Origin of the sequence: Streptomyces sp. NBC_00885, from assembly GCF_045207475.1 — a bacterium.
Classification (GTDB): domain Bacteria; phylum Actinomycetota; class Actinomycetes; order Streptomycetales; family Streptomycetaceae; genus Streptomyces.
Map to the genome: position 1 here is coordinate 802,116 of NZ_CP108796.1, position 56,195 is coordinate 858,310.

At 70.2% G+C, this 56,195-nt stretch carries 52 protein-coding genes (2 of these 52 cut by a window edge); 24 read left to right on the forward strand and 28 right to left on the reverse strand.

Annotated elements, in window-relative coordinates:
* From OHA61_RS03690 to OHA61_RS03710, 5 genes are all read right to left on the reverse strand, one after another.
* Positions 1–207, reverse strand: the start of a protein-coding gene (locus OHA61_RS03690) for a geranyl diphosphate 2-C-methyltransferase (RefSeq protein WP_406301669.1). 675 nt of this gene lie to the left of the window's left edge; only the first 207 of its 882 coding nucleotides appear in the window; it begins with the start codon at positions 205–207; its stop codon lies off the left edge, out of view.
* 15 nt (positions 208–222) lie between these two features.
* Positions 223–1,512, reverse strand: a complete 1,290-nt coding sequence (locus OHA61_RS03695; RefSeq protein WP_406301670.1) for a family 2 encapsulin nanocompartment cargo protein terpene cyclase — start codon at positions 1,510–1,512, stop codon at positions 223–225.
* 221 nt (positions 1,513–1,733) lie between these two features.
* A complete protein-coding gene (locus OHA61_RS03700) occupies positions 1,734–3,143 on the reverse strand; it encodes a family 2B encapsulin nanocompartment shell protein (RefSeq protein WP_406301671.1) in 1,410 nt (469 codons plus the stop codon).
* Between the two features lie 541 nt (positions 3,144–3,684).
* Positions 3,685–4,830 carry an RNA polymerase sigma factor gene (locus tag OHA61_RS03705; RefSeq protein ID WP_406301672.1) on the reverse strand — a complete coding sequence of 382 codons (1,146 nt, stop codon included), beginning with the start codon at positions 4,828–4,830 and terminating at the stop codon, positions 3,685–3,687.
* 1 nt (position 4,831) lies between these two features.
* A complete protein-coding gene (locus OHA61_RS03710) occupies positions 4,832–5,245 on the reverse strand; it encodes a YciI family protein (protein WP_406301673.1) in 414 nt (137 codons plus the stop codon).
* A gap of 194 nt (positions 5,246–5,439) precedes the next feature.
* On the opposite strand from OHA61_RS03710, the gene OHA61_RS03715 reads away from it, so the two are divergent.
* The 3 genes from OHA61_RS03715 (at position 5,440) to OHA61_RS03725 (ending at position 8,405) form a co-directional block, all read left to right on the forward strand.
* Positions 5,440–6,018 (forward strand): TetR/AcrR family transcriptional regulator, encoded by a 579-nt coding sequence (locus OHA61_RS03715; RefSeq protein ID WP_406301674.1) that lies wholly within the window; start codon positions 5,440–5,442, stop codon positions 6,016–6,018.
* A gap of 153 nt (positions 6,019–6,171) precedes the next feature.
* Positions 6,172–7,026 carry an SDR family NAD(P)-dependent oxidoreductase gene (locus OHA61_RS03720; RefSeq protein WP_406307268.1) on the forward strand — a complete coding sequence of 285 codons (855 nt, stop codon included), beginning with the start codon at positions 6,172–6,174 and terminating at the stop codon, positions 7,024–7,026.
* Positions 7,027–7,427: 401 nt separating this feature from the next.
* A complete protein-coding gene (locus OHA61_RS03725; RefSeq protein ID WP_406301675.1) occupies positions 7,428–8,405 on the forward strand; it encodes a PI-PLC domain-containing protein in 978 nt (325 codons plus the stop codon).
* Here the strand turns inward: OHA61_RS03725 and OHA61_RS03730 are convergent.
* Positions 8,389–9,753, reverse strand: coding sequence for an MFS transporter (locus tag OHA61_RS03730; RefSeq protein WP_406301676.1), 1,365 nt, complete (start codon positions 9,751–9,753; stop codon positions 8,389–8,391). The two genes, OHA61_RS03725 and OHA61_RS03730, sit on opposite strands and share 17 nt — an antisense overlap.
* Before the next feature lie 383 nt (positions 9,754–10,136).
* On the opposite strand from OHA61_RS03730, the gene OHA61_RS03735 reads away from it, so the two are divergent.
* Entirely contained in the window at positions 10,137–10,664 is a 528-nt protein-coding gene (locus tag OHA61_RS03735) for an isochorismatase family protein (RefSeq protein WP_406301677.1), read from the forward strand.
* A 36-nt stretch (positions 10,665–10,700) separates the two neighbouring features.
* On the opposite strand, the gene OHA61_RS03740 is transcribed toward OHA61_RS03735, so the two are convergent.
* Positions 10,701–11,261 carry a GNAT family N-acetyltransferase gene (locus OHA61_RS03740; RefSeq protein ID WP_406301678.1) on the reverse strand — a complete coding sequence of 187 codons (561 nt, stop codon included), beginning with the start codon at positions 11,259–11,261 and terminating at the stop codon, positions 10,701–10,703.
* A 278-nt stretch (positions 11,262–11,539) separates the two neighbouring features.
* On the opposite strand from OHA61_RS03740, the gene OHA61_RS03745 reads away from it, so the two are divergent.
* Both OHA61_RS03745 and OHA61_RS03750 read left to right on the forward strand, forming a co-directional pair.
* On the forward strand, positions 11,540–13,603 hold the full coding sequence (locus OHA61_RS03745; RefSeq protein ID WP_406301679.1) for a discoidin domain-containing protein: 2,064 nt from the start codon (positions 11,540–11,542) through the stop codon (positions 13,601–13,603).
* Between the two features lie 106 nt (positions 13,604–13,709).
* Positions 13,710–14,327, forward strand: coding sequence for a TetR family transcriptional regulator (locus OHA61_RS03750; protein WP_324976105.1), 618 nt, complete (start codon positions 13,710–13,712; stop codon positions 14,325–14,327).
* Between the two features lie 43 nt (positions 14,328–14,370).
* On the opposite strand, the gene OHA61_RS03755 is transcribed toward OHA61_RS03750, so the two are convergent.
* The 3 genes from OHA61_RS03755 to OHA61_RS03765 form a co-directional block, all read right to left on the reverse strand.
* Entirely contained in the window at positions 14,371–15,885 is a 1,515-nt protein-coding gene (locus tag OHA61_RS03755; RefSeq protein ID WP_406301680.1) for a nucleobase:cation symporter-2 family protein, read from the reverse strand.
* Positions 15,886–16,214: 329 nt separating this feature from the next.
* Positions 16,215–17,600, reverse strand: coding sequence for a sensor histidine kinase (locus OHA61_RS03760; protein ID WP_406301681.1), 1,386 nt, complete (start codon positions 17,598–17,600; stop codon positions 16,215–16,217).
* Entirely contained in the window at positions 17,597–18,277 is a 681-nt protein-coding gene (locus OHA61_RS03765) for a response regulator transcription factor (protein WP_406301682.1), read from the reverse strand. Before OHA61_RS03765 ends, OHA61_RS03760 begins: the two co-directional genes overlap by 4 nt.
* A 167-nt stretch (positions 18,278–18,444) precedes the next feature.
* Here OHA61_RS03765 and OHA61_RS03770 point away from each other — a divergent pair, with 167 nt between their 5' ends.
* Positions 18,445–20,388 (forward strand): glycoside hydrolase, encoded by a 1,944-nt coding sequence (locus tag OHA61_RS03770; protein ID WP_406301683.1) that lies wholly within the window; start codon positions 18,445–18,447, stop codon positions 20,386–20,388.
* Between the two features lie 16 nt (positions 20,389–20,404).
* Here the strand turns inward: OHA61_RS03770 and OHA61_RS03775 are convergent, their stop codons facing one another.
* Entirely contained in the window at positions 20,405–21,325 is a 921-nt protein-coding gene (locus OHA61_RS03775) for a helix-turn-helix domain-containing protein (protein ID WP_406301684.1), read from the reverse strand.
* Between the two features lie 219 nt (positions 21,326–21,544).
* Here OHA61_RS03775 and OHA61_RS03780 point away from each other — a divergent pair, with 219 nt between their 5' ends.
* Both OHA61_RS03780 and OHA61_RS03785 read left to right on the forward strand, forming a co-directional pair.
* Complete coding sequence (locus OHA61_RS03780; protein ID WP_406301685.1) at positions 21,545–22,060, forward strand: hypothetical protein; 516 nt, start codon at positions 21,545–21,547, stop codon at positions 22,058–22,060.
* Between the two features lie 45 nt (positions 22,061–22,105).
* Complete coding sequence (locus tag OHA61_RS03785) at positions 22,106–22,492, forward strand: nuclear transport factor 2 family protein (RefSeq protein ID WP_406301686.1); 387 nt, start codon at positions 22,106–22,108, stop codon at positions 22,490–22,492.
* A 51-nt stretch (positions 22,493–22,543) separates the two neighbouring features.
* On the opposite strand, the gene OHA61_RS03790 is transcribed toward OHA61_RS03785, so the two are convergent.
* Entirely contained in the window at positions 22,544–22,972 is a 429-nt protein-coding gene (locus OHA61_RS03790) for a PPOX class F420-dependent oxidoreductase (protein ID WP_406301687.1), read from the reverse strand.
* Positions 22,973–23,041: 69 nt separating this feature from the next.
* Positions 23,042–23,797, reverse strand: coding sequence for a nuclear transport factor 2 family protein (locus OHA61_RS03795; protein WP_406301688.1), 756 nt, complete (start codon positions 23,795–23,797; stop codon positions 23,042–23,044).
* A 399-nt stretch (positions 23,798–24,196) separates the two neighbouring features.
* Here OHA61_RS03795 and OHA61_RS03800 point away from each other — a divergent pair, with 399 nt between their 5' ends.
* The 3 genes from OHA61_RS03800 to OHA61_RS03810 all read left to right on the forward strand — a co-directional run bounded on the left by OHA61_RS03800 (position 24,197) and on the right by OHA61_RS03810 (position 27,657).
* Positions 24,197–24,874, forward strand: coding sequence for a response regulator transcription factor (locus tag OHA61_RS03800; protein WP_324976122.1), 678 nt, complete (start codon positions 24,197–24,199; stop codon positions 24,872–24,874).
* On the forward strand, positions 24,864–26,228 hold the full coding sequence (locus tag OHA61_RS03805; protein WP_406301689.1) for a sensor histidine kinase: 1,365 nt from the start codon (positions 24,864–24,866) through the stop codon (positions 26,226–26,228). The genes OHA61_RS03800 and OHA61_RS03805 overlap by 11 nt, the downstream gene beginning before the upstream one ends.
* 76 nt (positions 26,229–26,304) lie before the next feature.
* The gene (locus tag OHA61_RS03810) at positions 26,305–27,657 is read left to right on the forward strand and encodes a hypothetical protein (RefSeq protein ID WP_406301690.1); all 1,353 of its coding nucleotides are present in this window, start codon (positions 26,305–26,307) and stop codon (positions 27,655–27,657) included.
* A gap of 27 nt (positions 27,658–27,684) precedes the next feature.
* Here OHA61_RS03810 and OHA61_RS03815 read toward each other — a convergent pair whose 3' ends face one another.
* Complete coding sequence (locus OHA61_RS03815; protein WP_406301691.1) at positions 27,685–28,131, reverse strand: nitroreductase family deazaflavin-dependent oxidoreductase; 447 nt, start codon at positions 28,129–28,131, stop codon at positions 27,685–27,687.
* Between the two features lie 67 nt (positions 28,132–28,198).
* Positions 28,199–28,765: a dihydrofolate reductase family protein gene (locus OHA61_RS03820; protein ID WP_406301692.1), complete on the reverse strand. Its 567-nt coding sequence runs from the start codon at positions 28,763–28,765 to the stop codon at positions 28,199–28,201.
* Positions 28,766–28,912: 147 nt separating this feature from the next.
* On the opposite strand from OHA61_RS03820, the gene OHA61_RS03825 reads away from it, so the two are divergent.
* Positions 28,913–29,272, forward strand: coding sequence for a DUF779 domain-containing protein (locus OHA61_RS03825; RefSeq protein WP_406301693.1), 360 nt, complete (start codon positions 28,913–28,915; stop codon positions 29,270–29,272).
* 19 nt (positions 29,273–29,291) lie between these two features.
* Here OHA61_RS03825 and OHA61_RS03830 read toward each other — a convergent pair whose 3' ends face one another.
* From OHA61_RS03830 to OHA61_RS03870, 9 genes are all read right to left on the reverse strand, one after another.
* Entirely contained in the window at positions 29,292–29,486 is a 195-nt protein-coding gene (locus OHA61_RS03830; RefSeq protein WP_324976139.1) for a hypothetical protein, read from the reverse strand.
* A 119-nt stretch (positions 29,487–29,605) separates the two neighbouring features.
* The gene (locus tag OHA61_RS03835; protein WP_406307269.1) at positions 29,606–30,472 is read right to left on the reverse strand and encodes a phosphatidylinositol-specific phospholipase C/glycerophosphodiester phosphodiesterase family protein; all 867 of its coding nucleotides are present in this window, start codon (positions 30,470–30,472) and stop codon (positions 29,606–29,608) included.
* A 191-nt stretch (positions 30,473–30,663) separates the two neighbouring features.
* Positions 30,664–31,743, reverse strand: a complete 1,080-nt coding sequence (locus OHA61_RS03840) for an acyl-CoA dehydrogenase family protein (protein ID WP_406301694.1) — start codon at positions 31,741–31,743, stop codon at positions 30,664–30,666.
* Positions 31,740–32,921: an acyl-CoA dehydrogenase family protein gene (locus OHA61_RS03845; protein ID WP_406301695.1), complete on the reverse strand. Its 1,182-nt coding sequence runs from the start codon at positions 32,919–32,921 to the stop codon at positions 31,740–31,742. Before OHA61_RS03845 ends, OHA61_RS03840 begins: the two co-directional genes overlap by 4 nt.
* The gene (locus OHA61_RS03850; RefSeq protein WP_406301696.1) at positions 32,918–33,886 is read right to left on the reverse strand and encodes an NADPH:quinone oxidoreductase family protein; all 969 of its coding nucleotides are present in this window, start codon (positions 33,884–33,886) and stop codon (positions 32,918–32,920) included. Before OHA61_RS03850 ends, OHA61_RS03845 begins: the two co-directional genes overlap by 4 nt.
* Before the next feature lie 77 nt (positions 33,887–33,963).
* On the reverse strand, positions 33,964–34,548 hold the full coding sequence (locus OHA61_RS03855) for a helix-turn-helix domain-containing protein (protein ID WP_406301697.1): 585 nt from the start codon (positions 34,546–34,548) through the stop codon (positions 33,964–33,966).
* Positions 34,549–34,599: 51 nt separating this feature from the next.
* Entirely contained in the window at positions 34,600–35,346 is a 747-nt protein-coding gene (locus OHA61_RS03860; RefSeq protein ID WP_324976155.1) for a PIG-L deacetylase family protein, read from the reverse strand.
* 28 nt (positions 35,347–35,374) lie between these two features.
* Complete coding sequence (locus OHA61_RS03865) at positions 35,375–36,673, reverse strand: alpha/beta fold hydrolase (RefSeq protein WP_406301698.1); 1,299 nt, start codon at positions 36,671–36,673, stop codon at positions 35,375–35,377.
* Positions 36,674–36,746: 73 nt separating this feature from the next.
* Complete coding sequence (locus tag OHA61_RS03870; protein ID WP_406301699.1) at positions 36,747–38,219, reverse strand: cellulase family glycosylhydrolase; 1,473 nt, start codon at positions 38,217–38,219, stop codon at positions 36,747–36,749.
* A 150-nt stretch (positions 38,220–38,369) separates the two neighbouring features.
* Between OHA61_RS03870 and OHA61_RS03875 the strand changes: the two genes are divergently transcribed.
* Complete coding sequence (locus tag OHA61_RS03875) at positions 38,370–39,497, forward strand: hypothetical protein (RefSeq protein ID WP_406301700.1); 1,128 nt, start codon at positions 38,370–38,372, stop codon at positions 39,495–39,497.
* 19 nt (positions 39,498–39,516) lie between these two features.
* Here the strand turns inward: OHA61_RS03875 and OHA61_RS03880 are convergent, their stop codons facing one another.
* Positions 39,517–40,494: an ABC transporter substrate-binding protein gene (locus tag OHA61_RS03880; protein ID WP_406301701.1), complete on the reverse strand. Its 978-nt coding sequence runs from the start codon at positions 40,492–40,494 to the stop codon at positions 39,517–39,519.
* Between the two features lie 179 nt (positions 40,495–40,673).
* Between OHA61_RS03880 and OHA61_RS03885 the strand changes: the two genes are divergently transcribed.
* The 5 genes from OHA61_RS03885 (at position 40,674) to OHA61_RS03905 (ending at position 44,541) form a co-directional block, all read left to right on the forward strand.
* Positions 40,674–40,973 (forward strand): hypothetical protein, encoded by a 300-nt coding sequence (locus tag OHA61_RS03885; RefSeq protein ID WP_361907475.1) that lies wholly within the window; start codon positions 40,674–40,676, stop codon positions 40,971–40,973.
* 89 nt (positions 40,974–41,062) lie between these two features.
* A complete protein-coding gene (locus tag OHA61_RS03890; protein ID WP_361907477.1) occupies positions 41,063–41,521 on the forward strand; it encodes a CBS domain-containing protein in 459 nt (152 codons plus the stop codon).
* A gap of 246 nt (positions 41,522–41,767) precedes the next feature.
* The gene (locus OHA61_RS03895; protein ID WP_406301702.1) at positions 41,768–42,619 is read left to right on the forward strand and encodes an SAM-dependent methyltransferase; all 852 of its coding nucleotides are present in this window, start codon (positions 41,768–41,770) and stop codon (positions 42,617–42,619) included.
* A gap of 159 nt (positions 42,620–42,778) precedes the next feature.
* Positions 42,779–43,693 carry a RimK family alpha-L-glutamate ligase gene (locus tag OHA61_RS03900; protein WP_406301703.1) on the forward strand — a complete coding sequence of 305 codons (915 nt, stop codon included), beginning with the start codon at positions 42,779–42,781 and terminating at the stop codon, positions 43,691–43,693.
* Positions 43,690–44,541, forward strand: coding sequence for a RimK family alpha-L-glutamate ligase (locus OHA61_RS03905; RefSeq protein ID WP_406301704.1), 852 nt, complete (start codon positions 43,690–43,692; stop codon positions 44,539–44,541). Before OHA61_RS03900 ends, OHA61_RS03905 begins: the two co-directional genes overlap by 4 nt.
* Here OHA61_RS03905 and OHA61_RS03910 read toward each other — a convergent pair.
* A complete protein-coding gene (locus OHA61_RS03910; RefSeq protein WP_406301705.1) occupies positions 44,476–45,828 on the reverse strand; it encodes a M64 family metallopeptidase in 1,353 nt (450 codons plus the stop codon). The two genes, OHA61_RS03905 and OHA61_RS03910, sit on opposite strands and share 66 nt — an antisense overlap.
* Before the next feature lie 138 nt (positions 45,829–45,966).
* Here OHA61_RS03910 and OHA61_RS03915 point away from each other — a divergent pair, with 138 nt between their 5' ends.
* Positions 45,967–47,298, forward strand: a complete 1,332-nt coding sequence (locus OHA61_RS03915; protein ID WP_406301706.1) for a helix-turn-helix domain-containing protein — start codon at positions 45,967–45,969, stop codon at positions 47,296–47,298.
* Between the two features lie 9 nt (positions 47,299–47,307).
* Here OHA61_RS03915 and OHA61_RS03920 read toward each other — a convergent pair whose 3' ends face one another.
* Both OHA61_RS03920 and OHA61_RS03925 read right to left on the reverse strand, forming a co-directional pair.
* Positions 47,308–48,546, reverse strand: a complete 1,239-nt coding sequence (locus OHA61_RS03920; RefSeq protein ID WP_406301707.1) for a PucR family transcriptional regulator — start codon at positions 48,544–48,546, stop codon at positions 47,308–47,310.
* A gap of 30 nt (positions 48,547–48,576) precedes the next feature.
* Entirely contained in the window at positions 48,577–48,741 is a 165-nt protein-coding gene (locus OHA61_RS03925) for a hypothetical protein (protein WP_324976191.1), read from the reverse strand.
* Positions 48,742–48,907: 166 nt separating this feature from the next.
* Here OHA61_RS03925 and OHA61_RS03930 point away from each other — a divergent pair, with 166 nt between their 5' ends.
* The 4 genes from OHA61_RS03930 to OHA61_RS03945 form a co-directional block, all read left to right on the forward strand.
* A complete protein-coding gene (locus OHA61_RS03930) occupies positions 48,908–49,858 on the forward strand; it encodes a DUF3068 domain-containing protein (protein WP_406301708.1) in 951 nt (316 codons plus the stop codon).
* Between the two features lie 171 nt (positions 49,859–50,029).
* Positions 50,030–51,187: a glycosyltransferase family 4 protein gene (locus OHA61_RS03935; protein WP_406301709.1), complete on the forward strand. Its 1,158-nt coding sequence runs from the start codon at positions 50,030–50,032 to the stop codon at positions 51,185–51,187.
* 7 nt (positions 51,188–51,194) lie between these two features.
* A complete protein-coding gene (locus OHA61_RS03940) occupies positions 51,195–51,965 on the forward strand; it encodes a class I SAM-dependent methyltransferase (RefSeq protein WP_406301710.1) in 771 nt (256 codons plus the stop codon).
* Positions 51,958–56,195 carry the 5' portion of an alpha-(1->3)-arabinofuranosyltransferase family protein gene (locus tag OHA61_RS03945; RefSeq protein WP_406301711.1) on the forward strand. Its footprint extends 52 nt past the window's final position, so the window shows 4,238 of its 4,290 coding nt (coding positions 1–4,238); its start codon is at positions 51,958–51,960; its stop codon lies off the right edge, out of view. The genes OHA61_RS03940 and OHA61_RS03945 overlap by 8 nt, the downstream gene beginning before the upstream one ends.

The following is a 56,195-nucleotide window of genomic DNA, read 5'->3' on the forward strand; positions in this document are numbered from 1 at the left end:
CTCGCTGTCACATGCGTCCCCGAGGGCGGCGTGGTCGACGTCGCCGATGCCGTAGTGGTGGTGGTAAAGCCCGTCGACGTCGCCGAGACGCAGGTTCACGGGCCTTGCCTCGTGATCCCAGTAACGGGCGATGTCACCCTGGTAGGGCGACGCCGGGGCGGGAATGAACGCGGAGGTGCCGTTGACGGTGAGCTCGGTGCTGGTCACAGATGAGTCCATTTCTTACCAGAAATCGGGCAGGCTGTATCGATAGGTGTTGGTCTGGTGCCAGTAGTGGTTGCCGTCGACCCACACGGCCACTCCCCGCAGGAAGCGCAGCACGCTCGGGACGGGACAGGCGGCGGCCAGAGCGGCGGCTTCGGCTTCGAAGTCGCGCATGAGGTCGTTGTGGACCTCGACCGCCTTGAGATATGCCTCCCGGTCGGCGATGCCCTCACGCTCGGCGATCACCACGGGCAGGTTCAGGTGCCGACCGGGGGCGGCAAGCTCCTTGGTGTACGAGTACAGGTCGTTGACGATGGTGCTGGCGTTCCCGGCGAGCGCGAGTACACGCTGCATGGCGGGCTGGGCATGCAGGTCCGTCGGCAGTTCGTAGCCGCCGACGGTGTCGGTGATGGTGGGGCAGGGACGGAAGTTGTTGAACTGCCGCATCACCAGGTACTCCCACACCTCGGGCGTGTGGTCCGTCTCGGCCCAGGCGGCCTCCGCGAGGTACCCCAGGTGCAGACGGGCCATGTCGTGCCGGAACCGGTCGGCCTGGGAGGGGGTGGCGTGTTGGACGAAGTACTCCATGGCGGAGCGGTAGGCGCGCCGCGGGGCGTCGGCGTGGAGCGACTGCGCCCACTGCGGCTGGTACTCCTTCGTCGCGTGAAGGGGGTCGAGGGCGGTGTGCGCCAGAAGAAGGCGTCCGCCGAGGCCGATGGGCGAACCTCCGTGGTCCTCGCAGTAGTAGTCGTCCACCGCGTTCTCGGCGACCATCAGCCGCGTAGCGATCATCAGGTGGTCGACGGACGCAGCGTCCGGATGGCAGGCAACCATGTAGCGCCCGACGGAGAAGCCGTCGAACTGGCCCTCCCACTCCTCGGGGTACAGCTCGACCTCGTCCACCGCCCAGTCCTTGATCCTGCGACAGACCTCCTCCACCCGCGCCGGATCGGGCTCCGGCACCGGGTGGTAGTAGAGGCCCGGGATCGGTTTGCCCTCCGGTGGTGCCTCGGACGCCGGTGGCGCCGGAGGCTCCTCGCGCAGGCCCAGGTACAGACCCGACGTGCCGAGACCGGTGGGGCCGCGCAGGATCCGGTCCAGGGCCGGGCTCGGTTGCCTCGCCGCGGCAGCGCCCTCCCGCACGTACGGAGCGATCAGGTCGCCGCCCGGGCTGTCGTCGGGTACGGACACGTCTACGGCGCCTGCGGCTGCTTCGATGCCGGTGGCGTCGATGAGGGCATGCGCCCCGAAGCGGGCCGCAGCGGTAGGCAGGCTCGACTGCAGAGGGGAAAGCCCAGGATCGGGCATCCGAAGCTCCTCGGTGAGATGGGTGGGCTGTCCCGCATTCCGGGCGTGCTCGCCCGGCCCGGGAAGGTGCGGGCCGTCGTGGCCGTCGGACGGGTCCTACGCGGGCGTGTTGGGGAAGTGGCGCCGTCCGGCTGCAGGGCGGGGCCCGCAGGGCTGGGGATCGCCTTCGTACTGGACGTGGGCGTCGCGGGGCAGGCGTGACTTCTCAACACGCCCAAGCGTCAACGCCTGCGGGCGATCTGCACGTTCTCCAGCACGCCGAGCGCGTTGGGCACCAAGATGGCGGCGGAGTAGTAGGTGGTGACCAGGTACGAGATGATCGCCTGCTCGCTGACGCCCATGAAGCGCACCGACAGGCCCGGCTCGTACTCCTCCGGCAGGCCGGTCTGACGCAGACCGATGACGCCCTGGTTGTCCTCGCCGGTTCGCATGGCGAGGATCGAGCTGGTGCCCTCCTTACTGATGGGGATCTTGTTGCAGGGCAGGATCGGGACCCCGCGCCACGCCGGGACCTGCTGTCCGCCGAGGTCGACGTGGTCCGGATAGAGCCCGCGGGCGTTGAGCTCACGGCCGATCGCCGCGATCGTCCTGGGGTGAGCGAGGAAGAACTTGGTGCCGCGGCGGCGGCAGAGCAGCCCGTCGAGGTCGTCCGGGGTGGGCGGGCCGGAGTGGGGCTGGATCCGCTGCTTGAAGTCGGCGTTGTGGAGCAGGCCGAACTCCCGGTTGTTGATGAGTTCGTGCTCCTGGCGCTCGCGCAGCGCCTCGATGGTGAGCCTGAGCTGCTCCTCGGTCTGGTTCATCGGCCCGTTGTAGAGGTCGGTGACCCTCGTGTGGACCCGCAGAACGGTCTGCGCGACGGAGAGTTCGTACTCGCGCGGCTTGAGTTCGTAGTCGACGAAGGCGCCCGGCAGGTCGACTTCGCCGGTGTGGCCGGCCGACATCGCGATCTCGGCCTCGCCGTGACGGTTCTGCCGCTGCAGGTGAAGCGAGCTGAACTGCCTGATGTGGGCCTGGAGGCTCGGCGCCGAGGACATCACGGCGGCGAAGTCGGCGCGGGACAGGGTGAGCAGGGTGCCGGAGGTCTCGGCAGTGGCGGTGTAGTCCCATCTGGCGTCGGCGTCCAGAAGGGCGTTCTCACCGAACCGGTCGCCGTCGGCAAGGACGGCGACGACGGCCTCGTCGCCGTACTTGCCGACGGAGGTCTGGTTGATCCGGCCGTGGGCGATCAGATGGATCTGCTCGGTGGGGGTACCGCGCTCGGCCAGCACCTCGCCCGCACGAAAGTCCCGCTGGACGCACCGGCCGGCGATCGCGGTCAGCACCTCCACGTCTTCGAAGCCACGCAACAGGGCCAGTTCGCCGAGCTCTTGGGGGATCACCCGGACGTCGGGACCGTCCTGGACGAACTCGATGCGCCCGTCGCCGACGGTGTAGCTCAGCCGGCGGTTCACCCGGTAGGTACCGCCCTTGGTCTCCACCCAGGGGAGCATCCGCAGCAGCCAGCGAGAGGTGATCTCCTGCATCTGCGGTGCGGACTTGGTCGTGGTGGCAAGGTTGCGGGCAGCCGCGGTGCCCAGGCTGGACTGCCGGGGCGGCTCCAGTTGGGCTTCCGGGCCGGTCTCAACGGTCATCGGGTGAACTCTCCTTCGCAAGGCTGGTGATCGGCGTACGCGCACGCCAACCGGTGAAAGAGGAAAGGGGCAATCTCCGGGAATCCGTCCAGATCCCGGTGAACAGTAACGGCCGATATGCCCAGGTCACCCCATGAGACTGTGGTCATTACCTCGATGAAGTGACCTTGCTCCGCACGGGGTTTATCCGGACGACTGACGACATCCGAGCCATCCGACCGACGGCCGCCCGTTGCGCGGAGCGGCCGCCCGCCCCGTCTCTTCTTCGGCATCCACGGCTTGATCTGACAGACCATCAGGAATGATCTGGGGCACCGGGAGGCGAACGCGCAGGCGGCCGCAAGGGATGACCGCCATCGACTCCGAGGGTGGCGTCGGCCCTTGCATCAGGCGGCCACCCGCCGTCGTCCGCGCCCCCGGGAACGCCGTCCCCGGCTCGCGTGCAGAGCCAAATCCGGCCAAGTTCGCAGCCGATGTCGGCCCTGTGGCCGCCACACCGCTCACCGGCCCACCGACATCTCCGACGAGGCCGGCGCGACCGTCAGCGACCCCGGCGGGCGTTGAGCCGGGCGGCCTGGCGCGTCAAGTGGTCACGCTCGGCGAGGTTGGGTGCCTTTTGGGCCGCCTCGGCATACAGCCTTGCCGCCTTCGCCAGGTCGCCGTCGCGCTCGTGGAGGTACGCCGCCACCGCGGTGTGGCGGGGCAGTGAGTCGTCCAACGCCGCGAGGGCCGCCAGGCCGGCGCGCGGTCCGTCGGCCTCGCCGACGGCCACCGCGCGGTTGAGCCGGACGACCGGGCTGTCGGTCAGGCGCGCGAGCTCGTCGTACCACTCGACGATCTGCACCCAGTCGGTCTCCTTGGCGGTGGGCGCGTCGGCGTGGAGTGCCGCGATGGCGGCCTGGGCCTGGAACTCGCCGAGCCGGTCGCGGGCGAGGGCCGCCTGCAGGATCTCGACACCCTCGGCGATCGACTCCGTGTCCCACCGGCCGCGGTCCTGCTCGGCAAGCGGCACCAGGCTGCCGTCGGGCGCGGTCCGGGCCGGGCGCCGGGCGTGGTGGAGCAGCATGAGGGCGAGCAGCCCCGCCACCTCGGGGTGGTCGATCACGGTCGCGAGCTGCCGGGTGAGTCTGATGGCCTCGGCGGCGAGGTCGACGTCGCCCGAGTAGCCCTCGTTGAAGACCAGGTAGAGGACGCGCAGCACGGTGGCGACGCCTCCGGCCTGGTCGAACCGCACGCCCGAGACGGTGCGCTTGGCCCGGCTGATGCGCTGCGCCATGGTCGCCTCGGGCACCAGGTAGGCCTGGGCGATCTGGCGGGTGGTCAGCCCGCCGACGGCGCGCAGCGTGAGCGCGACCGCGGACGACGGCGTCAGCGACGGGTGGGCGCACAGGAAGTAGAGCTGGAGCGTGTCGTCCACCGCGGGCGCGGGCCCGGGCGCCGGCTCCTCATCGAGGCGGTCCTCACGCCGGCGGCGGGCGGTGTCCGCCCGGGTCGCGTCGAGGAACTTGCGCCATGCCACGGTGACCAGCCAGCCCTTCGGGTCCCGCGGCGGGTCGGCCGGCCAGACGCGGACCGCCTCGACCAGAGCGTCCTGCACGGCGTCCTCGGCCACCGCGAAGTCGGCTCCGCGGCGGACGAGGATCCCGAGCACGCTCGGCGTGAGGCTCCGGAGCAGGACCTCGTTCACCTCAGTGGCACTCCGTGATGGTGGGCGGCGCCGTCAGGAACGGGCGCAGCTCGAGCCACTCGTGGATCGGCTTCCCGCCCGCCCCAGGGGCGGCCGACAGTTCCCCGGCCAGCTCGACGGCGCGCTCGTAGCTGTCGACGTCGATCACCATCCAGCCGGCGATGAGGTCCTTGGTCTCGGCGAACGGGCCGTCGGTGACCGGCGGGCGGCCCTCGCCGTCGTACCGGACGAACGTCCCCTCGGGGGCGAGCGCCTGACCGTCGACGAACTCGCCCGTCTCCTCGAGCCGGGCCGCGAAGTCGTTCATGTACTGAACGTGGGCCGAGATCTCCTGGGGCGTCCACTGGTCCATGGGCACGTCGTTGACCGCAGTCGGGGCGCCCCGGTAGTGCTTGAGCAGCAAGTACTTGGCCATCGTGTTTCTCCTCGGTGCTGTGCGACCCATTGTGGTCGCGTTCACCACAGGGACGGAGCCGGCCACGGGTTCTCGACATCGCCGCCTGAATCTTTTCCCGGCTCATCCCTGAGGCGTCACGCCCTCCCACCGTGGCCCGCCGGGCGCGAGCTGCCGCCATCGGGCTGCGGCCAGCGGCCCTCTATGCTGGGCCCGTGACACTGAAGGGCGAGCAGGGGCCGACGCTACGGACGGATGCCGCACGCAACCGCGCCCGGGTGTTGCAGGTCGCCCGCGAGCAGTTGGCCGCCGGTGACGACTCGCTTCAGCTGAACGCCATCGCCCGGCTCGCCGGCGTGGGCGTGGGAACCGTCTACCGGCACTTCCCCAACCGCCACGCGCTGCGGGAGGCGCTGTCGGCCGAGCGCTTCCGAGAGCTGGTGGACGAGGCCCAGGCCGCGGCCGCCGACGAGGACGCCCTGGGTGGGCTGCACCGCCTGCTGCGGTTCACCCTCGCGCGTGCGCTGGACGACAGCGGATTCGCCGCCGTGCTCGAATCCGCCAGCGATACCGAGGAGCAGACCTCGGCACTGAAGGCCGAACTCGACCTGGCTGTCGCGCACCTGCTTGACCGCGCGCGCGGGACCGGCGCCATCCGGCGCGACATCGAGGCCGACGACGTGCGCCGCCTGCTCTGCGGCATCGAGCACGCCCTGCGCTCCGGCGCCGTTGACTCCACCCGTACCGAGGTGTACCTCGGTGTGCTCCTTGAGGGCCTGCGCCCCCCGCGCTGATCGCGACCGGCAACGGGCTCCAGGCACCGTTCGCCTCACCTTCACCCTAACCGGATGACTATCCGGTTGTGCTAGCTTGCCTTCACGGAAACGGATACCTATCCGATTCTGACGGGCGAAGCGACGGAGGGCAGAGCCGTGGAACAGCGGGCAGTGGTAACGGCAGGGACCGGGGGAATCGGCCTGGAGACCGCGATGGGACTGGCTGCGCACGGGCTCGCCGTCACCGTGGTCGGCCGCAACGCCGAGCGCGGCGCCCGCGCGGTCGAGCGCATCGCGACGGTCGCGACCGGAGGCGATCCGCGGTTCCTGGCGGCCGACCTCGCGTCACTCGGCGACGTACGAGCGCTCGCCGCCCGACTGGCGGCCGAGGGGCCGCTCACGGTGCTGGTCAACAACGTGGGCGCGATGTTCGCGGACCGGCAGCAGACCGTCGACGGCATCGAGGCGACGTTCGCCGTCAACCACCTCTCGCCGTATCTGCTGACCGAGCTGCTGCTCGATCGGCTCCGGGCCGGCGGGCCGAGCCGCATCGTGAACGTCAGCTCCGGCGCGATCAAGGTGGCCAAGCGCACCTTCGACGCCGTCGAACCACCGGGCGGCTACTACGGCTTCCACTGGTACGGCCGCGCCAAGCTCGCCAACCTCGCGTACACCCTGGATCTGGCGCAGCGCCTGCGCGACAGCGGTGTCACGGTCTTCGCGGCCGACCCCGGCGGCGCGGCGACCGACATGACCAACGGCACCATGACCTCACCGAGGATCGTCTCGCCGGGGCTGCGCCTGCTGTGGCCGCTGGTCCGCCGGACGTTCGAACGCTCCACCGCCGGCCCCGCGTCGGTGGCCGCCCGGCCGTCCGTCTTCGCCGCCACCGACGCCTCGCTCGATGGGCAGACCGGCTTGCTCATCGGCCCTGAGGTTCGCCCCGTCCCCGCCTTCCGTGGGAGCACCGACCCTCGGACGGTCCACCACGTGCTCAGCCTCAGTCAGCGCCTGGCGCCGATCTGAGGCGGCCGGTGATCGTCCGGTCACCGCCCGCACTCAACAGGTCCGCTGCCGCCGCCCGTCGGCCTGATCCACGGAGCAGGTCCGGGTGGCGCGGCGGCGCCGCGCTCAGGCGCGACCGGCGATCACCGCGTCAAGCCTGCCCCCTGGGGCGTCCGCTCCCTTCCACGGCACGCGGATCCCGGCCGCGCGCCGACGGATACCGGCCGAACTCGTCCCCGCAGGAGCGGATCGACGGCCCTCGCGCTACCCTCCGCCGCATGATTGGCATGAGCATGTTGCGACCGCGGTCGCACGGTCGCCTTCGCGGCGGCCCGGCGTCGCCCGGCCCGCGGACCGCTCGCGCCGCGCTCCTGCGTAGAGCCGGCCGGCACTCCTTCGTATGCCTCCTTCTCCTGGCCCTCGTGGGCGCGGCGACCGCCTCGACCGCCTCGGCCACGGGCGGCACCACCTCCACCGTCTCCGCGGACACGGGCGGCGCGTCCGGCGCTGCGGCCGCGCGCTGGGGTGATCGCCGACTCGACGAGGCCGCCTTCCTGACCACCCACAACGCCTTCACCAACTACGAGGATTCTCGCTGGAGTTCGGCGAACCAGGCCGAGTCGGTGCGCGCACAACTCGACAACGGCGTTCGGGGCCTGAGCCTGGACACGCACTGGTACGAGCGCAGCACCTGGCTGTGCATCATCAGCTTCGGGAGCGACTGCTATCCCAGCGACGTGTACCTGTGCCACGGCGACTGCAAGACCTTCGCCGGTGCCACGTACGCCCTGCCACGGCAGTCCTTCCACGGCACGATGCAGACCGTCGTGGACTTCCTCGCCACCCATCCCCAGGAGGTCGTGACCGTCTTCCTGGAGGACTACGTCAGCGCAGAGCAGCTGGGTCAGTCCCTCGGCAGGGTCAACGGGCTGTCCGAGATGCTGTTCCGGCCCGAAGCGTGGGGCGTACGAGAGCACGGTTGGCCGAAGGTTGCCGACCTCGTCACCGCCGGAAAGCGTCTGCTGATCTTCTCGGACCGGTCCGACCGCGAGCACCTGGGCGTCATGTACGACAAGTCCTGGACGGTGAGCAACTACTGGAGCCTGGGCGACCTGGGCAATGACCTCGCCTGCGTCAGCCGCTGGTCCGACGTGCCCCTGGACCGTCAGGAGCCCGGATTCCGGCGACTGTTCACCATGAGCCACCACCGCAACGTACCCACCGTCCTCACGGCGGCCCTGGACAACGGCACCAAGCTGAGAAACCGCATCGCCGACCAGTGCCGGCCCGCGGCCGGGGGCCGGAAACCGAACTTCGTCTCCGTCGACTTCCACCGCCTGTCCGACGGCAGCGGCCACACCCCCGCCTCGATCGTCGCGGAGCTCAACGCGAGCCCCTGAGGCGCGCGCCGGACAGGGGGGCGAGAACACGGCTTCCGGCCGCGATGGCGAGCGCGATGACGATCAGCATCGCCGCGACTGCGAACGTGATCCGCATCCCGGTGGCAACGGCCCCCGGGTGCGCCGTGGCGATGTCGGTCGTCGCCGATGCGAGCGCGAACACGGCGCCCATGACGGATGCACCAGTGATGAGCCCGAGGTTGCGCGACAGGTTGAGCAAGCCTGAAATGACGCCCCGCTGGTCCGGGCGGGCATCTGACATGACGGCCGTGTTGTTGGCCGTCTGGAACATCGCGTAGCCGGCGGTGATGACGACGATGGGGGCGATGTAGCCGGCGATGCCGATCGTTCTCGGCATCGCGGAAAGGACGAAGGAGCCGGCCGCCATCGCGATGAGCCCAAGGAGGGTCATGCGTTGTGCGCCGAGACGGTCCACGACGCGGCCGGCCGGCACGCCGGTCAGCGCGGCGACGAGCGGACCGACTGACATGACGAGTCCTACGAGAGCCGCGTCGCGCCCGAGCCCACGCGAAAGATAGAACGGCCCGACCACCAGCGTCGCCATCATCACCGTCGAGACAAGCGCGCTCGTGGCGAGGCTTGCACTCAGCGCTGGATCGCGGAACATCGCCAATCGGATCAAGGGCGATGCCGTCTTCGACTCGGCGAGGACGAAGACGCCGACTCCGAGGGCGGCAGCCGACAGCAGAGCCATGTTGAGCGGACCGAAACTGCCGTGCCCGATCGTCATGGCGAGTGCGTAGGCCGCGAGCGTCAGGGCGAGCAGCAGTGTGCCCACGCCGTCGAAGCCGGTCGGAGCAGTCTTCGGTTCACGGCGGTCGACGGGCAGGCAGCGATGCGTGAGAAGGAAAGTCAGCACACCCAGCGGTACGTTGACGAGGAAGACTGCCCGCCAACCGAGTCCGGAGATCAGAACACCGCCCAGCGACGGACCGAGAGCGGTGCCGATCGCGGACATCGTTCCGAGCAGCCCCATGGCGCTACCGGTCCTCGCCTTCGGAACTGTCTCACCGACGAACACCATGGTGAGGGCCATCATGATGGCCGCTCCGAGCCCCTGCGCCGCGCGGGCGGCAATCAGCATCCAGAGCGTGGGTGCGAGGCCGCACAGGACCGAGGCCAGCGTGAACAGGGCGATTCCCGTCAGTAGGAGCCGTCGGCGGCCGGTGATGTCGCCGAGCCGTCCGACACTGACGATCAGGGTGGTGATGGCGAGGAGATAGGCGAGGACGATCCACTGGACTTCCTGGAAGGAGGCGGTGAACGCCTGTGCCAATGTCGGCAGGGCGACATTGGCGATGCTGGTGCCGAGCGAGGACAGCAACATGGACAGCGCAAGTCCGGCGAGCGCCCACCGGACCGAGGGCGTCCGTACCGCGCGTCCAGCTCTTGGTACATCTCTTGGTTCATCTCGTCCAGCGACAATTGGCTTCAACATGAGCTCCGTTGAGTGGCGGCTTGAGCCGTGCCGGGTGTTGTGGGGGCCGTGATGTCACCGTCGGCCGGCCCTGCGCCCACAGTGCGCCGTCCTGCCCTGTCGGCAAAGTGGGTTTGCCGATCCGGCAAACGACGCACACCACGGTCGTTTCCCGCCCCGAATCCGGCGCACCCCCGCAATCGACCGGACTACGGTGATCCCCGTGGCATGAGCCCGTCCGAGCAGCAGAGGAGATCGTCATGACCACGCTGTAAGATCGACCCCACACCGCCTTGTTGGTGATCGACGTCCAGAAGGGCGTCGTGGCCGATGCGCACCAGCGCGACGCGGTCGTCGCCAACATCCGCACGCTCGTCGAGAAGGCTCGCGAAGAGGGTGTCCCGATCGTCTGGGTCCAGCACTCCGGCGATGGCCTGGAGAAGGGCAGTGCCGCCTGGGAGTACGTCCCGGAACTGGCACGCCAGGGTTCCGAACCGTTGGTGCACAAGACGTTCGGGGACTCCTTCGAGGACACGGACTTGGAGGAGGTGCTCGCCGGGGCCCGCGTCGGACGCCTGGTCGTGACCGGCGCGGAGACCGATGCCTGCGTCCGGTCCACGATCCATGGCGCATTTGTGCGTGGCTACGACGTGACACTCGTCGGTGACGCGCACACCACGCAGGATCAGAGCTCGTGGGGCGCTCCGCCGCCGGACAAGGTCATCGCGCACACGAACCTCTATTGGCAGTACGAGACTGCGCCCGGCCGCACCGCTGGAGTCACGGACACGAAGGACGTGACGTTCAGCCGAAGCACGTGACGGTCAGCGGCTGAGCCGACAGGTCGACACCTCGGCTCAAGACACCCGCTTGCCCGCCCGCCACTGCGGGGCAAGCACCGACCAGACCTCCTCGTCGTGCCGCCGGCCCCGGTACAGGTAGCTCTCCCGCAGCACGCCGTCCTTCGTCATCCCGAGCCGCCGGGCCACGGCGATGCTGGGCTCGTTCGCCGCCGAGACCCACCACTCCACGCGGTGGATGCCCCGCTCCTCGACGGCCCAATCGATGATCACGCGCGCGGCCCGGGTCACCAGCCCCTTGCCGACCGCCGACGGCTCCAGCCAGCAGCCGGCCTCGGCAGTGCCCTGCTCCGCGTCCATCCTCCGGAAGAGAACCGCGCCGACCAGCTTGCCGTCCGTCCAGATTCCGTGGAGCCGCCCGGCGTCGGCTGCGGCCTTGTCCGCGTACGCCTGGAGGAACGTCCGGCTCGACTCCAGGTCCGTTACGACGTCGGGCAGCGCGTTGTACTGCCCGATGAACTCCCGTCCTCGGTCCACGTGGGCCAGGAACTCATCGGCCTGCCAGGGTTCGAGCGGGCGCAGTTCGGCGCCGTCGCCGCCCAGGGATATCACGTACATCGTCACCTTCCGCGGCCGGAAACCAGCGCACACAGCGCGAAGGGATCTTCTCACGAGCGATATCACCGGCGCGGCGTCACCGGCAGCGTCACGGGCGCCGTCACGGGCGTCCGCGACCGAGCCGACGACCCATCAGGTCATCTGTCCCGGACTATTGACTCCGAGTCTCACAGCCGCGATTCTCGTCGCATCGTTCGCGTGGGACATGACAATCACGTCAGGTCCCCGGACGGTCTTGCTCCACGACCCGCGCAATCCTCCGACCGAAGGCGTGAGTGATGACCACGACTCGACGCTCGCACCGCCGACGCAGGCCCATCGCGGTCCTGTCGTTGCTTCTCACCGTCGTGGCCATGGTCCTCGGCACAGCGCCCAACTCCTCGGCCGAGTCCGGCTGGTGGACCCCGACCGCGCGGCCCGCACCCGACTCCCAGATCAATGTCACGGGCGAGCCCTTCAAGGGAACCGACGCCCAGGGGCGGGTACGGGGCTTTGTCGACGCACACGACCACCTGATGTCCAACGAGGCCTTCGGCGGCCGGCTCATCTGTGGCAAGACGTTCTCCGAACTGGGTATCGCCGACGCGCTCAAGGACTGCCCCGAGCACTACCCCGACGGATCGCTCGCGATCTTCGACTTCATCACCAAGGGTGGCGACGGCAAGCACGACCCCAACGGATGGCCGACGTTCAAGGACTGGCCGGCCCATGACTCGCTGACCCACCAGCAGAACTACTACGCCTGGGTCGAACGGGCCTGGCGCGGCGGTCAGCGGGTGCTCGTCAACGACCTCGTCACCAACGGCGTGATCTGCTCGGTCTACTTCTTCAAGGACCGCAGCTGCGACGAGATGACCTCCATCCGCCTGCAGGCGCAGAAGACGTACGACCTGCAGGCCTACATCGACAAGATGTACGGCGGCCCCGGCAAGGGCTGGTTCAGGATCGTCACCGACTCCGCTCAGGCCCGCGAGGTCATCCAGCAGGGCAAGCTGGCCGTCGTTCTGGGGGTCGAGACCTCCGAGCCGTTCGGCTGCAAGCAGATCCTCGACGTCGCGCAGTGCAGCAGGGCCGACATCGACCGCGGTCTCGACGAGCTGTACAAGCTGGGCGTACGCAGCATGTTCCTGTGCCACAAGTTCGACAACGCCCTGTGCGGCGTCCGATTCGACTCGGGCACCCTCGGCACGGCGATCAACGTCGGCCAGTTCCTGTCGACCGGCACCTTCTGGAAGACGGAGAAGTGCGCGGGCCCGCAGCACGACAACCCCATCGGCCTCGCCGCGGCGCCCAACGCGGAGAAGGAGCTGCCGGCGGGCGTGCACGTCCCGTCGTACGCCGCGGACGCGCAGTGCAACACCCGCGGTCTCACCGAGCTCGGCGAGTACGCCGTGCGCGGCATGATGAAACGCAAGATGATGCTGGAGATCGACCATATGGGCGTCAAGGCAGCGGGCCGGGCCTTCGACATCTTCGAGTCCGAGTCGTACCCGGGCGTGATCTCCTCGCACAGCTGGATGGACCTCAACTGGACCGAGCGCGTCTACCGTCTCGGCGGCTTCGTGGCCCAGTACATGAACGGCGCCGAGGCCTTCAGCGCGGAGGCGAAGCGCACGGACGCGCTGCGCGACAAGTACAACGTCGGCTACGGCTACGGCACCGACATGAACGGTGTGGGCGGCTGGCCCGGCCCCCGCGGCGCGGACACCCCGAACCCGGTGAAGTACCCCTTCCGCAGCACTGACGGCAGCGCCGTCATCGACAGGCAGACCACCGGCGAGCGCACCTGGGACATCAACACCGACGGCGCCGCGCACTACGGTCTGGTCCCGGACTGGATCGAGGACATACGACTCGTCGGCGGCCAGGGTGTCGTGGACGACCTCTTCCGGGGCGCCGAGTCCTACCTCGGCACCTGGAAGGCGTCCGAGAACCACAAGGCCGGGGTGAACCTTGCCGCGGGCTCGTCCGCCTCGGCCAGTTCGTCGGAGTGGAGCCTGTTCACGAGTTACGCACCCGACCGGGCAGTGGACGGCAACGCGGACACCCGCTGGGCGAGCGACTGGAGCGACGACCAGTGGCTACGGATCGACCTCGGCAGCCAGAGCCTGATCAAGCGCGTCACCCTCAACTGGGAGCGTGCCTACGGGAAGTCGTACCGCATCGAGGTCTCCAGCGACGGCACGAACTGGCAGTCCGCATGGTCCCAGGCCGCCGGTGACGGCGGCCTGGACACGGCGCAGTTCACCGGTACGACGGCCCGCTACGTCCGCGTCCACGGGCTGGAGCGCGGCACCAAGTGGGGCTATTCCCTCCGCGAAGTCGGCGTCTACAGCAGCTGACGCCACCCATGGAGTCCCCCAACGGCCGGGGCCGGCCGGATCAACTCTCCTGATCCGGCCGGCCCCGGCCGCTTGCTTCCGCGCGGCACAGATACGAAGGAACGACATGGCACGTATGCCGTCGGCCGACCGGCGCCGACAGCTGATCGAGGCAGCAATCCGCGCGATGACCCGCGACGGCGTCTCCAGGACGACGACCCGGTCCATCGCCGCCGAGGCGGGCGTGTCACTGAGCGTCTTCCACTACTGCTTCGACTCCAAGCAGGCACTGATCGAGTCCGTCATGGCGACGATCACCGATCACTCCGTCACGCTGGTGAAGGAGGCGATCCGGCCGAAGGCCACCCTCCGGGAAACCATCCGGGCCGGTTTCCAGGCCTACTGGGACCATGTGACCGCCAACCCCGGCGAGCACATGCTCACCTACGAACTCACGCAGTACGCCCTGCGCCGCCCGGGGTTCGAGCATCTGGCACGGCGGCAGTACGCGCTGTACTGCGACACCTACGGCGAACTCATCGAGCAGCTGCGTCACAGCGTGGGGTTCGAACTCCGCGTGCCCGTCCCCGTGCTGGCCCGCTATCTGGCCGCCATGACCGACGGACTGACCCTGAACTTCCTCGTCCTCGGCAATGACACGGCCTCGGCGGACATCCTCGACATGATCACAGACCACGTCACCGGCCTCGTATGCGACCAAGTCCAGCCGGCGGCCAAGGACTGAAGCGTCCCGCCGGGCCCGCGAGCGAGCCCGGCGGGAGATCGCCCTAGGCGCCGTCCGTCTCGTCCACCGACGGCCCCGCCGCACCCGTGGGGGCGACCTGGGCCGGCACCCCGGCCGGGGCAGGAGCGGGACGATCCGGGGCGTCGTCCGCCGGGTCCACGCCCGTCACCACACCGCCCGCCACCGCCGGCTCGCCCTGCGGCTCCTTCGGGCCCAGGCGGTTGAGGACCAGGTTCAGCAGGATCGCGGTGCTCGCGCCGAGCGTGACGCCGCTGTTCAGCAGCGAGGAGAGGTCCGCGTTCATGTGCTCCTTGAACAGCACGGGGACGGTGGACGGCAGCAGGGCCATCGCCAGCGAGACGCCCACCACCAAGGCGTTCTTCTCCTCCTTGAGATCCACCTTGGCCAGGGTCTGGATACCGGCCAGGGCGACCATCGCGAACATCACGGTCGCGGCGCCACCGAGCACCGGGTGCGGCACCGAGGCGACCGCGGCGGCGGCCTTCGGCAGCATGCCCAGCACGATCATGAAAACACCGGCCGCGACGACCACGAAGCGGCTCTTGACCTTCGTCATCCGCACCAGGCCGACGTTCTCGGCGAAGGCGACGTACGGGAAGGAGTTGAGCACACCTCCGAGGGCGGTCGCGGCGCCATCGGCGCGCAGGGCGCGGGCCACGGTCTCGCCGTCGATCTTCTTGCCCACGATGTCGCCGATGGCGTACGTGTCACCGGTGGTCTCCACCATCGTGATCAGCATGACGATCAGCATCAGCAGGATCGGGAACCACTGGAACTGCGGGGCGCCGAAGTGGAAGGGGGTGGTGACGCCCACCCAGTCCGCCTTGCCCACGTCATTGAAGCTCGCGTCACCCAGCAGGAAGGCGGCCGCGGTGCCGGCCACCAGCCCGAGCAGGATGGCGATGCTGGACAGGAACGGCCGGCCGATCTTCATCAGCACCAGAATGAAGACCATGGTGCCGCCCGCGTAGGCGAAGTTCTCGGGATCGCCGAAGTGCGGGCTGCCCACCCCGCCCGCCGCGTCGTTCAGCCCCACCGGGATGAGGACCAGCCCGAGGACGGTGATCACCGTGCCGGTGACCACCGGCGGGAAGAGCCCCAGGACCGCCTTGAAGGCCCGGGCGGGGAGCCAGGCGAAGGCGAAGGTGGCGACGCCCGCAGTGATCACCGCGCCGTAGATCACCAGCAGGGCGGCCGTGCCACCGCCGGCGCCGAGACCGATCGCGATCATCGGGGACACCGCGGTGAAGGTGACCCCTTGGATCAGCGGCAGTCGCGCGCCGATCCGGCCGATGCCGAGAGCCTGGATTATCGACGCGATACCGCAGGTGAACAGGTCTGCGTTGATCAGGTAGACGAGCTCTTCGCGGCTGAGCCCGAGGGCCCCGCCCACGATGATCGGGACGATCACGGCACCGGCGTAGAACGCCAGGACGTGCTGGAAGCCGTAGAGAGCCAGTTTCGGGAGGGGGAGCACCTCGTCGACGGGGTGCTCACTTTGCTTTCCGGCAACGGAAAGCGGGGCGACTCGTGCCATCTCCGCCTTGCCCTTCAAGAGGTAGGTAGTGAGAGGTCCTCTGGTTATCCCTGGCGCGACGACGATGGCGCACCCTGGTTTCAGCCAGTCGCAGGGGGCTCGAAGGCTCGCGGTGTCTCCGTCGGCTCTTCGTCCTGTGTGACGCATATCCAACGCCAGAGAGGAACTCGGCGAACATCGTAGACTTCTCCAAAGAAAGAGCCGCCCTCGGGGCCTCTACCTGGCCAAACCTCCAAAGCCAGGGCAGCCCGCCCCGGCCCTGGATACGGCAAGTCCCCCTGAGGCGGGGCCATTTCGAGCCACGATTCTCACGATCACGAGGTGGATGATCACGAGGTGGATGACGGGCCTTCCCGGCCCCCGGCCGTCCGGAAGGACAGGCGCATGACCGTCCCGCCGTCCTCCGCGGGCTCTGCTGTGGCCCTGGCACCGTGCAGGGCCGCGGCCTGGGCGACGATGGACAGGCCAAGGCCCGAGCCGGGGCGGGCGCGGGCGGCCGGGGCGCGGTAGAAGCGGTCGAAGATGTGCGGCAGGTCGTCAGGGTCGACGCCCGGACCATAGTCACGCACGGTGAGCTCGCCATCACGCAGTCGGACTTCCACCACGGAGCCGTCGGGGCTGAACTTGGCCGCGTTGTCGAGCAGGTTCGCCGTGGCGCGAGCCAGCCGGGCGCGTACGCCGAGGATCAGCGTCGGCTCGGTCTCGACCGTGAACACCGTGGCGGGCCGATGCGCACGCGCCCGCTCCACGCACTGGGTCACGACCGCGTCGAGCCGGAGGTCGTCGGCCGGTTCGTCCGCCCCTTCGTCGCCCCGCGCCAGCTCCGCCAGATCCTCCACCAGGTCCACCAGCTCGGTGATCTGCCGGCCCAGAGCCGTCGTGGCGCGTTCTCGGCGGCGGACGTCGTCGGGGGCGATCCTGGCCAGGAGTTCGGCGTTGGTGCGCAGGCTGGTCAGCGGAGTGCGCAGCTCGTGGGAGGCGTCCGCGACCAGGCGGCGCTGGGCGGTGAGCGAGTCGTGCAGAGCCATCAGCATCGTGTTGAAGCTGCCCGTCAGCCGGGCCGCTTCGTCGTGGCCGGTGACAGCGATGCGGTGCCTGGTGTCACGGGTCGCGGCGATCCGCTCGGCGACGGCCGTCAGCCGGGCCAGCGGGGCGAGGCTGGTGCGGGCGACGAGGTACCCGAGAAGGCAGGCGAGGAGCACGCCTGCCGCTCCGGCTTCGATCAGTACCGTACGGACGCGTGCCACACCGCGCTCCACCCCGTCGGAGCGCACCCAGACCTGCACCGCCCGGCCCTGCGCGACCGGCGCGGTGTAGACGCGGACGGGGTGGTCCTGCAGCCGGGCGGTGCTGAAGAACGCGGTCTTCGTGCCGCCTGCGACCGCCCGCGCGTCACGGGTGTCGAGCGCCCCCCGCTCGGTCGCGCCCTCGGCGCTCACCTCTCCGTCGGAGCCCACGAGTTGCACGCAGGCCGGCGCGGACAGCCAGGCACAGGGGCCGGCCGCCGACCAAGTCCCGCTCTGGATCTGCCGTTTGATCCGGTTGGCCTCGCGGACCAGCCCGAGATCCAGCTCGCGATGTGCCTGGCGGTCGGCGGCGACATAGCCGACCGCGGCCATCGCTGCGACCGCGAGGGCGACGGCGAGCGCCGCTGTGCCGGCCATCCGGCTGCGGATCGACAGCCGCCGCCAGAAGACCAGGAGTTCCGGTTTCATTCCAGAGCCAGCCGGTAGCCGAGCCCGCGCACCGTGTGCACCAGGCGCCGCTCGCCGTCCGCTTCGAGCTTGCGGCGCACGTAACGGATGTAGACCTCCACGGAGTTGGAGCCGGGCCCGAAGTCGTAACCCCAGACGCGGTCCATGATGACTTCACGGGTCAGCACACGGCCCGCGTTGCGGACCAGCAACTCCAGGAGAGCGAACTCGGTTTGGCTGAACTGGATCAACCGGCCGCCGCGTCGCCCCCTCCGCGTCTGCGGGTCCAGGGTGAGGTCCCCGAAAGCCGGCGCGTCGCCGTCCTCGGGGTAGGCGCGCCGAAGCAGGGCCCGCAGCCGCGCGAGCAGTTCCTGCAGCGCGAACGGCTTGGCGAGATAGTCGTCGGCCCCGGCGTCGAGCCCGCCCACCCGGTCCTCCACGGTGCCGCGCGCGGTGAGCACCAGGATCGGCGTGCGGTCGCCGAGTGACCGCAGCCGGCGGCAGAACGTGAGCCCGTCCATGCGGGGCATGAGGACGTCGAGCACGATGGCGTCCGGCGGGCGCGCCGCCACGCTGTGCAGTGCCTCGGCGCCGTCGGCTGCCAGCGCCACGGCATAGCCTTCGATCTCCAGGGCCTCGGCGACGGCCTCGCGCGTAGCAGGCTCGTCATCCACGACCAGCACCGACAGCGTTCCCAAACGTACCTCCCGCGGATTGGTCCGACGCGTCCTCTGCCGACTCTCACGTCACGACGCGCCCGGTGGTTCTCATCTGCCTCTCACCTTTGAGAAAGACGGTGACTGCCATGTTGCCGTTCACCAAGAAGACAAAGCATCGTTGGCCGGGCTCGCGACGAGTCCGGGCCGTGACCGCGGCCGCCGTGACCGCGACGCTCCTCGCCGGCGCCGCCTCCCTCATGCCGGGCGGCGCGGCAGCGCCACCTGACAATCGTGCCCGGCTTGACCGCGGCACGGTCGTGGTGCCGGTCAAGGGCGGCCAGGCGCGGGTGGATCCGGCCTCGCTCGGTGTCACCGCCCGTGCCGCCGACGGGACTTCGCTGGTGATCTCCGCCAAAGCCGCGCAGGACCTCGGTCCGGCCGGGGACGTTTCTCTGCGGGACTCGGCGGCCACCTGGAACTACCCGAAGCGGGGCCTGACTGTTACGGCCCGTGAGCGCGACGGCCGGCTGGTGGTCGAGATGCGCAGTTCACGCGACTCGGAACTGACCTGGCCGGTCAGCGGGGTGGACCCCCAGGCATCGGCCGTGCAGATACCGCGCGGCGAGGGGCTGTCGATCCCGGCGGCGGACCCGTGGTGGAACTCGCACCGGGCGAAGCTGGCGGGCGGCGGAGCAATCGCGCTCACCGACGGGCTGACCATGCCGTTCTGGGGCTGGACGATGGGGCGCCACGGCGTCAGCTACGTGGTACCGACCGATATCGGCACCACGCTCGAGTTCGCCTCGCGGACCGGCCGCCTGCGCACCGCCACCACCCACGCCTTCAGCGAGAAGGAGGAGACCCGCCGCTACACGGTCGCCTTCGCCCTGACCGACTCGTCGCCGGTCGCGGCGGCGAAGGACTACCGGCGGTGGCTGGTCGAGCATGGGCAGCTCGGCAGCCTGGAGCGCAAGATCGAGGAGAACCCGCAGGCGGGCAGGCTCATCGGCGCCTTCCACGCGTACCTGTGGGGCGACGGGCGGAGCAAGGAGTCCGTCGAGCGGATGCGAGCACTGGGCCTGGACCGGATGTGGCTGGGTTACGACGCCGACGCCCGGCCGATGACGCGGGAGGCCGTCAATGCGGCCAGGAAGGCCGGGTACCTGGTCGGTCCCTACGACTCGTGGTCCAACGCCCAGGATCCTGCGACGGCTGACGCCCCGTCCTCCACGTGGCCCGCGCCGGTCTGGCCGGACGCGTGTGTGCGCGAAGCGGACGGCAAGGTGAAGACCGGCTTCGGCGGCCGGGGCTGCTACGTCAGCTCACAGGCCCTGGCCCAGGCCGAGCCCACGCACCACTATCTGGCCGACCGGACGAGGTCGATGACCGCCAACGGCGCGAACAGCTACTTCCTCGATGTCGACGCGGCGGGCGAGCTCTTCCGCGACCACTCCCCCGCGCACCAGGCCACACAGGCGCGCGACCGAGCCAATCGGCTCGCCCGGATGGAGATGCTGTCGCGCGAGCGGAAACTGGTGCTGGGCTCCGAGTCGGCGGGCGGCTGGGCGGGCGGCGTCCTGGCCTACAGCCACGGTTCGAGTACGCCCGTGTCGGACCACCTGTGGGCACTGGAGCGCGACCGCAAGACCTGGGGCGGCTACGCACCCCAGAACGCACCGGATCTCTTCTTCAGGCCCGCGAAGCTCACCTCGGACGCCGCCCGGGCGATGTACGACCCGCACTACAGGGTGCCGTTGTACGAGACCGTGCTCCATGACTCCGTGGTGAGCGTCGAGCGGTGGGAGCTGGGGTACTACAAGCTGCCCGAACAGCAAAGGGTCCGCGCGCTGCTGGCGATGCTCTACAACACGCCGCTCAACTTCACGCTGGACGGCGCGAGCTTGAAGAAGCACGGCCCTGAGATCGCAAAGCTCCAGCGCTTCTTCTCCCATCTGCAGCAGGCGGCGGGTACCAAGGCGATGACCGGCTTCACCCGGCTCACCGCCGACCACCGGGTGCAGCGCACCACCTTCGGCGACACGGCGCTGACCGTCACGGCCAACTTCGGCTCCTCGCCGTACCGGGGGCTGCCGGGCGGCTGCGTACGAGCCGAGGTGCCGGGAAGCCCGGACCGCACCCTCTGTCCGTAACGGCCGGGCGACCGTCTCACCGACGGTCGGCCCGTGCCGGGTCATGGCGGCCGCGCGCGGACTCGCGGAAGGCGATCGGGGTCTGCCCGGTGCGCTGGTGGAAGTACTTGCTGAAGTTGGTGGCACTGGAGAAGCCGAGCTGCGCGGCGATCCGTACCGCGGGCAAGTCGCTGTGCGCGAGCAGGCGTTTGGCCTCCAGGACGACCCTGCGGTCGATGAACTCCTTCGCCCCGACACCGGCGGCGGCGAGGGTGGCACGCGAGAGCGTACGCGCGGAGTAGCCGAGGGCATGCGCGTAGTCGTCCAGGCGGCGGGTGGAGGCGAACTCGCGCTCGACCTCGTCACGGAAACGCAGATACGTCGATCCGGGCTCGGGCGAGGGACTGCCTTCAGGCGAGGCCAGGTGTGTGAGGCGCAGGACGAGGACGGCCAGCAGGTGGCGCAGCACCGTGACGTGGATGTCGACCGGCAGCTCCATTGCCGCGTGGAACTCTCGGTCCAGGTGGTGGGCTGCCGTGTGCAGCGCTTCGATGTCGTCGCCTCGCGGCACTCGTACGACCGGAGCGTGCGGGTCGTCCAGGCGAGCGGCCGCTGTGGTGGCCGGGTCGGGGAAGTCCCGCTCGAAAATGATCACTGTGCCCTCGGCCTGGGTGATGTCGCCCCATTGGTACACCTGGCCAGGCCGCGCCCACAGCCAGGACCCGGGCCTGAGGGCGTACCCGGTGAAGTCCACCGTCTGCCACAGGGAGCCGCTGGTGAGGGTGAGCAGATGGTGGAAGTCCGGCCGTCCCGGCGCCACCATCCGACCCTGCTCGGGTCCGATGCGTGAGCGCAGTTGGGCCAGCGAAAGGACCTCGACCCCGGCGGGGGTGCCGACGGGGGCGGCGAAGGCGACCTCGGGGATCACGCGCGAAGCCGGTTGTCGGTTTTTGACCATAGTGAGTCAGCAGCCTATCCGGACGGGTCCCAGTTCTGCCCCTAGCGTTGTGCAGGGTCACCACGGCAGAGCCAGGAGCCGGTGACGGAATTGTACAAGGACCTCGGCCCGGCACCCCGGCCTCTGCGGCACCCGACCCGCCTGCACTCCCCCCACGCCACGAGTACCAGGAGATGTCCAGTGCCCCCTGAGCCCGACGCTGAGCAAGCAGCCCGCGCCGTGGAAAAGGTCCAACAGTCTCACAACCAGCCGATTGACGCGCAGCGCCTGCCCCGATGGTTCGCAGTGGCCTGGGGTCTCTATCTCTTTCTGATCCTCGTCGAGCCGGACCTCCTGCCAATGCTCCACCTGGAACGTTGGAGTTTGTGGTGGCTCGGGATCTGCACGGTCCTGACCCCGGCGTTTCTCGCCGCCCAGTACACCCGCCGGGGGCGGAGGCTGCTGGGCATATCGCCCGGGTTGCAGCCACAGGGGCTCGACCCGGCGATGGAGCGAACTTCTTGGGCAATATTCCTTGCGGTCGTGGGCGTGGCGGGTGTCATTTATGTGGGATCTACCCTGATGCTGCCCCAAGCCCCGCCATGGCGCCTGCTGCTGGGACTCGCCCTGGGGCTGGGTGCGATGATCCCGCCGGACCGTCAGCTTGAGCGCCTGAAGCGGTTCGGCAAGCGGCGGACGCCCGGGACCGATCCTGAACTCGACCAGCGCCGGCCAAATAGCGGTTCGAATCCGTAGATTGACACTACAACTACCAGAGAGAGGCTACCTGTAATGACTGACATGACTGCTACCTATCTCGAGCGCAACAAGGCCGCGGCCAAGGCGTTCTACGACCTGCTGTTCAACGAATGCCGCCCAGCGGAAGCTTACGAAAGGTACGTGGGCGACACCTATATCCAGCACAACCCGCTTGCCAGTGACGGCAGGCAGGACTTCGTCGACTACTTTGAACGAATGGCTGCCGAATACCCGGGCAAGCGAGTGGAGGTCAAGCGCGCCATCGCCGAGGGCAGCCACGTCGTCCTTCACTGCCACCAGGTATGGCCGAACGAGGAATACGCCGGCATCGACATCTTCCGTTTCGACGACAACGGAAAGATCGTCGAGCACTGGGACGTACTCCAACTCATCCCCGCTACGTCCAGGAACCCCAACACCATGTTCTGACGGCACGCCGGGTCAGACCGCCCAGAGGAATCGTTCACGAACACCCTCACGTCAGTCGGCTACGCCGCTGAACGCCAGGACCTTCTCGATCGACACTCGCACCAGGAGAATCCCCGGCACGCTGTTACGGGCGGCGTACTGTGCCGCAAGGTCCTCTCCCACGTAGCGGCCGGCGATCCGGGCCGCCCAGTCCCGCACCTCTGGCACAACCTCGCTCACCTGCGCCCGGCCGTCGATGACAACGAAGGAAAACGGCGGCCGATCGTCGTCCACGCAGAGGGAGACTCGCCCGTCGCGGATCAGGGTGCGGCCCTTGACGGAGTTCTTGCCGGTGTTGAATACGAGATTGTCGCCGTCCAACAGGAACCAGACGGGTGCCACGTGTGGGCGTCCATCGGCACGGGTGGTGGCGATTTTCGCGGTGCGGGTGCCTTCACTGACGAAGGCGCGCCATTCGGCGTCTGTCATGGGTGCGGCCATGAGCCCTGGGTTTCCTTACGAAAGGGTCGGCTGCGGTGTGTTCTGTGGTTGCCCTGTTGCCGCTGTCAGTTAGAACAGGCCGTTGCTGTGCGGCAGTTCGGCGGGGATCGCCTGGATGGCGTCCCAGTGCTCGACGATCTTCCCATCCTCGAGGCGGAACAGGTCGTAGTAGGCGACCGGCTCGCCGAACTCGCCCTCGGCCTGCACCAGGACGAAGTCACCCTCCGCGATGACCTTGTGGATCGCCTTGTAGACCACGTTCTTGCCCTGCTCAGCCCACTTGGCTGCGGCCACCCCGAAACCGTCCAGACCGTCACCGGCCTCCGGGTTGTGCTGGTGGTAGGTCTCGGCGGAGGTGTAGTCGGTCGACGCCGAGTAGTCGGCCCCCTTGAGCACCTTCTCGGCGTACCCGGCGACCAGCTCGCGGTTCGCCTCGGTGATCTCCAGATCGCTGACCTGGGTAGGGCCGTCGGTCTGGGAGCGGCCGCTGACGGTGTCCTCGACCACCGGCACCAGGGCGTCCCAGTGCTCGGCGAGCTTGCCGTTCTCCACACGGAAGATGTCGAAGGCAACCAGCGCCGTGGGGCCGAGGCCGTGATAGACCCCGTGCAAAGCGACAAGATCTCCGTCGGAGATGACCCGGACGCCCTCGTAGCGAAAGTCCGCAGAGAGCGAGTCGACCAGCTCACGCAGAGCCTCGGGGCCGTCGGCGGCCAGCGCGCTGTGCTGCTTGTACGTCGGCGAGACCCAGCGGTCCACGGCGGAGGGGTCCATGTGACCGAACAGCTCACCTGTGGCCTTGAGGACCAGATCCTTGTTGTTCATGACGCGTATCCGTTCAACGGGGGCGGCGGACCCGGTGTCCGCCGACTGCTCCTCCAGCGTTGTCGGAATTGATCCGGCACGCGAGGTAAGATCCTGAACAACTATGGTCAAAAATGGACAGCCGCCTCATAGGTCATCCTCCCTGAAGCCGGTTACAGCAATTCGGGCAGACCGCACCTGTGCGTGGAAGCACTCGACCACACACGTCTGAAGAGCCGGCTGTCTGCGCAAACGCTCGCGATGCCGTACCGGCTGGTCTCCCGCCAGATCACCCTGGTGGCCGGCGGCGTCGGAGCCGCGATGGTTGATTTCGTCGACCGCCCCAAGGCGGCGACGCGCCCGGGCCGACACCCGTGCAGGTTCAGCCCCGCTTCAGGTGCCGGGGGCCACAATCGGGGCATGCGGGTACTGGTCGTCGAGGACGAGGAGCGCTTCGCCGAAGGGCTGCGCATCGGTCTGGAGGCGGAGGGCTTCGCCGTCGATGTCGCCTTCGACGGTACGGACGGCCTGTGGCGGGCCCGCGAGAACCCGTATGACGCCATCGTCCTCGACATCATGCTCCCGGGCCTCAACGGCTACCGCGTGTGCGCGGCCCTGCGCGCCGAGGGCAACTGGACGCCGATCCTGATGCTCACTGCCAAGGAGGGCGAGTGGGACGAGGTCGAGGGGCTGGACACCGGTGCCGACGACTATCTGACCAAGCCCTTCTCGTACGCCGTGCTCCTGGCCCGGCTGCGGGCACTGCTGCGCCGTGACCCGCGCGAGCGGCCCGCCGCGCTCACCGCTGGTGATCTGCGGCTCGATCCCGCGGCCAAAGAGGTCTCACGCGGCGGGGAGCGGGTCCAACTGACCGCCCGGGAGCTGGCGTTGCTGGAGTTCCTGCTGCGCAGGCGCGGGGAGACCGTGTCCAAGCGGGAGATCCTCGCGCATGTCTGGGACGACGACTTCGACGGCGATCCCAACATTGTCGAGGTCTACGTCCGTCATCTGCGCAACAAGCTCGACCGGCCTTTCGGACGGGCCGCGATCGAGACCGTGCGTGGCTGCGGCTACCGGCTGGCCTCCGATGGCGGTTAGGCACGGAGTCAGGTTCCGGTCGACAGTTGCGGCCGTCCTCGTCGTCGCGGTGGGACTGGTCGCGGGGGCGGTGGCTCTGGTCGCGCTGCTGCGGGCCGAGCTGACCGACGACGTACGGCAGGCGGCACGTGCTCGTGCCGAGCAGGTGGCCGCCGTCATCGAGTCGGGGCGCGGGGTGCCGTCCCTGGCGGTGGCCGATCGCGACGAGCAGTTCATCCAGGTCCTGGATGCCGACGGCGATGTGGTGGCCGCCAGCGCGAATGTCGATGAGCTGCCCGCGCTGGCCCGCCCGGGCAAGGACGGCGAGAGCCGCATCACCACCCCGCTGGACGAGGACGAGTTCCTGGTGGTGGCAACGCTTGCCGACGCGCCCGACGGGCAGAAGACGGTGCTGGTCGGGCGGGCGCTGATCGCGGTCGCGGAGGCGACACAGATCGTCACCAGGCTGCTGCTCGTGGGGTTGCCGCTGCTGCTCCTGCTGGCCGGGGCTGCCACGTGGATGGCGGTCGGGCGTGCGCTTGCCCCGGTCGCCGCCATCCGCGCGGAGGTGGAGGAGATCTCCTCCGCCCAGCTGCACCGTCGCGTGCCGCTGCCCCGCGGACGGGACGAGATCGCGGGGCTCGCCGCGACCATGAACCGCATGCTGGACCGCCTGGAGCGGGCTCAGAAGGCGCAGCGGCGCTTCATCTCGGACGCCTCGCACGAGCTGCGCTCCCCCGTGGCGTCCATCCGCCAGCATGCCGAGGTCGCGCTCGCCCATCCCGGCCGTACGACGCAGGAAGGGCTGGCGGCGACCGTACTGGCGGAGGATCTGCGCATCCAGCATCTGGTCGACGATCTGCTGCTGCTGGCCCGCGCCGACGAGCACGCCCTGCGCCCGGATCGCCGGCCGGTCGACGTCGACGACCTCGTGCTGGACGAGGCGCGGCGGCTGCGGACGGCGGCGACGGGGCTGCGGATCAGCACGGCCGGGGTGTCGCCGGCGCGGCTGGCGGCGGATCCGCAGGGCCTGCGGCGCGTGCTGCGCAACCTGGGTGACAACGCGGCCCGGCACGCCCGGCACCGGGTGGCCTTCGACCTCACTCAGGAGGAGGGGCGGATCGTGCTGGGGGTCGAGGACGACGGGCCCGGGGTGCCGGCCGCCGAGCGTGAGCGGATCTTCGAGCGGTTCGTACGGCTCGACGACGCGCGCTCACGTTCCGTGGAGGAGGGCGGCGGCAGCGGGCTCGGGCTTGCGATCGTCGCGGAGCTGGTCGCGGCGCACGGCGGTGCGGTGACGGTGTCCGGGGGCGCACTGGGCGGGGCCCGATTCGAGGTGTCGCTCCCGGCTCGCGAGGACCTTGGCCCTGACTGAAGACCGGTTCAGTTTGGTTCAGCCTCCCTTCAGCGCCCTGCTGTCACGGTCTGCGTACGAGACGAGGAGGCGCGTCATGAACAGCAGGAGGCTTGCGGGAGCGGTGGCGGTGGTGCTGGGCGCGACCCTCGCGAGCGGCGGATGCAGCAGCGGTTCGGGCAACGCCCAGGCGCGTTCGGACTGCGTGCAGATCATCGACGAGGCCACCGGAGAGAAGACCGGAAAGTGCATGCCGCTGGCACCCGAGAAGGACCGCGTCGACCGGGTCAAGCCGGTCTTCTCCGATTCGACGACCATCAACAATCCGCTGCATCCCAGCTCACAGGTCCAGCAGGTGATCTACGGAGGCCAGGTCGGCGGCAAGCCGTTCCGGACCGAGTTCACCCTGCTGCCCGGCACCACGTCCATCGCCATCAAGGGCGAGCAGGTGAAGGTGCGCACCCTGCAGTACATGGCTCTGTCCGACGGGCGGATCGAAGAGGTCGCGCTCGACTGGTTCGCGCAGGCCGACGACGGTTCCGTCTGGTACCTCGGCGAGGATGTCTTCAACTATCAGAACGGCGTGGTGGCCGACACCGACGGGACCTGGAAGGCCGGAAGGACCGGACCGGCCGCGATGATCATGCCCGCTCACCCGAAGGCCGGGGACGTGTACCGGCCGGAGAATGCGCCGGGCATTGTCTTCGAGGAGGTCACGGTCAAGGCCGTGGGCCAGACGTTCGACGGCCCGTACGGACCCGTCAAGGGTGCGATGACCGTACGCGAGCTGCACATGGACGGCAGCCGCGAGGACAAGGTCTTCGCCCCCGGATACGGGGAGTTCTCGACCGGGAGCCCCGACGGCGACCTCGAAGCGGTGTCCCTCGCCGTGCCCACCGACACCGAGCCCGGACCCGTGCCGACCGCGCTGAGCGCCCTGTCGGACACCGTCCGCGCGGCACAGAGCGGTACGCCGGACCCGGCGGCAGTGCGCAACGTGCGGACCGCATGGGACGCCTACCGGACCGGGGACAGGGTCCCCCCGCTGCTCGCCAAGCAGATGAACCGCGATGTCGACACGCTCACCGCGGCGGTCAAGGCCGGCGATACGAAGCGGGTGCACAGCGCGGCGCTGAGGGTCGCGCAGAACGACCTCGATCTGCATCTGCGGTATGAGCCGCTCGCAGCCGTCGAGGCAGCCCGGATGTCCTTGTGGGCACGGCAGTTGGCGACCGATGCCGCCACCGGCGACCCGGGTGCGGTCGCCGGGGACGTCACCGGTCTCGAACTCACCTGGACACGGGCCCGCCACAACACCGAGGCCGGCAAGGCGGCGAAGGTCGACGGCCGGTTGCGCGAACTGCGGGACGCGGCCGACCACAAGGACACTGCCGCAGCGGCGAAGTCGGCGCCCGGGCTGCAGGCCGCACTCGCCAACGCTCAGCCCTGACCCACGCCCTCACCCTCACCCCACCGGTCAGTGCTCCTTGTCCACCGGCTCGAGGACGAACACCGGGATCACGCGCTCCGTCTTCCTCTGGTACGCGGCGTAGTCGGGGTAGGCCGCGATCGCGCGCTCCCACCACAGCGCCTTCTCGTCCCCCGTCACCTCACGCGCCGTCATGTCCTGGCGCACCGGTCCGTCCTGGAGCTCGACCCGCGGGTCGGCCACGACGTTGTAGTACCAGACCGGGTTCTTGGCCGCGCCGCCCAGCGATGCCACCGCGGCGTACGTGCCCTCGTGCTCCACCCGCATCAGCGGGGATTTGCGGATCTTGCCGCTCCTGGCGCCGCGGGTGGTCAGGACGATGACCGGCAGGCCCCGCAGCGTGATCCCCTTCGTGCCGCCGGAGCTTTCGTACAGGTCGACCTGGTCGCGTACCCACTTCTGCGTGCTCGCCTCGTACTCGCCCTCAAGAGGCATGGCATCCATCCCGTCGTCGAAGAGTCGAAGACTTGCTTCGTCGCTTCAACACCTGGGATCCGGGCAATCATCCCGCCGGACGCTCGTAGCGAAGCAGCACGGTCCGTGCGTCGAAGGACCGCGATTCGACGAACTGGAGGTTGAGCCGGTCCTTGCCCTGGAGAAACAGCGGTCTGCCGCCGCCGAGGACCACCGGGTGCACGACGATGTGGTACTCGTCGATCAGACCGAGGTCCGTGAGGGCGGCCGGCAGCGTCGAACCGCCCATCAGCAGCAGGTCCTTGCCCGGGCTCAGCTTCAGGGTGGTGACCTCTTCTTCGAGATCCCCGCCGATCACGCGGACGTTGCCTTCGGGCTGTTCCAGCGTCCGGGAGAAGACGATTTTCGGAGTCCGGCGCCAGACGGGAGCGAAGGCGAGGTCGTGCGGGTCGTGGGAGATCGACTCGGCGTTGGGCCAGTAGCCCGCCATCATCTCCCAGACCACGCGCCCGTAGAGGAAGGTGTCGGCGCGTTCCTGCAGGCCGTCGCCGTACGCGGCGAGTTCCGGTCCGAGCAGCGTCCAGTCGAAGGCCCCGCCGGGACCGTCGATATGTCCGTCCAGCGACGAGTGGACGAAGTAGATGATCTTCCTCATGGCCGTTCCTCCTGCTTCGGTGGCGCACCCCTCTCGCGCCCTCATCCGTATGTCGAACGGGACCTCGCCCGATCGACACCCCAGGGAAAGATCTTCGGCGAAGGCCCTGCAACGGCGTTGCAACCTCGCCGGTGCTCTGCTGGCGGGATGAGTGATGCCCCGCGCGTGGAGCTGACCCCCGCAGCCGCCGATCTGCTGAAGCGGCTGCGGGCCGCCCACGGTCCGCTGATGTTCCACCAGTCCGGCGGCTGCTGCGACGGCAGCGCGCCGATGTGCTACCTGGCCGGAGAGTTCCGTACGGGCGAGTCCGACGTCCTCCTGGAGGATCTCCGGGTGGAGGGCGTCGAGGAGCCCGTCTCGTTCTGGATCTCCAGGAGCCAGTACACGGTGTGGAGCCACACCCGGCTCGTCGTCGATGTCGTCGAGGGCCGGGGCGGCGGCTTCTCGCTGGAGGCACCACAGGGCGTGCGATTCCTGATCCGCTCGCATGTGGTGGACGGCGAATGAGGGCTCAGGCCGGGGGACGTCACGGCCTGAGGCTGCCGACCACGTTGGCCGTGGCCGCGATGCCCTCCTGGATGGTCGGCGCCATGCTGGTGCTCGCGAGGTAGAACCCGAGCAGGGCGCAGACAACCGCGTGGGACATCTTCAGTCCGCCGTTGCGCAGAAAGATCACTGCGAGAACGAGCAAAAACAGCACGATCGAGATCGAAATGGCCATCGCCAACCTCCAGCGCCGCGCGGGGATCGCGGCGTACGGCGGTCAGTCTGGCGCAGTGAGGGGCCCGTACGGCCGACTGGCGTGTCCGCCGTACGGGTGCTGTCTGCGGGTCAGTTCGATTACTCGCCGCGGGCGCGCAGGAAGCTCTCCAGGCCTGCCAGGTCATCCGTGTTGATGTGGTCGACCCGGGCGGCGAGCAGTTCGCTCCACATCGCGTCGCGGGCGGGCCCTGCCACGTCGGGGGTGGCCCAGAAGCGGACGCGCTGACCGTGGCCGTGGGCCTCGGCGACGACCGCTTGCAGCTTCTGCCGCTCGGCCGCCGGGAAGGGGCCTGTGCCCAGCCAGGTGAAGCTCTGCGTCCAGTTGCTGGAGATCAGCGGGACGAAGGAGGCGGGGGCGGCGGTGCCGAGGTCGTCGAGGCGACCGTCGTAGAAGGCGTACCGCCGGCGCTGGGCCTCCATGGGCACGCGGGCCGAGCGGTCGCCGGAGATGACGGGGGTGACGGCGCCGAGGTGGACCCGGCCGTGGGAGTAGCTGCTCAGCATCCGCCGGTAGTGCCGCAGCTGGCGGTCGAGTTCGAGGTAGGCGTTGACGCCGTCCGTCTTGATGTCGATCAGGAGCTGCACCGGTCGCCTGTAACCGCGGTACACCGAGCCGTGGTTGGCCCTTACACGGGCGAGCAGCGGGTCGAGGTAGAGCGAGCGCAGGGAGCGCGTCGGGTCGAGGTCCGCCGGCTCATGGGCGACGAGCAGCTCGCCGTCCACGAGGAAGATGTCCGCCTCCATACTGGTGAAACCGTGCGACAGGGCGTCGTGCAGGGGCCGTTGGTGCAGATAGTCGTTGTGGGCGTGGGCCCGGCGCAGTGGCCTCGGGCGGGTCTGTCCGCCGTGCTGCTGCGCGGCCTGCGCATAGGCGGGCGCGGCGACTGTGGCGGCCAGTGCGGCGGCGATGGTGGTGACAGCTCTGCGACGGGTGGTCAGCACGATGGTGCCTCCGGGCTCTGCGGGTCGGGAGGGACATCGGCGAGTATCCGTCGCGGGCGGTCCAATGGGCAGTGCAGCGCGAAGAGTTCGGCCATCCGTCACCGGGCCGTCAGCGGTGACGGACCGTCGGTGCGGGTGGCACACGACGGCCGCCGCGCTGATGGTTCAGCGCGGCGGCCGGGGGCGGGGTGGGGCTACGGCGCCCGGAGGTCGACCAGTTCGGCCAGTTTCTCCTTGTGGCGGCCAGGTGTGCCGAGCGAGATCTCGTCGGACTTGGCGCGCTTGAGGTACAGATGCGCCGGGTGCTCCCAGGTCATGCCGATGCCCGCGTGCAACTGCACGCACTCCTCGGCGGCGTGTACGGCGACCCGCGAGCTGTACGCCTGGGCGACGGCGACCGCGAGGGCCGCCTCCGGGCTGTCGGTGGCCAGTGCGTCGGCGGCGTTGCGGGCCGCGGCGCGGGCCGAGACGACCTCGAGCCACAGCTGCGCCATACGGTGCTTGAGCGCCTGGAACGAGCCGATGGGGCGGTTGAACTGGTGGCGTTCGCGGGTGTGGCGGACCGTCTCCTCGAGGCACCACTCGGCGAGACCCAGCTGCTCGGAGGCGAGCAGCCCGGCCCCGGCGAGCAGCCCGCGCCGCACTGCCCGCTCGCCGGTCGCCCCGTCGGCCAGACGCGTGCCGTCCGCCGTGTCGCCGACCGTGACGGCGCAGAGCGGCCGGGTGAGATCGAGCGGGGTCAGCGCCTCGACCGTGACGCTCGCCCTGTCGACCGCGTACAGCCCGTCGGACCTCGGAACGAGCAGCACATCGGCCACTGCGGCGTCCGCGACCCCGGTGATCCTGGAGGCATCGGCGGGGAGCGGACCGTGCGGCGAGGCGGACAGCGGCACTGCGAGCACGGCGGTCTTCCTGCCTGCCGCCAACTCGCTGATGAGCTCCGCCACTTCGGCTGAATCCACGTCGAGCCCGAGCAGCGTCTCGGTCGCGATGACCGAGCTCGTGAGATACGGCGCGGGGGCGACGGCGCGGCCCAGCTCCTCCAGTACGACGGCCGCCTCGCGGTGGCTCGCGCCCTGGCCGCCGAGCTTCTCGGGTACGAGCAGTCCGGCCGCGCCGATGTCCCCGGCGAGCGCCTTCCACAGTCCGGGGTCGTACGGCGCACCGGCCTCGGCGCGCGCAAGCACGGACGCCGTGTCATTGCGGTCGATGAGCAGGGAGCGTACGGCGGCGCGCAGGTCGTCCTCGGCCTCGGAGTACAGCAGGTCAGTCATCGCGCGAGATCCTTCCAGGCGACGTCCTTGTCGTTGCGCGGCTCGGAAGGCAGTCCGAGTACCCGTTCCGCGACGATGTTCAGCAGCACTTCGCTGGTACCGCCCTCGATGGAGTTGCCCTTGGAGCGCAGATAGCGGTAGCCCGCGTCGCGCCCGGTGAAGTCGACGAGTTCGGGACGGCGCATGGTCCAGTCGTCGTACAACAGCCCTTCCTCAGCGCGGAGTTCGACCTCCAGTCCGCTGATCTCCTGGTTGAGGCGGGCGAAGGCGAGCTTCATTCCGCTGCCCTCGGGACCGGGCTGGCCCGCGGCCAGCTGCTGGCGCAGCCGTTCGCCGGCCAGCCGGGCGACCTCGGCGTCCACCCACAGGGTCAGCAGCCGCTGGTGCAGATCGTGCGTGCGCAGTTCGGGACGTTCGCGCCAGGTCTGCGCGACGGGGCCGATCATGCCGCCCTCGCGCGGGATGCGGCTGCCGCCGATGGAGACGCGCTCGTTCATGAGGGTGGTCTGGGCGACCTTCCAGCCCTCGCCGATCTCGCCGAGGCGGTGCGCGTCGGGGATGCGCACATCGGTAAGGAAGACCTCGTTGAACTCCGCCTCGCCGGTGATCTGGCGCAGGGGGCGCACCTCGACACCGGGGTCGCTCATGTCGCAGATGAAGTAGGTGATGCCGCGGTGCTTGGGAAGGTCGGGGTCGGTGCGGGCGATGAGGATCGCCCAGCGGGCCACATGGGCGCTGGAGGTCCACACCTTCTGACCGCCCACGATCCAGTCGTCGCCGTCCCTGACGGCGCGGGTGCCGAGCGCGGCGAGGTCGGAGCCCGCGCCGGGCTCGCTGAAGAGCTGGCACCACACTTCCTCGCCGACCCACAGCGGCCGCAGGAAGCGCCGCTTCAGCTCGTCGGAGCCGTACTTGAGGATGGTCGGCGCGGCCATGCCCAGGCCGATGCCGATCCGGCGCGGGTCGTTGTCGGGTGCGCTCGCGGCGGTCAGTTCGGCGTCCACGACGGCCTGGAGTGTGCGGGGCGCTCCGAGTCCGCCGAGGCCCTTCGGGTAGTGCACCCAGGCGAGGCCCGCGTCGAAGCGCGCCTTCAGGAAGTCCGTACGGTCCGTGGTGGCCGGGGGATGCGCGGCCAGCAACTCCTTGGTACGGGCGAGCAGTTCTGCGGCGTCCGTCATCGGGCATCTCCTTCCGGGATGACGACCAGGCGGCCGGTGGTCGCGCCGTCGGCGACGCGCTGGACGGCGTCCGCCGCATCCTTCATGGCGACGCGTCCGCTGATCAGCGGCTTGATCACGCCCTGTGCGGCGAGCTTGGTGAGCTCCTCGTGGCAGGCGCGGATCGCAACGGGATCCATCTGGTTGTACAGGCCCCAGTGAAGGCCGACGATCGAGTAGTTCTTCACCAGGGCGTGGTTGAGGGCGGGGCTGGGGATCGTGCCGCTCGCGAAGCCGACGATCACGATCCGGCCCTCGAAGGCGACGCACTTGGCGGACTTGGCGTAGGCGTCGCCGCCGACCGGGTCGTAGACGACGTTCGCGCCGCGGCCGCCGGTGGCCTCCTTGACCGCGGCGACGATGTCGTCCTCGCGGCGGTCGATGACGACGTCGCAGCCGAGCTCCCGCGCGATGCGGGCCTTGTCCGCGCCGCCGACGACTCCGATGACGCGTGCGCCGGCCGCCTTGCCGAGCTGGACGGCCGCGCTGCCGACGCCGCCGGCCGCCGCGTGGACGAGCAGTGTCTCGCCCGCCAGGAGGTGCGCGCGGCGGTGCAGTCCGAACCAGCCGGTCTGGTAGCCGATGTGCAGGGCGGCCGCCTCGGCGTCGTCGAGCGCGTCGGGGGCGGGCAGCACGGCAGCGGCGTCGGCGACGACATAGTCGGCGAATCCACCGTTGGGCAGTGCGGGGTTGGCGATCACGAGGCGGCCGTCCTCGCTCTCGCCGCAGATCTCCACGCCCGGTGTGAACGGCAGCGGGGGCCGCACCTGGTACTGGCCGCGGCAGAGCAGGGCGTCGGGGAAGTTGATGTTCGCCGCGCGGACTCTCAGCAGCAGCTGCCCCTCACCGGGCGTCGGCCGTTCCACCTCTTCGAGCCGCATCACCTCGCTCGGCTCGCCGTTCCGGTGCACTCGCCATGCCTGCATTCGGGGCCTCCACAAACTGTCGGCAGTACCATGCTCGTCGCATACTAAGCGGTCGCTTGCCTCTCCGGAAGACCCCGTCAGCCGCGCTTGGGCCTCGCCCGTACATGCATCCGCTCGCCCTGCGGACCGAACAGACTCAGGAACTCCACGGGCGCGTCCCCCGCCGGGCCGAAGCTGTGCGGCACGCGGGTGTCGAACTCCGCCGCCTCCCCCGGGGTCAGCACCACGTCGTGGTCACCGAGCAGCAGCCGCAGGCGGCCGGACAGTACATACAGCCATTCGTACCCCTCGTGCGTCCGCGGCTCGGGCACAGGGGCACCCGCCTCCTGGACCACCTTGTACGCCTGGAGACCCCCCGGTTGCCGGGTCAGCGGCAGCATCGTGCGGCCATGCCGGACGATGGGCTTGGCCCGCACCCGCGGATCGCCGACCGGCGGCGCACCGACCAGCTCGTCGAGCGGAACCTGGTGCGCCCGGGCGATGGGCAGCAGCAGCTCGAGACTGGGTCTGCGGCGCCCGGACTCCAGCCGCGACAGGGTGCTCACCGAGATCCCGGTCACCTCGGAAAGCGCCCCGAGCGTGGCTCCTCGCTCCCGCCTGATCCTGCGGAGCCGGGGGCCCACCTCGCCGAGTACGGCATCGAGCTGCGTGTCGTCGTCCATGCCGTCCATTGCAGAAACGGCAAGCGCATTTGTCAATCGGGCGAGTAGGGGTCAGCGGCCGAACAGCTCGAAGGTCACGGCGGGCCTGCCGCCGAAGCGTGCCGCCGCCTGCTGGGCGTACCCGGTCAGAAAGGTCCTGCAGTACTCCTCGGGATCCTGGTCCGTCAGCACCTCGATATAGCTGCGGTGCTCCAGCAGGGAGAGGACGGAGCGCTCAAGACCCGCCGTCGCGTCGACGGCGTGGGTGGGCGTCGTGGTGCCCGCGACCGCCACCCAGCGCACCCCGTTCCAGGGCTCAAGGCCCTGTTCGGCGATGAGTTCTGGGAAGATCCAGCGGTTTCCGGCGTCCGCCGCCGCGTCCAGCGTGGCCCGGCCGACCGCGCGGTGGTCGGGGGTGTTCCAGGCGGTGCCGCCCCAGGTGTCCCGGTGATTGAGGGTGATCACCAGCTCGGGCCGGTGACGGCGGATCGCCGCCGCGATGTCCCGGCGCAGCTCGGTCCCGTACTCGATGACACCGTCCCTGTGGTCCAGGAACTCCACCGAGGACACCCCGACGACGGCCGCACTCGCCCGCTGCTCCTGCTCGCGCAGCGGGGCGCACGTGGCCGGATCCATCGTGTCGATGCCCGCCTCGCCACGGGAGGCGAGCAGGTACGAGACCTCACGTCCGCCGTCGGTCCAGCTTGCAACGGCCGCGGCGCAGCCGTACTCGAGGTCGTCCGGGTGCGCCACGACGGCCAGCGCGCGCTGCCAGTCGTCGGGCATGGGTTCCAGCTGCTCGGGCGCAGGCTCGTTCATGCGGGCAGGATACGACGCTGACCGGGCGTCATACCTCTCCGTGGGCCAGCGAGATCAGCCGGTCGAGCACCCGCTGCCCGCTTGCCCGCACCCCGTCGTGCTCGTACTCGTCGGTGACCCAGGTGCGCAGTCCGCGGATGGTACGGGCGGTGCGCAGCGAGTGCTCGGTGTCGACGTACATGTCGTCGTGGTAGACGGCCGCGGCGACGGGCACCTGGTTGGCGGCGAGCCGGGCGGGGTCGTACAGGGGTGTCCAGTCGGTGCGGGCGGCCAGCAGTTCGGCGCTCTCGCGCAGCGGCCGCAGGGCGGGGTCCACCTCGAAGTGCCAGGGGTGGACGGTCTCCCCGGTGAACAGCAGCGGGGCGTCCGCGTCCAGGGCGGTCGCGACATCGAACTGCGGGAATTCGGCCCTGACCCGCTCGGCGGCCCACGCGGTCGGCCCCGCGCCCTGGGCGTAGATCGCCTCGTGCAGCACGGCGTACAGCGGATGTCCCGCGTACGAGAGCGTCCCGAGCACGGCCTCCTGGAAGGCGTCGGAGAGTTCGTACCCGGCGCCCGTACGAACGAAGGCGTCCTCCAGCAGATAGTGCAGCTGATGGCTGCCGTCCCCGCCGCCGAGCAGAATGCCCAGCGACTGGAAGGCCTCGGGGGTGAGCAGATAGCCGCCGGGCAGCTCGGTCTTGTGCTCGGCGAGGTACTCGGCGATACGGCGCGCCCGGTGCACGTCCTGCGGATAGCGGGCGTAGTGCGCCTCGACCTTGCGCTGGATGCGGGGATACGCGGCGCGGTAGACGTCATCGGCACAGGCGTCCAGGGCGGGCAGACCGCCCGTGACGAGTACGGTCCGCAGCCCTTCGGGGGCGGTGGAGAGATAGTGCGTGGCGCAGAATCCGCCGAAGCTCTGGCCGAGCACGGTCCACGGCGCGCCGCCGGTGAGCAGCGGCCGGATGGTCTCGCAGTCGCGCACGATGCTGTCGGCACGGAAGAGGGCGAGATGGTCGGCCTGGGCCCGGGGCCCGCCGCGCAGGGGCAGGGTCTGGCGGTTCAGGGGGGTGGACCGGCCGGTGCCGCGCTGGTCGAGGAGGAGGACCCGGTACTCCTGCACCGCCCGCCCGAGCCATGCCTGCTTGCCGACGAAGCGGCGGGCTCCGAAGCCGGGGCCGCCCTCCAGATAGACCAGCCAGGGCAGATCCGCACCGGACCGTCCGCTCGCGACGACCTCGCGGCCGAACAGGTCGAGCTGCTCACCCGCCGGGTCGGCGTGGTCGAGCGGGACGGTGAAATGCCGGTCGGTCAGGACGATTCCCGGCTGGCGATAGCTGGTCACTGATGCTCCTGTTCTGTGTCCCTGCCCGCCCATGGGATCACATGGGCGGGCAGGGGGACACAGGGAGCCCTGGTCAGCCCGTCGGGAAGTCGTCCGGGGTCCTGGCGCGGTCACGGACCCAGACGCCGGCGGGCTTGAGCGGCCCGGTGCCGGTCCAGGGACCGTTGTTGTCGCAGGTGCCGCCCTTGAAGACGGCGCCGGAGCGTTCGTCGTCGGAGTAGTTCCAGTTGGACCAGCTGATCTTCTTGCTCGCCATCAGGTCGATGTACTGCTGGGACCTGGTGAAGTTGTTCCCGCCGTCGCCGGATGCGGTCTGGGTGCCGAACTCGGTGACGAACATGGGGAGTTTGTCGGCGGCACGGGACAGGGTGTTCAGATACTCGGTGCCGTGCGAGGCCGCGTAGAAGTGGAACGTGTACATGATGTTGGACGCCTTGACCGGGTTGTTCACGATCTCGGTCTCGTCCGAGTCCTCGGAGACACCGAGGGAGGACCAGGCGCGGGTGCCGACGAGGACCGGGGTGTCGGGGTCGTGCTGCCGTATCACCGGGATGAGCTGCTCGGCATAGCTCTTGATCTTCGACCAGCTCACTCCGCTGGGCTCGTTGGCGATCTCGTACAGCAGATTGTTCTTGTTGGCGTGGCGCTGAGCGATCTCGGTGAAGAAGGTCTTGGCGCGGGAGAGGTTGTGGTTCGGGTCGCCGGGGCTGAGCATGTGCCAGTCGACGATGGCGTACATACCGCGCGCGGTGGCCTGTTCGATGATCGAGTGGACCAGGTCCGTGAACTTGCGCGGATTGGTCTCGTAGCCGCCCTCCTGGATGTACATGGAGATGCGCAGGACGTCGGCGTTCCAGTCGGTGGCCAGGGCGTCGAGCGAGCCTGAGGTCACACACTGGCTGTACCACTGCAGGCCGTGGGTGCTCATGCCGCGCAGCTGGATGGGCTTGCCGTACTGGTTGCAGAGCTTGGTGCCGCAGACCTTGAGCTGTCCGTTGATCTCGGTGGGCGTCCTGCCGCCGGGGGCGGGGCCGCCCGCGGCCGTGGTGAGACTGTCCACGTTGGGACCGCCGTTGGCGGTGGTGGCGGTGGCCCGGACGGTGTTCGCACCGGCCTTGAGAGTGGCGTTGACAGTGGTCGTCGACCAGGAGGTCCAGGCGCCGGTGCCGGGGAAGGCGCGGGCCGTGGCGGCGACGGCGCCGTTGACGGTGATGTCCATCGGGCGGCTGGTCGCGGTGCCGTTGGCGAAGCGGATGGTCAGCGAGGTGGTCCCGGCCTGGGCGGCGTCGACCGTCCACTCGACATAACTGCCGGAGATGTTGTTGTAGTTGACGAATCCGCTGCCGGTGAATCCGGCGTGGTCGGACTCCACGGCGCCCTGCGAAACGACCGCGTTCTCGGCTTCGTGGACGACGGCGGCGGCCGGTGCTTCGGCGGCGGGGGCCGACGGCGCGCCGGTGAGGCCGAGGAGCAGAGCGGTGACGGCTGTGCCGACGCCGCCGAGCGAGCGTAACCAGAACTGTGCCCGTCTCATGGGGGTCTCCATTGCCTTGACAGAGAACTGAAAGGAAACTTTCCTAACCGATGGAATAGCAGCGCCACCCCCTCTCTGCAAGGGTCATGACAAGAAAGCCGACGGCGGGCCGCACTGCGCCGGGCGCCGTCGGCCGCAGCGCCGTCGGCTAACGTCTTGCGTGTGGTGATCAACGAAGGGGACACAGCAGAACCGGGAACGGCGCTGCTCATCGCGGCCGCCCCGGTCGGCAAGGGCCGTCTCGTGGACGCGAGTTCCGTACTGCCCACGCTCGCCGCCGTCCCGCCCAGCGCGCTCACCGGAACCCCGGCGGCGACGGTCGTCGAGCTCGCCGATCCCCTCGACCCGCAGACGGTCCTCACCCGGATCCGCGCGGCGGCGACCGCGGCAGGCCCGTTGTTCCTCTATGTCGCGGGCCAGCTCCAACTGGACCGCAAACAGCGGCTGTTGCATCTCGCCCTCGCCCGGACCACTCCGACGACCATGCGCTACACGGCGCTTCCGTGGCACTGGCTGGCCGCCGAGACGGCGATCCGGCGGCCCGGCACCACCACCGTCGTCGTCGACCTGGTCGCCGACGCCGATGCCTGGCAGCACCTCGCTTCGCGCGGCCTCGGTCTCGGACCGGGCATTCGTCTCTACGGGCGCGTCTGCCCGGCTCCCCGGCGCAGCCGGGAAGCCGCAACTCCCGCCTATCTGAAGGCGTGCGCGGCGATCTGGCGCAGCGGGGCCCGGCCGGACCCCGCCACCCTGCACGAACAGGCCGCGGCCCGGGCGGGTGACGGGGAGGCCCTGCTGCTGGCGATCGGCACTCCCCCGCCCGTACAGACCACAGGGCCGGCCGGTGCTCCGGAGCCTCGCGAGGATCCGCACCCGGCGATTCTCGCCGCCGCCGGGGCGGGGCGGCATTCGGAGGCCGCCGCCGCTGCCGCGGCCTGGGAGCAGCGGGAGCTGCGCACCCACGGCCCCGGTTCGGTGCAGGCGATCCACTGGCTGGAAGTCCGGGCCGATCTCGCGCGGCTCGCGCAGGATCCGGCCCTCAGCTGCGAGTTGTGGATGGCTGCGGCCGAGGCCCGGCTGACGCGCCGGCAGGCCACCGACGACCCCGATGTCGAGGGTGCGGTCGACCGCGCTCATCACCAGTGGGAACAGATCCGGGACCTGCCCAGGGCGCGGGCGCTCGCACCCGCGCTGGTCCGGCTGCGCCGCAGTGTTCCGGGCCGTCAGCGCGGGGCGCTGCAGGTGCTGCAACGACGCCTGGAGAGCCTGCACACCGGCCCGGTGGCGTAAGAGCTCCGGCCGCCGGCGTTCAGCCGCCGGACCCGGGGAGCAACTTCTTCGACTCCAGATACTTTCTGGCCACGTCCTTGGGCGGTCGGCCCTGGCTGTCCACCTGCTCGTTGAGCCGGGCCAGATCGGCCGTTGTCAGTACGGTGTTGAGCCTGCCCAGGGCCCGCGTGACCTCTTCGCCGCCCGCCCTGGCCCGGTTGACGACCGGCACGATGTAGTTGGCGTTCTGCAGGTGTTTGTCGTCCGCGAGCAGGACGAGACCGAAGTCGTCGAGCGTCGCGTCGGTGGTCGTGGTGAGCAGCATCTGGTCCCGGCCGCTCTGGACGGCCTGTATGGCAGGCGTGGTGCCGACTCCCAGAGGGTCGACCGCCGTGATGTCGATTCCGTACGTCTTCCTCAGCCCGGGTTCGCAGTCAGGACGTTGGACGCACTCCTCGTCCGCCGCGAGCCGCACGGGCAGCTTGGTCTTCCCCAGGTCGCTGAGCGTGGTGAGCCCGAGGTCCCGGGCGAAGGACGCACTGACGGCGAAGGCGAACTGGTCCACGGCCCTGCCCGCGTCGAGGACGGTGAGACCGCGCGGGGTCGCCAGCTTCCGCAGGGCCGCCATCGTCCTTGCGAGGTCGGGCGAACCGACCGTGCCCGCGTCGGGGCCGTTGACCTTGGCGTTCAGCCAGTCCGCGAAGTCGGCGGCGTACTCGGGCACCACATCGATCCGTCCGCTCTCCAGCGCCGGCTCGTAGATCTCCCGGCTCGGGACGGAGACGATCCGGGTGCTGTATCCGGCCTCGCCGAGGAGCAGCGCGTACATCTGGGCGAGCAGATCACTCTCGGTGAAACCCGCGGAACCGATCGTCAGCTGCTTGGTGGTGCCCGGCGACGCGGTGACAGCGCCGGGGTTCGCGGGGGACAGCCCGGTCGAACAGGCGGCGACCGCCACCAGCACGGCGGCCGCAAGAGCGTGCCGCGCCCTCGTCCGGATCTGCCTCGCCCAGGTCACCTGTCCATTGCAGCCCGGGCGGGGGGCGGGCGCGCGTTGTCCGATGCGGGGACACCCACGGCCCGCCGGATGTCGGGGTCGAGGCCGCTCGTCGTGCGGTGTGCGGCGTGCCGGAGCACCCTGGTCCTGGAGAGCTGCCTGCCCCCCGGCCGGCAGCCGGCCAGGAAGGGTTGGCAGCCATGTTCGTGAGGCTCAGCACGTACCAGGGTTCACCGGTCCCGGCGCAGGGGGACCTGACCGCGAACTGGGAAGCGGTTCTCAAAGATGTGCGGGAGGCCCCCGGCTTCCGGGGCGTGTACTACCTCGTCGACCGGGCCTCCGGGAAGGCCAAATCGCTGACCTTGTGGGACGACGAGAAGGCCATGTACGCCAGTGAGGAGCAGGCGAACCTGCTCCGCGACCAGGTCGCCCAGCGCGAGGGCCAACGGGTCGTCTCGGTGGAACGCTTCGAGGTGGGATTCAGCCATCTGGAGCCTTGACAGCCCGGTGCATCCAGGGAGCGGTGTTGCGCCATTCGTGTTGTAGTCGATGGCAGAGGACACAACGCTCTCGAGGACGGGAGGAAATCATGGCTGAGAAGCTGCGAGCCCGGGACATCATGTCCGGCGGCGTGCAGTGCGTCGGGGCGCACCAGTCGCTCTTCGACGCGGCGAAGATGATGCGCGACCTGAACGTCGGTTGTCTGCCCATCTGCGGCGACAACAACCGGCTCACCGGCTTGATCACCGACCGTGACATCGTCGTCCGGTGCTGCGCCGAAGGCGTCGACCCGGCAACGGTGCAGGCCGGATCCCTCAATGCCAAGGTGCACTGGATCGATGCCGACGCGGAGGCGACCGAAGTCCTGACGACCATGGAGGAGCACCAGATCAGGCGGCTCCCGGTGATCGACGTCAAGGGCGGTCACCGTCTGGTCGGCATGATCACGGAGGCCAATCTCGCGAAGAACCTGAGCGACGAGCAGATCGCCGAGTTCGCGACCCGTGTTTACGCGACGGCCCCGATGTCGGGTCAGTCCCAGGGCTGACCCGAACGTGGGCCGAGCCGTCTCGTCGGGCTTTCACGAGCGGCCTGATGGCCCCGCCCCCCGGCCGGGGGCGGGGTCTTCGCCGCGCCCCGCGGGGCAGGAATACCCGAGTTGTACGATCCGGACGCCAATCGCCCTTGTCAGCAGGCGAGTTGACCCTCGCGAACCGGCCATGACAACCACCGGCAGAGGGTAGTCTCGCCACGGCGGAGCGGGGCTCCGCAGACGGAGAGGCGGAGAACACGCATGGCCGATGACAGGCAGTCCGAGACGACCTCGATACCCTTCGACGTGCCCACCTCGGCACGAGCCTATGGGTGGATGCTGGGAGGCAAGGACAACTACGACGTCGACCGTGCCTTTCTCCTCTCCACGCTGCCCTCCTTCCCCGAGTGCGTGGACATCGCGCGGCAGAACCGCCAGTTCCTCTTCCGGGCCGTGCGCTACCTGACGCAGGAGGCGGGCATCCGCCAGATCCTCGACATGGGGTGCGGCCTGCCGACCGACAACAATGTCCACCAGGTCGCCCGGCGCTTCGCACCCGACGCCCGCGTCGTCTACGTCGACATCGACCCGATCGTGCTGGCACACGGCCGGGCGCTGCTCGCCGACGACGACTCCACCACCGTCATCACGGCCGACATGCGGGACCAGCAGTCGGTACTCGACCACCCCGAGGTCCGGCGGCTGATCGACTTCCGCGAGCCGGTTGCGGTGCTGTTCCTGTCAGTGGGCCACCACCTCACCGACGCCGACGATCCGCGCCGGGTCCTGCGCACCGTCATCGACGAGGCGGCACCGGGCAGCTATCTGGGCCTGTCCCAGGTCGTCTCCGACGATCCGGCCAGGGGCGCGCAGATGACCGAGCACATCTCGGAAAGCGGCATCCCGTGGCAGACCCGCACCCCTGCCGAACTCGATGTCTTCCTGGACGGGCTGGACCCGGTGGAGCCGGGACTGGTGAACCTCGCCGACTGGCGCCCCGACCCCGACCAGCCGGCCCTCGCCCCGGTGCACGAGGCGCTGGCCCAGTACCTGGGCGCCACCGAGAAGAACAAGGGCATCTACGAGTACGGCGGGCTGCTGCGCAAGTCGTAGAGGTCGCACCCCGGATTCCCACGGCCTCGGCCGGGCGGCGCTGATGGGCGAAGCACCGGTGGACGCCGGGGAGATCACCTCGCGACGTCCATGACATCCTGTGATGTCACAACTCGCCGGACGGGATCGGCGGACGTCCGGGGGTTACGGGGAAGGTCGATGAGGCTCTGCTTCCTGGTGGAGGAGCACTACCGGCACGACGGCATGCCGATCGAGGTGATCCGCAGGCTGACCTCCTGGGGACACCGGGTGGACGTGCTGCGGCCCGGCGGTTCCCTGCTGCCCATGACCGAGGTGGTGCAGGCGGGTACTCACGACGCGTGGGTTCTCAAGACGGTCTCCGGCGGCCCGGGGCTGACCCTGCTCGAAGCCGCGGCCTCGGCGGGGATGACGACCGTCAACGACGCACGGGCGATACGGGGTGTACGGGACAAGGCGCTGGCCGCGGCGATCGGCCGCAGTCGTGGGCTTCCCCTGCCGCCCACCTACGCGGCGGCGGGGCCCGAACTGCTGGCGGAGATACCGGCGTCGCAGTACCCGCTGGTGGTCAAGCCCGCCGACGGCAGCTCGGGGCGGGCCGTCTACCTGGTCCCGTCGCCGGACCGGCTCGCCGCCATGGTCCCCGAACTGGCGGGGGAGGGCATGCTCATCGCCCAGCCGTATGTGACCAACTCGGGCATCGACGTCAAGGTGTACTGCGTCGGCGGCGAGCTGTACGCGACCGAGCGCCGCTCCCCGCTCCACCCCGACCGCTCGGTGCCGGAACGCCGTGTGCCGCTGTCGGCCGAGGTGGCCGCGATAGCCGCCCGGGTCGGGGCGGTGTACGGCCTCGATCTGTACGGCGTGGACGTGGTGCTGGGACCGGACGGCCCCATGGTCGTCGATGTCAACGATTTTCCGAGCTTCCGTCAGGTCCCCGACGCCGCGGCCCGGGTGGCACGAGCCGTGCTCGGGCTGGCCCGCACGGGCGGGTCCTCCGGGCCGGCCGTGCCGCCCTCGGCCCGTCCGCATCCGATGCAGTTCCCGGCTCAGGCTCCGGTGCAGGTTCCCGCGGCTGCGGGCGAGAGCGCATGAGGATCGGCCTGATCACGCCCGAGCCCGGGCATCCGCTGCTGGCCGCCGCCACCGCCCTGCTCACGCCCGCGCATCAGGTTCAGACGCTGGATCCGAGAACGGTGGAGAAAGTCCCCGGGGCGCTCGCCGACGTCTATCTGCTCAAGTCACGTACGCCACGCGCGCTGGCTCTCGCCCGCGATCTGGAGCGGCGCGGCGCCCCGGTGGTGAACTCGGCTGCGGCGACCGCGCTGTGCCAGGACCGTACGGCGATGGCGCACAAGGCCCGTCGGGCGGGACTCCCGTTCGCGGCCACCCGCACCTTCGCCACGCTCGCCCAACTGGCCTCCGGACCACCGCTCCCCGGCCCGGTGGTGGTCAAGAGCCGCCACAGCCGGCGGAACGACCTGGTGGCCCGTCTCGACAGTGACGTACAACTGCGGGAGCTCGCCGCCGCGCACCCCCTGGAGCCGGTCGTGGTCCAGGAGTTCGCACCGAACAGCGGCTGGGACCACAAACTGTGGGCGGTCGGAGACGGGCTCTTCGCCGCCCTGCGCCGTTCAGAACTCTTCCCCGGGGGGCGGGGTCCCTCCCTGCCTCTCGCCCCCGAAGACCTGCCGCCCGGCTGGCCGGCCTTGGTGCGCCGGGTCGGCGAGGTCTTCACACTCGATGTCTACGGCGTGGACATCATCGACACGGGGGACGGCGCCCCGCTGATCGTCGACATCAACGCCTTTCCCGGAGTCCGGGGCCAGTCCGGCGCCCCGGAGGCTCTGGTGGCACTGGCCCTGGACCGCTCGGCGTCAGAGGCGGATCCTCCAGCCGGTGGTGGACTTCAGCGTCCCGGCGATTTCCGGGTCGCGCACTGAGGGCGTACGGTCCTCGGCGGTGACCGACAGCGAGTGCGTACGCCGGTCGATCAGCCGCGGGGCCAGCTCCGACACCCGTATCTGCTTACGGCCCTCGAAGAACCTCAACTCCCTGCCGTCCAGGTACCAGCGGATCCTGAGCTGATGCCCGTCCGCGGCTGCGAGCCGGGGTACGGCGATCTTCGCGGTGTTTCCCGCCCGGAGGGTGGGGGCGGTGGGTGTGACGGCGGTGACGACCCTGGCATGGCGGTAGAAGCCGGCGATCATCGCCTCGACGCCGGGCAGGTTGAAGGGCTTGCCGAGGATACGCATCAGGGAGTTGTCGGTGGGCCGGTACAGCCCCTTGACGTAGTAGCCCCCGCCTTCGTACGTGCCGACCGTACCGCCGTCGGGCGACTGCTCGCCGAGCCAGCGGTGCCACTTGGCGCCCTGCCCGGACATGTCGTCGGCGGCCAGGGTGGAGATGTTCGGTTCGGCGGGCTCTGCCCCCGTGTACTGCTCGTAGCCCGGGTAACCGGGGTAGTAGTACTCGTCGGCGAGCTTGCCCAGCGAGTGGCCGGTCTCGTGGATGGCGACCTGGCCGGACTTGTCGTTGCCCGCCGATGCGGTCGAGATGCCCTCGTAGCCGAGGCTCGCGCTCGGCTCGTTGTAGCCCGCTCCGCCGTACTTGGCGCTGTTGGCGAGGACGAGCACCAGGTCGGCCTCCGGAGCCTTCGCCACATAGCCGTCGACCTTGGCCTGGTCGATACAGAGCAGCCGCTCGATGTCGTCGCACCAGAAGTACGAGCCGAGGGCGGTGTCGCGGACCGTGTCCTTACCGGGGTCGCCGGAGACTCCGGACTGGTTCGAGACGGCGTCGACCGCCCAGACGTTGAAGAGGCCCTGGTACGTCGTGTACGGCTCGACGGCCGCCATCTCGGCCCATTTCTCCTTGGCGTCGATGTGGAACTGCGCGATCTCGGCGGCGGTGTAGCCGTCCCCGATGACGACGATGTCCAGCCGGTCGGCGGTGGAGCCGTTGTCCACCAGCTTGGTGACCTCGCCGTCGGCGGCCTCCTCGGCCGCCGAGAGCCGGGAGGCCGGCCGGCCTTGGCCCTCCTTCGGTACGTGCGTGTGGCCGGATCCGGCGGCTGCGCCGCGCTCCGGCCCGGGTATCTCGACCTCGACACCGCTCCTGTCCGGTGTCGGCGCATCGGCGGCCGCGTTGCCGGGTGCGGCCGCCAGAACGGCCACGAGGACAGCGGCCGCGCCGGCCGCCGCCAGGGCACTGCCCCGTGCTGAACGCATGAATCCTCCCCCTGTCACGAAAGTTAAGTAGTTGATTAAGCGCGATGAACTGGGTGCTTAAATTAGGGGGACGCACAGGAGGTGCGCAATGCCTACGACCCCTGAATACTGGGGAGTTCAGGAACCAGAGGGGGCCCCATGGACAAACCGGCCGAGATCGGACGCCGGGTGCAGCGTCTGCGTAACCAACGCGGGCTGACACAACGGCAGTTGGCCGAACCCTCGTACACGCCCGCGTATGTCTCCACCCTGGAGTCCGGCAAGGTCCGGCCCTCCGAGACGGCGCTGCGTTTCCTCGCCGAGCGGCTCGGCACGACATACGAGGAACTGGCCACCGGACGGCCCGCCCATGTGGCCACCGAGCTGCGGCTCGCCCTCACCGACGCCCAGCAGCACCTCGCCACCGGCGCCGCCGACGAGGCAGCCGTCCTCTACCGCCGGCTTCTGACCGACGCGGAACACCTCGACCTCGCTCCCGAGCAGGCCGAGGCGCTGCTCGGGCTCGGCGAATGCGCTCTGGAAACCGGCGAACTTGCCCATGCGGGACGGCACTTCGAGGCGGCCGAACGGCTCCTGGCCGGTGAGCCGCTGCCCCGCCGCGCCCGCGCGATCCGGGGCCGCGCCGTCGCCCACCTGCTCGCCGGGGAGCTGCGCTACGCCTGCTATCTCCTCGAGTCCACCATCGACGAACTCGGTACGAGCGGCCTCGCCGACCCCGAGGCGCTGGTGCTCCTGTACGCCGCCGTCATCGGCCCGTACATCGACATGGGCGCGCACGCCCGCGCCGCACATGCCGCCGAACTCGCCCTGGCCCTGGCGCCGCAGGTCAGCGATCCGGCACTGGTGGCGGGCATGCACCGGCAGGTGGCCCGTACATTCCTGGCCGAAGGACGCACGGCGGACGCCGACGCCTCGCTCGCCAAGGCCCAGACGATCTACCGCCAGCTGAGACTGCGGACCGACCTCGCGCACTGCCACTGGATGCGCGGTTACGTCCAGGCACAGAACGGCGAACTCGCCCTCGCCGAAAAGGAGTTGCGAACAGCAAGGGACATGCTGACCGCCAAGCGCGCCCTGCTCTACACCGCCCAGGTGGAGGTGGAACTCGCCGACGTACTGCGGCGGCTCGGGCGGCACGACGAGGCGGCCGGTCTGCTCTCGGCCCTCCTCGAACTCGGCGACCGGCACGGCGCGGTGCACGCGGGCGGCGCCCACCGGCTGCTCGGGCTGATCGCCGAGGAGCGGGGGGAGACCGAGGCCGCCGAGGAGCACTATGTCGTGGCGCTCGCCCTGCTGGAGCGGAGCGGGGCCAGCGGTGACCTGGCCGATCTGTGCCGTCTGCTGGGCGATCTGCTGCGCCGCGCCGGCCGCACCGAGGCCGCTCTGGACGCGTACCGAACGGGGCTGGGGCACCGGGCGGCCCCCGGCACCACGACCCTGGGACCGGCTCCTGCGGCTCCGTCGTTCTAGATCATCCGGTCAGCGGCGCCCGCGCAGGGGCTCACCGGCGTCCTGAGCCGTCCCCGCATCGCGCAGGCGTCGGGCCCGTAACACCAGCTCCAGCTTGAATCGCCGGTCCGGATCGTCCACCTCGTCGCCGAGCAACGCGCGGATCTGGCGCAATCGGTAGCGCACGGTCTGCGGATGGACGCCGAGCCGATCCGCCACCTCGGGGGCGCCGCCACGTGTCTCCAGCCAGGCCAGCAGTGTCTCGACAAGTCGCCTGCTGTGCGCGGGGCCGCACTGGTCGAGCGGGGCCAGGCAGCGCCGGGCCAGGTCCTCGATCAGTTCCTCCGGCGGGAGCAGGACCAGCGCCTCGGTGTGCTCCGTGCACTGCAGCACCTGGCCGGCAGGGAGCAGGCCGCGCTCCATCAGGCGTACGGCGGCGAAGGCCCAGTGCAGCGACTTGGCGGCCTCGGCGAGCGGAACCGGCGGCCCCATCGCGCCGGACCAGCCGGTCATCGCGCGCTCCAGGAGTTCGGGCCGCCCGGCCGCGTGCGGCTCGGGGACGACCATGCGCGGCTGCTCGTACTCCATGTCCAGCAGCACGTCCTGTCCCACGGCCGGGGCGACGGACTCCGGGGCGGGCCGCAGCAGTACTCCGACGGCGACCTGTTCGGGCAGCGGCCAGCCGATGCGCCCGGCATGCTCGGTCAGGGCGTCGGTGGGATCGGTGCGGTGCTCGCTGAGCAGCAGGCTGATCAGCCGCCGCTGCAGCCGCAGCCGTTCGCCTGCCTGGCGGGCCGCTGCTTCCACGTAGCCGCGTACGGACTGGGCCACGAGCCCGTCGAGATACTCGAAGCCCGACTCCACCAGCTCGTACATGGCCGGCGGCGGAATCTCGACCTGCTGCCCGATCTCGGCGAGGCGACGCCACGCGAGCCGCACACCGAGCCGGTAGATGGCCTGGAGCGAGTCCAGGCTGCGGCCCTGCAGCACCTCCCCGCGGCCGAACTCCTGGAAGACCTCCAACTGGTGCCCGTGCGGCCGGTGTTCCTCCACCACGAGGTGACCCACGAAGTCCTCCAGCGCCTCGCGGATGCCGATCAGGGCCATGGGCTCGCCCGATTCGTCGACGACGAGCGGCAGGCCGGGGTACTCCTGGCGGATCTCGCCCAGGATGGCCTGGGCGAGCGCGGGCACCTCGGCCATGGCCAGGGCGGCGAATCTGCGTGCCCGCAGGCGGGGGACGTCCCGCCAGGCCGTGCGCACGGGCATGGGTTCCTCCCTCGCGGCTGGTGGACGTCCCTAAGGCTGCGGAGACGCTGTCGGCCGGCCCGTCTCGAAGGAGACGAGAGGCACATTGGGCTGCTCGGGTGTGGCGTTCAGTGCGGCGACGATGCCGAAGGCAGCCCCCACGGCGAGGGCGGCTGCGGCCATGGTGGTCAGCACGGCGGCGGTCAGTCTGTGCATGGTTCAGCGAGCCTCTCGGTCGGAAGGCACCCCGCCCCGCGGCCACCGGCTCGGCGACTGCCCAGTCTGTGAGGGGCATTGACACTTCGTCAAGAGGGCGCTTACGGTCCCGGCCCGTACAGACGCGCACCGTTCCTGATATCCCCCACCGTCCGGGAGTGACCGAATGCGTCGTACCGCCTCGCCGTTGTCTCTGGTCCTGCTGGGCACCGGCGTCTTTCTGCTCGTGCTGGCCCCGCTGCTCGCCTGGTACGTCGAGCCGCGCGCCGAACGCACCCCGACCGATGTCGATGTCACCACGGTGTTCACCGGCACCGGCGCCTATTTCGACACCGAGAGCCTCAGTCCCGTACAGGGGAAACCGATCACCATCACCCGGCGGGTGCTGGGCGACGTCGCGGCGAGCGAGCGCAGCGGGCGGGCGGTGTGGGACGTGTCCACTGCCATCGACACCCCGGACACGCTGACCTTCCGCGATCCGCGCAGGTCCTACCAGTGGACGCTGGAGCGCTGGGTGACCGACCGCCGGACCAACGCTCCGGTGCACTGCTGCGGGGAGACGCCGCAGTATCAGGGGGAGGCCTACCTCAAGTTCCCCTTCGACGTGCAAAAGCGCGGATACCTCTGGTGGGACAACACGCTGGGAGCCACGGTCCGGCTGGAGTTCAAGGGCACCAAGAAGGTCGCGGGCTACGAGGGTTACCGCTTCACCGGATCCGTGAAGGACACCCGGACGGGCACCCGCCAGGTACCGGGGCGGCTGGTCGGCCTGCCGAAGCAGGGCCAGGTGCATGCCGAGGAGTGGTACGCCAACCACGGCATCGAGCTGGTCGTCGACCGGCGGACCGGCCGCATCATGAACGCGAGGATCGCTCCGCGCAAGACGCTGCGGGCACCCGGTGGCGAGAGCGCGAAGGTGGTCCTGCTGGACAGCGCCGGGCTGGAGTTCACCCCGGGCACCCAGCGCGAGCAGGTGGCGCTGGCGAAGACCGACAGCGGCAGACTGCGGGCGGTGGGAGAACTCGTGCCGATCGGCGCGGGAGCGGCCGGGCTCGTCCTGGCGGCCGCAGGTGTCGTACTCGTCGTGCGCGGCCGGGAACGCCCGAATCCCCAGTAATGCGCACAATGTGATGGAGCGTCAGGCTCAGGACGGGCCAAATTTGTCACCACCGTGAGTAGCGGCGTCGAACAGGCGGGCGGACACTACCAACCCACCCCGCCCCGCCGACCGCTCTCGCGCACCCGACATTCCCCACCGTCCCGCACCCCGAGGCGAGTTGGAGCTCGAATGCCCCAGCACGTACCCCCCACGTTGCGCGCGCCCCTCCCCCACCATCCGCGGCTGTCCCCGCGGCACGACCCCGCGTCCGGCCCCGACCCGCATCCCCGCCGGATTGTCTTCCTCGCCCGACGCGACCTGGGCAACCCGGCCGCGGGCGGTTCCGAACTGCTCATCGACCGCATTGCCGACGGGCTCACCGCTCACGGCCACCAGGTCACGCTCCTGTGCGGCGGTCCCGCCGCCTACCGCGACTACCGCGTGGTCTCGGCGGGCGGCGACGCCGGGCACTTCCTGCGGGCCCGCCGCGCCTTCGAACGGCAGGTCGGTGACTGCGACCTGTTCGTCGAGGTGTGCAACGGCATGCCCTACCTCGCCCCGCTGTGGCACAGCGGACCGACGCTCTGCCTGGTCAACCATGTCCACACCGACATCTGGGGAGAGCGTTTCCCCGGCCCGGCGGCCCGGCTGGGCAGACGACTCGAACGCTGGGCACTGACCCGCGCCCACTGCGGCAACCTGCTGGTCGCCGTCTCCCCCTCGACCGCCGACGCGCTGCACGGCCTCGGTGTCCCGCGCGAGCGGATCCGGCTCGTCCACAACGGTGTCGAGGAGCCGGGACCGCTCTCCCCGACCTCGGCCGAGCCGCTGTTCCTCGCCGTGGGACGCCTGGTCGAGTACAAGCGGATCGAGCTGCTGCTGCGCCTGTGGGAGAGGGTCAGACCGGTCACCGGGGGCCGCCTCGTCATCGTGGGTGACGGACCGGAACGGACCAGGCTGGAAGCTCTCGCCGGGCCCGGTGTGACCTTCGCGGGCCGTGTATCGGAGGCGGAGAAACACCGGCTGCTGTGCGCGGCCTGGGTGTTGCTGCACCCCTCGCTCGTCGAGGGCTGGGGGCTCGTGGTGACCGAGGCGGCGGCCCGGTACACGCCTGCCATCGGCTTCGACGTGCCCGGACTCAGAGACTCGATCGAGGACGGAGTCACCGGTGTGCTCGCCCGCGGCGAGAGCTCGTTCGCCGCGGCCTGGTGCACGCTGGCGCTCAGCCCCGAGCGGCGTGAGGCGCTCGGCCGCGCGGCCGGGCAGCGGGCGGCGCAGTTCCGCTGGGGCGCCACTGTCCGGCAGTTCCGGGCGGCGGCCGCGGAGGCCGCGCTGCAGCGGAGGTGATGCGGCCGTGAAGGATCCCTCCATCCGCAGGTCCCTGGCGCTCTTCCGGGCGTTCATGGGCGAGCAGACCGACCCGGACCGGTGTTACACCCTGCTCGCGCAGGACGCGGCCGACCAGCTGGAGCGGGAGATGCCGCTGAAGGGCCGGCTGGTGGTGGACGTGGGCGGCGGACGCGGCCACTTCACCGAGGAGTTCCGGCGGCGCGGTGCGCACGGCTATCTCTTCGAGCCCGATCTGCGCGAACTGGGCGCCCGGGGCACCGTCCCCGCGGGCTCGGTGGTCGCCGACGGCTATCTGCTGCCCCTGGCCGACGGCGTCGCCGACATCTGCTTCTCCTCCAACGTCCTGGAACACGTCGCCGACCCGCAGACCTTCCTCAGCGAGCTGATCCGCGTCACCCGGCCGGGCGGGCTGGTCTACGTCTCGTTCACCAACTGGCTCTCCCCCTGGGGCGGTCACGAGTGGGCGCCCTGGCACTACCTGGGCGCGGACCGCGCCCGCGCCCGCTATCTGCGGCGGACCGGGCGCCAGGCCAAGCACACCCTGGGCGAGAACCTCTTCGCGATCCACATCGGTCCGACCCTGCGCCAGGTGCGCGCCCGCGAAGACGTCTCGCTCCTCACGGCCCGCTCGCGGTACTGGCCGTTCCTCGCCCAGGCCGTCACCCGCGTCCCGGGCCTGCGCGAGATCGCCACCTGGAACCTCCTCCTCGTCCTTAGGCGCCGAACAGAAACGGCAGCAGCGATGACCAGCCCCCTGCGAGTCACCGATGGCTGAGACGACGTTGACCCTCCCCCCGGGCAGGCCGGGCCGTCCCCGGCCCACCGCTCCGCCGCCGTCCCCGCCGCCCGCCGGCCGACCGCGCGGCAGATCGTGGCTGCTGGCCTTCTGGGCGGCGGTCCTCGTCGCGTTCCTGTCCGTGTCACCGGGCAGGATGACCTTCGAGACCAAGCTCGGCGTGGTCGCCGACCCCTGGAAGTTCATCGGCGACCTCGGGGAGCTGTGGCAGAGCCGCGCGGGATTCGGCGGGCTCTCCAACCAGTACGCCGGATACGCCTTCCCGACCCTGCCGTACTACGCGCTCACCGACCTCGCGCACATCCCGGTCTGGCTGGCGGAACGGCTGTGGCTCTCGCTGATCGTGACCACCGCGTTCTGGGGTGCCCTGCGGCTCGCCGAGCGCCTGGAGATCGGCAGCGCACGGTCCCGGCTGCTCGGCGCCGTCTGCTATGCGCTGTGGCCGACCTTCACGATCGTGGTCGGCTCCACCTCGGCGGCCGCGCTCCCCGGGGCGCTGCTTCCGTGGGTGCTCCTGCCGCTCACCGGCACCCGGACCACACCACGGGTGGCCGCGGCCACGTCCGCGCTGCTGATCCCCTTCATGGGCGGCGTCAACGCGGCGTCGACACTTGCCTCGCTGCTGCCCGTTGGCCTCTATCTGCTCAGCCGCCCGGCGGGTCCGCGCAAGCGGGCTCTGATCGCCTGGTGGGCCCCCGGCGTCGTGCTCGCCACCGCCTGGTGGGTTGTCCCCCTGCTGCTTCTCGGCGTCTACGGCGAGGACTTCATGCCGTACGTCGAACAGGCCGACACCACCACCGGGACGATGTCCGCGACCGAACTGCTGCGCGGAGCCGGCAACTGGGTTGCCTACCTCCACTTCGGCGAAGCCTGGCTGCCCGCCGGCTGGACTGTGGCGACCGCGACGGTCACCATCCTCGGCACGGCGTTCGCGGCCGCGCTCGGGCTCGCGGGTCTGGCCCGGCGCGATCTGCCCGAGCGCCGCTGGCTGCTGCTCACCGTGCTGGCCGTCGCACTGATCGCCCTGACCGGATACGCCGGGACCTTCGGCGCCCCCTTCCACGGGGCGGTCAGGGACTGGCTGAACGGGCCGCTCAAGCCCTTCCGCAGCGTCTACAAGTTCCAGCCGGGGCTCGCCCTCGCGCTCACCTTCGGGCTGACGCACCTGGTGGCGACGGCGGGCGAGAGCCGCGGGGCCCGGCCCTTCCCGGCCCGCCGCCATGCGCCGTTGATTGCCGCGCTGCTGGTCCTGCCCGGTCTGGCCTGGCCGTATGTGAACGGGACGATCCTGCAGCCGGGCGCCTTCAAGAAACTGCCCAGCCAGTGGACGCAGGCCGCCGACTGGCTGGAGAAGAACTCCCCCGACAGCCGTGCCCTCGTCGTTCCCGCCACCGCCCACGGCCTCTACACCTGGGGCTCTCCCATCGACGAGCCCCTCGACGTCCTGGCCGACTCCCCCTGGGCGCAGCGCGACTTCGTGCCCCTCGGCACGCCCGGCTCACGGCGTGCGATGGACGCGGTGGACCAGGCGCTCATGAGTGGCGGCGAAGTGCCGGGCCTGCGCGACTACTTGTCACGCACCGGCCTCTACTTCGTCGTCGTACGCAACGACCTCGACCCGGACCAGCTCGGATACGTCCCGCCGATCACCGTGAAGCGCACGCTGGAAGCCTCCGGCTATCGGCGGGTCACCGGTTTCGACCCGCTGCTCACCGGCGGCCGTATCCCCAGCGACACACCCGTGCAGATCCAGGGCATCTTCCCGCGTATGCAGGCCGTCGAGATCTACGAGCCGACCGGCAATACCCGGCGCCCCGGACAGGTCGGCCTGCCGGCGGTCGCCGACACCGCGGTGGTCAGCGGCGGCCCCGAAGCACTGCTGCAACTGTCCGCCGATCCGAGCCTGCGGGGCAGGCCAACCGTTCTCACCGGCGACAACCATCCGGGGCTCGGCACACCCGCGGCGCAATACGTCGCCGACGGGCTGCGCCGCGCGGACACCCGCTTCGGACTGGTCAACAGCAACACCTCGTACACGTACACCGCGGACGAACGGAACCCCACCGGGAGCCTGCAGGATCCGGGCGAGCGGCCGCGGCAGATCCTGCCGAACACGGGCATCGGGCATCAGACGACGGCCGTCCTGCGCGGCGCCGCCTCGGTGACGGCGTCCAGCAGCGGCAACTGGCTGTTCCATCTGCCGCAGTACGACCCGGTGAACGCGTTCGACGGCAACCCGCAGACGGCGTGGGCCGAGGGCAGTGCCGGAAACGCCGTGGGCCAGTGGCTGCGTATCGGCTTCTCCTCGCCCACATCCGTCCCCGCATCGCTTCAGCTCACTCCTTTGCCGGGCGACGGAATGCGTGCCGCCCCCACACTCGTACGGGTCGAGACCGACCAGGGCTCCGAGGACAGCCCGCTGGCTCCCAGCGGCAGCCCGCAGCCGGTCAAGGCGCCCGCGGGGCAGGCCAATTGGCTGAGGATCACGATCCTGGCGGCCCAGTCCCCCAAGGCCGGACTGGGCGGCGCGGGCTTCAGCGAGGTCTCGGTCCCGGGCGTCCAGGTGACCCGGCTCCTCCGGCTCCCGACCGACGCGGGCGACACCGAGGCGGGCGCCGAGGTGTTCTCGCTGCATCGCGGCAGCGACCCGGGCGGCCTCTCGCCGGTATCGGCCGAGGAGGGGCTGCACCGCAGGTTCGGCGTCGGCCGGGGCGGGGACTTCGCCGTCACGGCGAAGGCGCTGCCCGTGCCCGGCGAGGCGCTCGACCGGCTCATCACGGCCGCCGATCCACGGCAGGGGCGACGGATCACGGCGACCGCGGACTCGACCAGCCGGCTCGACAACGGCCTCAGCCCGCGCAATCTCGTCGACCAGGATCTGACCTCCGCATGGATCGCCGGCGACAGGCCGGTCATCCATCTGCGCTGGCCCGGCCGGAAGACCATCGACAGACTCGTCCTCGCGGCGGCGGGCGGCCTGTCCACCCGGCCCGAGCAGATACTGATCAGCACGCCGAACGGCGGGGTGACGGCCGCGGTCGACGAGAACGGCCTGGCCCGTTTCGAGCCGATCACCACGGACCGGCTCGACATCACCGTCAGCCGGGCGGCACCGCTCACCGTCCACAACCCCGTTGCCGACAGCCGGATGCAGTTGCCGGTCGGCCTCAGCGAGGTCTATGTACCGGCACTCGCCGACCTGCGCACACCGCCGCCCGCCGCGGAGCTGAGGTTCTCCGTGCCGTGCGGCCAGGGTCCGCCCGTCGCCGTCGACGGCACGCTGCACGCGACGAGCGCGTCGGGAACGGTGCGCGAGCTGACCGAGCGACGCCCCGTCGATGTGAGCCTCTGCCGGACAGTCCAGGGCACTGTTCCGCTGGGCCGGGGGCTGCACCAGGTGGAGGCGGGCGACGAAGGTCCCCTCGCGCTCACCGACATCACACTGACCCGCGGTGAGCTGCGGCCACCCGCTGTCGGCGACCAGCGGGAGGCTTCCGCGGTCGACTGGCGCGGCGACCGGCGGTCCGTGACCGTCGGCTCGGGCGAGGCCGCGTACCTCCAGATGTACGAGAACGCCAACGACGGCTGGAAAGCCACCCTGAACGGCAAGACGCTGATCCCGCTGCGCATCGACGGCTGGCAGCAGGCCTGGCTGATTCCCGCGGGCGTGGGCGGCACGGTCGAGCTGGAGTACGAGCCGGTGCTGCTCTACGACATCGGAATGATCGGCGGCGCGGTGGCGGTGGCACTCCTGGCGGCTCTCGCACTCGTACGCCGCCGCAGCGCCACCCCGGCCGCGGCGATGACACCACCGGAGCCCGGGTGGGTGCTGGGCCTGGTGGCACTGACCCTTGTGGTCGCGGTCGTTGCTGGTCCCTTCGCGCTGATCGTCCCCGCGCTGGCGGTGGTCGCCCGTCTGCGGCATGCCCTGCTCGTGCCGATCGCCCTGGTGGCGATGGTGGCCGCCGGGATCGCGGCGGCGACGGAGGCGGGCGATCCGGTCTCGGCCGGGCGGGGCGCGTTCGGTCCGGCGGCCCAACTCCTGGCGCTCATCGCGCTGTGCGCGGCGGTGGTCACCGTGGACCGGGGTACGCGCGAGCGCACATCGGGCGCGGTGGATCCGGATCCGCCGCCGCTGCCGCAGCGGGTGCGGTCGGCAAACGGCCCTGCCGGGCACCCCGATCCGGCCCCGCCACCCCTCCCCCGCCC

What these genes read in the sequence shown, in the direction of transcription:
- OHA61_RS03840 (WP_406301694.1), bottom strand. Translation starts at nt 31,743, where the DNA reads ATGACTGACCTGCTGTACTCCGAGGCCGAGGACGACCTGCGCGCCGCC.
- OHA61_RS03870 (WP_406301699.1), bottom strand. Translation starts at nt 38,219, where the DNA reads ATGGAGACCCCCATGAGACGGGCACAGTTCTGGTTACGCTCGCTCGGC.
- OHA61_RS03855 (WP_406301697.1), bottom strand. Translation starts at nt 34,548, where the DNA reads ATGGACGACGACACGCAGCTCGATGCCGTACTCGGCGAGGTGGGCCCC.
- OHA61_RS03760 (WP_406301681.1), bottom strand. Translation starts at nt 17,600, where the DNA reads ATGAAACCGGAACTCCTGGTCTTCTGGCGGCGGCTGTCGATCCGCAGC.
- OHA61_RS03860 (WP_324976155.1), bottom strand. Translation starts at nt 35,346, where the DNA reads ATGAACGAGCCTGCGCCCGAGCAGCTGGAACCCATGCCCGACGACTGG.
- OHA61_RS03905 (WP_406301704.1), top strand. Translation starts at nt 43,690, where the DNA reads ATGAGGATCGGCCTGATCACGCCCGAGCCCGGGCATCCGCTGCTGGCC.
- OHA61_RS03800 (WP_324976122.1), top strand. Translation starts at nt 24,197, where the DNA reads ATGCGGGTACTGGTCGTCGAGGACGAGGAGCGCTTCGCCGAAGGGCTG.
- OHA61_RS03730 (WP_406301676.1), bottom strand. Translation starts at nt 9,753, where the DNA reads ATGTTGCTGTCCTCGCTCGGCACCAGCATCGCCAATGTCGCCCTGCCG.
- OHA61_RS03930 (WP_406301708.1), top strand. Translation starts at nt 48,908, where the DNA reads ATGCGTCGTACCGCCTCGCCGTTGTCTCTGGTCCTGCTGGGCACCGGC.
- OHA61_RS03700 (WP_406301671.1), bottom strand. Translation starts at nt 3,143, where the DNA reads ATGACCGTTGAGACCGGCCCGGAAGCCCAACTGGAGCCGCCCCGGCAG.
- OHA61_RS03750 (WP_324976105.1), top strand. Translation starts at nt 13,710, where the DNA reads ATGGCACGTATGCCGTCGGCCGACCGGCGCCGACAGCTGATCGAGGCA.
- OHA61_RS03830 (WP_324976139.1), bottom strand. Translation starts at nt 29,486, where the DNA reads ATGGCCATTTCGATCTCGATCGTGCTGTTTTTGCTCGTTCTCGCAGTG.
- OHA61_RS03740 (WP_406301678.1), bottom strand. Translation starts at nt 11,261, where the DNA reads ATGTACGTGATATCCCTGGGCGGCGACGGCGCCGAACTGCGCCCGCTC.
- OHA61_RS03820 (WP_406301692.1), bottom strand. Translation starts at nt 28,765, where the DNA reads ATGAGGAAGATCATCTACTTCGTCCACTCGTCGCTGGACGGACATATC.
- OHA61_RS03810 (WP_406301690.1), top strand. Translation starts at nt 26,305, where the DNA reads ATGAACAGCAGGAGGCTTGCGGGAGCGGTGGCGGTGGTGCTGGGCGCG.
- OHA61_RS03755 (WP_406301680.1), bottom strand. Translation starts at nt 15,885, where the DNA reads ATGGCACGAGTCGCCCCGCTTTCCGTTGCCGGAAAGCAAAGTGAGCAC.
- OHA61_RS03785 (WP_406301686.1), top strand. Translation starts at nt 22,106, where the DNA reads ATGACTGCTACCTATCTCGAGCGCAACAAGGCCGCGGCCAAGGCGTTC.
- OHA61_RS03805 (WP_406301689.1), top strand. Translation starts at nt 24,864, where the DNA reads ATGGCGGTTAGGCACGGAGTCAGGTTCCGGTCGACAGTTGCGGCCGTC.
- OHA61_RS03925 (WP_324976191.1), bottom strand. Translation starts at nt 48,741, where the DNA reads ATGCACAGACTGACCGCCGCCGTGCTGACCACCATGGCCGCAGCCGCC.
- OHA61_RS03885 (WP_361907475.1), top strand. Translation starts at nt 40,674, where the DNA reads ATGTTCGTGAGGCTCAGCACGTACCAGGGTTCACCGGTCCCGGCGCAG.
- OHA61_RS03795 (WP_406301688.1), bottom strand. Translation starts at nt 23,797, where the DNA reads ATGAACAACAAGGATCTGGTCCTCAAGGCCACAGGTGAGCTGTTCGGT.
- OHA61_RS03890 (WP_361907477.1), top strand. Translation starts at nt 41,063, where the DNA reads ATGGCTGAGAAGCTGCGAGCCCGGGACATCATGTCCGGCGGCGTGCAG.
- OHA61_RS03915 (WP_406301706.1), top strand. Translation starts at nt 45,967, where the DNA reads ATGGACAAACCGGCCGAGATCGGACGCCGGGTGCAGCGTCTGCGTAAC.
- OHA61_RS03695 (WP_406301670.1), bottom strand. Translation starts at nt 1,512, where the DNA reads ATGCCCGATCCTGGGCTTTCCCCTCTGCAGTCGAGCCTGCCTACCGCT.
- OHA61_RS03815 (WP_406301691.1), bottom strand. Translation starts at nt 28,131, where the DNA reads ATGCCTCTTGAGGGCGAGTACGAGGCGAGCACGCAGAAGTGGGTACGC.
- OHA61_RS03845 (WP_406301695.1), bottom strand. Translation starts at nt 32,921, where the DNA reads ATGACGGACGCCGCAGAACTGCTCGCCCGTACCAAGGAGTTGCTGGCC.
- OHA61_RS03895 (WP_406301702.1), top strand. Translation starts at nt 41,768, where the DNA reads ATGGCCGATGACAGGCAGTCCGAGACGACCTCGATACCCTTCGACGTG.
- OHA61_RS03745 (WP_406301679.1), top strand. Translation starts at nt 11,540, where the DNA reads ATGACCACGACTCGACGCTCGCACCGCCGACGCAGGCCCATCGCGGTC.
- OHA61_RS03920 (WP_406301707.1), bottom strand. Translation starts at nt 48,546, where the DNA reads ATGCCCGTGCGCACGGCCTGGCGGGACGTCCCCCGCCTGCGGGCACGC.
- OHA61_RS03790 (WP_406301687.1), bottom strand. Translation starts at nt 22,972, where the DNA reads ATGGCCGCACCCATGACAGACGCCGAATGGCGCGCCTTCGTCAGTGAA.
- OHA61_RS03910 (WP_406301705.1), bottom strand. Translation starts at nt 45,828, where the DNA reads ATGCGTTCAGCACGGGGCAGTGCCCTGGCGGCGGCCGGCGCGGCCGCT.
- OHA61_RS03825 (WP_406301693.1), top strand. Translation starts at nt 28,913, where the DNA reads ATGAGTGATGCCCCGCGCGTGGAGCTGACCCCCGCAGCCGCCGATCTG.
- OHA61_RS03900 (WP_406301703.1), top strand. Translation starts at nt 42,779, where the DNA reads ATGAGGCTCTGCTTCCTGGTGGAGGAGCACTACCGGCACGACGGCATG.
- OHA61_RS03850 (WP_406301696.1), bottom strand. Translation starts at nt 33,886, where the DNA reads ATGCAGGCATGGCGAGTGCACCGGAACGGCGAGCCGAGCGAGGTGATG.
- OHA61_RS03710 (WP_406301673.1), bottom strand. Translation starts at nt 5,245, where the DNA reads ATGGCCAAGTACTTGCTGCTCAAGCACTACCGGGGCGCCCCGACTGCG.
- OHA61_RS03775 (WP_406301684.1), bottom strand. Translation starts at nt 21,325, where the DNA reads ATGGTCAAAAACCGACAACCGGCTTCGCGCGTGATCCCCGAGGTCGCC.
- OHA61_RS03935 (WP_406301709.1), top strand. Translation starts at nt 50,030, where the DNA reads ATGCCCCAGCACGTACCCCCCACGTTGCGCGCGCCCCTCCCCCACCAT.